This is a genomic window from Colwellia sp. MT41, from assembly GCF_001444365.1.
GTDB lineage: Bacteria > Pseudomonadota > Gammaproteobacteria > Enterobacterales > Alteromonadaceae > Colwellia > Colwellia marinimaniae.
Window position 1 is genome coordinate 519,045 of sequence record NZ_CP013145.1, and the last position, 57,671, is coordinate 576,715.

Consider the following 57,671-nt stretch of genomic DNA (forward strand, 5'->3'; position numbering starts at 1 on the left):
AAACCAGCATCAGTGCCAAATCAACAGGGTAACAACAACAACAACAATAATGCTGCTGCCAGTAATGAAATTGATTTAATGGCGCTGTTTGGTGCCTTACTTGATCGCAAAATATTTATCGGGGTAGTTACTGCTGTTTTTGCCCTAGTGGGTATTGCTACTGCACTTTATTCTACCCCTATATATAAAGCAACGGCAATGATACAGGTAGAAGAAGGCGGTGGTGGGATGCCTGGGCTTGGTGATATGGCCAGTATGTTTGAAAGTAGCTCTAAATCAATTACTGAAATTGAGTTATTAAAATCACGTTCAGTGATCGGTGAAGCGGTAGATAACTTAGCACTAGATATTGTGGCTCAACCTAAATTATTCCCAATAATCGGTGGCCGTAGTTTTAGAAAATTCAATGCAATAAAGCCTGGCGACATAGCAACGCCAAGCTTTGGTGCCACCAGTTACGCATGGGGTGGTGAACAAATTGATATATTCCGTTTTGAGGTACCTAAGTTTGCCATCAATCGAAGTTATATCGTACAAGCGGGAGAAAATAATACCTTTACACTATTCTCTGGCGATGGCGAAAAAATACTTGCCGGCAAGGTCGGTACTGAGGTTAGCAATGGCACTTTCACTCTAACCCTTAAAACGCTAATTGCTCGAGCGGGCACAGAATTTATTATTACCCGTAAAGACAGATTAAATACTATTTTAAATCTGCAAGCGGCCATTGGCGCCATTGAAAAAGGCAAAGATTCGGGTATAGTCAATTTAAGCTTTGAGCATGAAAGTCCAGAGTATAGCCAAGCAGTGCTCAATGAAATCACCCAAATTTATGTACGCCGAAATGTTGAACGTAACTCAGCCGAAGCTAAAAGCTCACTTGATTTTCTAGCGGTACAGTTACCAGCAATCAAAAAACAGTTAGAACACTCGGAATCGTTATTTAATGATTACCAAAAAAATCAACAATCGGTAAACATCACCCTAGAAACCCAAGGGGTATTAGAGCAAATTATTGAGCTTGATACCAAGTTGCAAGAACTTGATCTTGAACGCTTAGCCATGTCACGCAAGTTCAAACGTAATCACCCAAATTATCAAGGTATCGTTGAGCAAATATCAGCCGTACAAAAACAACGTGATGGCTTAGCGCAAAAAATAGCAGATTTACCTGAAATGCAGCAAAAATTACTGCGTTTAACCCGTGATGTTAAAGTAGGTAACGAAATCTACATGATGTTATTAGGCAAGGTACAAGAGTTAGACATTGTTCGTGCCGGTACGGTGGGTAATGTCCGTATCATTGATGTTGCTGAAGTGAACACCACCAAACCAGTTAAACCTAAAAAATCCTTGATTGTCGTTATGGCAACCATGCTCGGCGGTATGTTAGCCATCGCCATAGTGTTAGTACAAAAAGCATTGCATAAAGGCGTGGAAGACCCAAGTGAAATTGAAGCCATTGGTTTACCGGTTTATGCCAGTGTGCCCTATTCTAGCCATCAAGTTAAATTGACCGGCTCTGCTAAGGGGTTTACTAAAGGAATAGCTAAAGGCTTATCTAAAGGCATAGCTAAAGGTAAGCAACGGCAGAGCGACAAAATAAATAAGTTATTGGCGGTTGATAACCCAGCAGATCTTTCCATAGAAGCACTGCGTAGCTTACGTACCAGTTTGCACTTCGCCATGATGGAAGCAAAAAACAATATTATAACTATTTCAGGACCATCACCTGAGGTAGGTAAATCTTTCATCACCGCAAATTTGGCTGCTGTACTGGCACAAAGTGGCCAAAAGGTGCTGATTATAGATGCTGATATGCGTAAGGGTTATTTACAAAAGCATTTTGCTTTAAAGTGGGAAAATGGCTTGTCTGATTACCTCTCCGGACAACAAACACTTGCGCAGGTAACCAAAACAACCAATGTTACAGGTTTAGACATTATTACCCGTGGGCAAGTACCGCCTAACCCTTCTGAGTTACTTATGCATGAAAATTTCAGTAACTTGATCACCGAAATAAAAGCTAAATACGATATCATCCTTATTGATACACCACCTATTTTAGCGGTAACAGATCCCGCCATTGTTGGTGGTCATTCCGGCACCATGTTACTGGTGACTCGTTTTGGTCAAAATACCATTAAAGAAATTGATTATGCCCGCCAACGTTTTGAACAAAACGGTATTGACGTAAAAGGCGTAGTATTTAACGGCGTAGTGAAAAAAGCCAGTAACGCCTACGGCTATTACGGTTACTATAATTATGAATATAAATCGGATACATAGATTGAAAGAGCAATAAGTTAAATTATAACTTGGCTTTGGATTAAATTTATTTTTTAAATTGTTGTAGGGTAATTAGATCATGTTCGATACTTTAAGTGCTAGCTATAGAAAAAAAGATACGAAGATTCTTATTAGTAATTTTTTTTCGTTAATAGTATTAAAAGGTTTTGATTTTATTATACCGTTGATTACTTTTCCTTATATAGTAAGTGTAATTGGTTTAGATAAGTTCGGTTTAATCAATTTTTCTCTAGCATTTTCAGTTTATTTTTCGGCTATAATTCAGTATGGCTTTAATGTTACTTCTACACGAGATATTGCAAGGAATAGAGATAATAAAGATAAGCTAGCAAGTATTTACTCTGTCACATTAACTACGTCACTCTTATTGGTCTTTATTTGCTTTGCTTTCTATGCACTTATAGTACTATCGTTTGATAAATTCTCACAATATCAACTTTTATATTGGTTTACATTTTTATCTGTAGCTTTAAAATCATTGTTTCCTATTTGGCTTTTTCAGGGGCTAGAGAGAATGAAATATATAACCTACCTGAGCCTGATTGGTAAAATTTTATTCTTGGTTTTTTTGTTTTTGGTTATTAAAGAAGAAAATGATTATATATATATTCCTCTGTTGCATTCAATTACTGCATTTTTAACATTAATAGCTGCAATTTTGATTATAAGTAGAGAGTTTAAAATAACTTTTAAGTTAGCAAGTTTAGCTGCTGTAATTAAACAATTAAAGTATGGATATAATGCCTTTATTTGTCAATTCGCTCCGAATTTATATGCTAATACAGCCATATTTGCTTTAGGTTTATTTACTAATAACTCTACTGTGGGCATTTTTAGTGCAGCAAGTAAGGTTATAGACGTAGTTGGCTCATTTGCTTATATTTTATCAAGTACATTCTTTCCGTATATATCACGTAACATTGGAAAGCATAACGTTTTCAAATTCATTATGTTATTTACAAGCGTAATGTTAATGCTCTTATTAATTGGAACGGCTGACTTAATTGTTTCATTTCTATTCAAGAACGTAAATGAGAATGTTGCTTTCTACATTCGTATTTTATCACCGGTAATTCCTCTGATCTTTATGCAATTAACGTTTGGAACGAACTATTTAATGTTGATAGGAAAAGAACAAACAGTTAAAAATATAACATTATCTGTATCTGTTATATCGTTAGTGTATTCAATACCGATGATCTTTTTTTATGGGATATATGGAACTATTTTTACACTCATATTCACCCGAATCATTATGGTTTCACTTTATTATCACTACTACTCTAGAAGTACAAAGGAAATGAATAATGAGATTAATTAAAAAAAATATTTTTTTTATAGCTCTTATAACATATTTAAGACGAGTTAAGTTTGAATTTTTTTGCATTGTGAACGATGTAAATTATATCTATAAAAATAGAAAATTAATTTCCCAAATAAAGAAAAATAGCTTAGAAAAAACATTGCTAGTTTGTTCTTTAGATTTTTATAAAAATAAACGTTGGCAAGTTGTTTCTCAGACTGAGTTGTGGCATCAATTTTCAAATCAAGAAAATGTTATCTTTTGTGGTTCTATTATCTCATATTATTTATATGGAAAATCATTTAAAAATATTGTGTCTTTAGAACCAAGATATAATGCACCAACAATAAGTTTTTCTAGTAACCATAATAAGGTTATTGTTTTTGTGAGTGATAGTCATACTAAAGGATGGTTACCTAAGTGCATTAAAAATTCCCATGTCACAGACATTTTAACACCATATAAAAAAAACCTTTTAGATACTGGTTTTACGGAAGGGCTTGAAGCATCCTCAGTACATAGTTTCCCATGGTGTGTAAGTAATAATATAATAAATAAAAATATTATTACATCAACCCGAAATGATGTTCTCGGCTTTGGTCAAACTGGCTCTAAGATTTATGATTTAAGGGAGTGGTCTTTTAATACCGGGGAATTAATATCATTTGATTATGCTGGTTCAGGTAATAAAAAATATATTGGAGATGATTTTTTTTATTGGTTACGTACTTTTGATGCGTGCGTGGTTGGGGTGTCTAGTACTCCTTTATATAATTGTACTGTAGCAAAGTTTTTTGAAATTCCTTCTCAAGGATTGTTATTATTCGCATTCCCGAGTGAAGACTTAAGTGACTTTGGTTTTATTGATGGAGAGAATTGTATCTATATAAACAAATATAACTTTAAAAGTAAAATACAAAATTTTAAAGATTTCCCTTTAGATTACCTAGAAATTAGAAGTAAAGGTCTAATTTTAATCAAAGATAATCATACAGTAAATTGTAGAGTGAAATACATACAGCATCTTCTTAATTCATAACTTGATAAATAAATTTTTATATTTTTAGGATTATAATGAGTATTTTAAATTTAAAGTCGTTTTTATATCGTAAATCAAACCGTTTTAGAGAGGTAATGTTTTATCTACGGTTTATTCGTCATCTAAGGTATAAACCAAATTTTTTATGTCCACAAACTTTTAATGAAAAGATTGTTCATCGTAAAAAAAATAGTCAGAATAAGCTTTTTAAGCAATGCTCAGATAAAGTATTAGCGAAAGAATGGGTTATTAGTAAAGGTTTTGCTGATATTGTTATTCCTAATTATTTTTTATCAGATAAAATAGAATGCAATATAATTCTCTCATATATAAATCAATATGGTTCAATTTTAATAAAAGCGAACCATAACTCTGGACCAGTGTTTCTTCTTTCTAAAGAGAACACCGAAGAAGAGATATTAAATGTATGTATAAGTGTCAATAATCAGTTAAAGGTTGATTACGGTAAGTTACAAGGTGAGCTTTGGTATAGTGATATTAATAGGAAGATATTAATAGAAAAGAGAATTTACCCTGAGGATGGAGAAAATGATCTTAAAGACTATAAATTCCATGTATTCAAACAGCACGATGGAAGCTTTAAGATTGTCTTACAAGTCGACTTTGATCGTAGCACTAACCATAACAGATCATTTTTTGATGAAAACCTTAACTGGTTACCTTTTTCATTAGAGTACCCAACTGTTCAGACGAAACTGCTCGAACCTAAAAATTATCAAAAAATGTTGGATATTGTAAAAAAATTAGCAGAACCTTTCTCCTATGTCAGGGTTGATTTATATAATGTTGATGGAATCATATATTTTGGGGAATTAACATTTGCACATGGTTCTGGAACAGAGATCTTTAGTAATGTAGCTTATGATAAATGGATGGGTAAATTATGGGTTGGAAATCCACGTGACTAACATTTATAACTGAAAATATTATCTAAGCTATTCATTAGTCGAACTAAAAGGTTAATTATGATAAATAGTAAAACCGATTTAAAAAAATATTTAGAGCAAGACAAACAAGCATTAAATATTAGAGGAGGGCTCAAGGATCTCATTTTTAATGATATATGGCTTTTTCAACGAATATTACGAAAAACAGAATACTATTTAAATTGTAAACATAGAATACGTTTCTTTTTATTTAAAATAAGGCTTAATGCAATTGCTACGAAGCTAGGTTTTTCCATACCATTAAATGTTTGTGGACCAGGACTATCGATTGCTCATCGAGGAACTATTGTAATAAATGGTAAGGCTAAAATTGGCGCTAATTGTAGAATCCACATATGCGTTAATATAGGAGCTTCAGCGACTGACTCAAATGCGGCTCCTCAATTAGGAGATAATTGTTATATTGGACCAGGTGCTAAATTATTTGGAGGAATAAAAATAGGTGATAATACCGCCATTGGTGCTAATGCGGTGGTGAATAAAAATTTTCCGATGGGAAATTGTGTTATTGCAGGTGTGCCAGCTAAGATCATCTCAAATAATACATTAAATAGAAACGCAAACTAATTTGAAGATTATTGAGAGGGGAATCTTTTGAAAAAAAACATTTGTTTATTTATTGATACATTTGGAGCGGGTGGGGCTGAGCGAGTTTGTATTAATTATGCAAATGAACTGGTAAAAATGAATTTTGATGTAACTATTTTAGTTTTTAATTTAAATAAACAGTTTTACATTTCTGAGTTAGATGACGCTGTTAAAATTGAAAGTTTAGATGCGCTAACAGGTACCCGTGCGTTTAGTATAATAATTAAGAAAAAAGAAATATTAGACAAGTTTGATCTTTTTATTGCTTTTAATCATCAGATTGCATTAATACTTTTTGTTTTGAAATTTTTATTGAAAATTAATAAACCTCTAATCGCACGGAATGTAAATAATTTAAAAATGGATTTAGCGGCAAAAAAAGGTAGTTTTATAAAAAGAAATATTACTAAGTTTTTAATGCGAAATTTATATAGTAAAATGACAGCCTATATTGCTCAGTGTAATGCTATGAAAGAATCGATGATTGAGTCTTACTCAATACCGAAAGAAAAAATTGAAGTAATATATAACCCAGTATCAACAACATTTAAAAAGATAAATCTTAAAAAAGATATCGATATTTTATTTGTAGGACGATTAACCCAACAAAAGGGAATAGATAATTTTATTAAAATTATCACTAAGATCTATAAGGAGTTACCAAATCTTCATTTGTATATAGTCGGCCAAGGTGATTTAAAAGATGACCTTATTTCTTCACTAGAAGAGCTTGGGGTTCATTATACACATGACTTACAGAGTGGTGATTTAGTCAACTTATATAATCGTGCTAAGGTCACTGTATTAACGTCATATTATGAAGGTTATCCTAATGTTTTAGTTGAATCTATTGCATGTGGCACCCCAGTGGTTTCGTTTGATTGTAAAAGTGGCCCTAGTGAAATTATTAAACACGGCGTTAACGGTTTTTTAATTACCAACTTCGACGTTTGTTTGTTTTCCAAACAAGTTGTTAACATGTTGAATGATGGTTATTCAATCGATGCTATTAATAATAATAAAAATGAACCTCGTAAGTTGAAGAGAGTATTAGACTCTTTAACTGTTTAGCTTGTCGGTATAGTTATGATTAAATGTAGTTTCCCTAAATACGGTCAAGTTAATGGTTAATATATATCCTTATATATTTTTTACTTTATTTATTTCTACTTACCTTTGCCTTATAAATTACTGTTCGGCCAAAGTGAACAGTTCAGAACTAAGAGTTGTCTTTGGTATTTTAACAACGTTAGTATTTGGGATCTTGTCTGTTTTTTATGGGTGGCGTTTAGTTGATTCAGGACACGGAGGTATCGATACTGTTGGCTACCAAAGCATATTCAATTCTCTATCTCAAAACTTTTCTGAGGGGGTGTTTAGTCAACGAATAGAGAAGGGGTATGCCACGATAATGTGGCTAGTTAAAAGTATAAGTGATGATTTTTCTATATTTCTCTTTTGTTATTTTTTTGTATTGTTAGTGCTATATAAAAATATAACTCAAAAGTTAACGATAAGTTTTTTTAATATTTTATCATATTATTTAATCGCCCTACTTCTTATTGATAGTTTTAATATCAGTCGTATGATTTTGGGTGTCTTTATACTATTTTTTTCAGTTGTCGCGTTGGCAGATAATAAATATTTAAAAGCTATATTTTTAATCGTAATTGCAACAAGTATTCAGTTGGTTTGTGCTTGGGGTGTGGTTTTCATCATTTACAAATATACTTATGAAAAAATAAAAAATAAAAAAGTGTTTTACACTTTATATTTATCTTCTTTAGGCGTTTCATATTTATTAGTTGAGTTGTTTAAGTTTATTTTAGTATCTATTGAGTATGGCCATTATGTTGTCGATGAATCAGGCACGGTTTCATTTCTGAATTATATTTATGCGATGATATTGATAATGTTTTTTTATTTTACGAAGAGTAAATTCGAGATTAAAAATAAGATTACATTACAGATTTTCTACTTGCTACCTACTATTTTCTATATCGTGCCACTATATAGTGCTATACCAATTGCTTATCGTTTTAATTATATTTATATACTATTTTTCATATTTATAATTCCTGATATGTTAAATATTTGCATTAGCAAAATTAAGTCAGGGCAATGGGGGTTTTTAGGCTTTTTAATTGTTGTTTTAATTTACATTTTTATGAAAGTGTTTAATTTTTTCACAAGAGATATTTATGCTGCATTAGAGTGGAGTATGGTTTATGATTTTGTTTTTTGGAGGCTTTAGGTGTCGCAGATAAAAAGAAAAATCTTGTTTATAGAGTCTTTTACCGGGACTTGTGCTGGCGCACAGAAAGTTAGCTTAAATGTCATAAAGTGTTTGAGTGCTGATTTTGATGTGTCTTTAATAAAAAGAAATGCATTGAGTGATTATGATGATAAATTAGTTGACTATAGGGTTGATGGTTTCCTTCCAAATGAAAACTATCTCAAAAAAATATATGGTTCAGGTGATTTTTTAAAAAACTTAACCCTAATCAAAACTTTTACAGTGTTTTTTACATTTTTTACTTGTAATTTTTATACCCTATTTAGAGTACTAAAATTAAAACCAGCTTATATATATACCTACGACCCTCGTGGGTTATTTTTGGGTTGCCTATTTTTACGCATCTTTGGGTTCCAAGTTGTTTGGCATTTGCACTCAAAGTTACCAAAAAATAAGTTCATAAAATCTTTAATGATGGCGTTATGTACAAAAATTATAGTCCCATCAAAAGCGATTGCTGATTCCCTTAATGGCGGTGAAAAAGTTAGCGTTATTTATAATGGCTTTGATTTTACTTTACCAGATAAACCTAAGCGTAAAAACTTACCAATAAAAATACTTTTTTTGGGTACTCCACATCCCCATAAGGGAGTACATAATTTATTGCAAGCAATAAGAATAGTTGAACAAAAAATTGATGCAAAAGATATTGTTTTAAATGTTTTTGGACCATTTGAACGCTGTGATGACGATTATAAACGAGTTATTGATGGTTTTTTGGCAGATATTAAAGATATTGAAGTTGAGTTTAAAGGATGGACAAATAATGCTGAAAAAGAAATATTTGCAAGTGATTTATTAGTTTTTCCTAGTGTGATTGAGCAACAATTAGCGCTGGGGGGGAAGGTGCAAACGATTAAATCAAGTGAAGCTTTGCCAACGGTATTAATTGAGTCTTTAGCTATGGGGGTTCCTGTTGTTGCAACTAATACCCCGGGAGTTAGTGAAATTATAACGAGTCCCAATGATGGTATCATTATCAGTGAATCCGACCCCGAAGAAATGGCTAAAGCAATAGAACTCATTTTGAATCAATTAGATGATTTTAAACCGGATAAAAAGTATGTGTTCAATAAGTTTTCCTTAAAGACAATGAATAGTCAGTTAGTTAAAGTTTTTAAATTTACAGCATAAAGTAAACATAAATACAAAAAATAATATTAATATTTAATAGGCGATTGGTAGTGGCAAGTACACAATACAAACTGTTTTCAGGGATAATATCTCTATTACCTTTACAGTTACGAATGCAGGTTTTATTTTACAGGCGTTTTAAGCGCTTATGTAATTTTACCAACCCCAAAACTTTTAATGAAAAGCTGCAAATAAAAAAGCTAGAGGATAGAGATGCTCTTCTACCTATTGCCGCGGATAAAATAAAATCTAAAGCGTTTGTCAAAAATATTGCTGAAAATCTATATATCCCTAAAACAATTTGGGAAAGTGGTAATGCAGATGATATAGATAATTTAGATTGGGATGAACTCCCTAATGATTACGTATTCAAAGCAAACCATACAAGCCAAACAATTGAAATTATAAAAAATGGCAATCACCTACCTAAGAAAAAAATGAAATCGTTAGCTAATAAGTGGTTAAAGCACGATCAGGCTTCGTCTTTGGGAGAGTGGGCTTATCAAAATATTCCCCCTAAAGTATTTATTGAAGAGTTTTTAGATTTTGATGGTAAAGAACCTGACGATTACAAGTTTTTTGTGTATCACGGACAGGTTCATTTTATTCAGTTAGATTCTGATCGGTTTACTAATCATACAAGAAATATGTTTGATAAATCATGGAACGAGCTTGATTTTGATTATTCTTGTTTACGAAAAAATCCAACACCAGCAAAACCTCATTTTTTAGATTCAATGGTAGATATTGCGGAAAAAATTGGCGATAATTTTGACTTTGTTAGAGTTGATTTATATTGGTATAACGATATGGTTACTTTTGGCGAACTTACTATTTATCCTGGCGCGGGTTTTGAAAAATTTCCTAGTCAAGAGTGGGATGAATTGTTTGGTGAACCTTGGAAACAGAATTACGGAAAGGATTTGTAAGTTGAGGTTACTTTTAATAGTTAATGTTGATTGGTTTTTTATATCTCATCGTTTACCTATTGCCCTAGAGGCTCAAGAAAAGGGTTATATAGTTACAATAGCGTGTCATTTCACCAAACATAAGCAAGAGCTTATTGCTATGGGTTTTAGTGTCGTTGATATTCCTTTTAGTCGCAGTGGTAGTGGCGTTATTAATGAGCTAAATACCCTTAAAGTTATTAGGAAAGTGATAAAAGAGGTTAATCCTTCGCTTATACACGCAGTTACAATAAAACCTGTTTTATATACTGGTTTGGTTTTAAAAACACTTAATCGCAATATTCCCTTCGTAGCCGCGATTTCTGGTTTAGGTTATGTATTTACTGCAAGTACTTTGAGAGCAAAACTCACCCGCTTAATTGTCTCTGCTTTTTATAAAGTGGCATTATCACAAAAGCATAAAACGGTGATATTTCAAAACACCTCAGATGAAAGTATTTTAACCGGCGTTGCAAAATTAAAAGCAAACGCTAAAGTTTTAATTAAAGGCTCAGGTGCAGATTTATCGGTATATAATTATTTGCCAGAAAATAGTATTGATAACATTAAAATTGTAATGGCCTGCCGCCTTTTAAAAGAAAAGGGTGTTTATGAATATGTTGCATCCGCAAAGCTTGTAAAAGAGCAGTACCCTGAAACTGAGTTTTTATTAGTAGGTACGCCAGACCTTGAAAACCCAAATACGGTTAAGCAAGCTGAAATTGATGGTTGGGTAAAAGATGGCCTTATTAAATATCTGGGCCATAGCAACGATATACCCAAGGTGTTTTCAGACGCCAACATTGTTTGTTTACCCTCATTTTATGGGGAAGGCGTGCCTAAAGTACTTATAGAGGCCGCAGCATGTGGACGCGCAATTGTTACCACCGATAACCCAGGCTGTAAAGATGCAATTATTGATGGCGAAACGGGTATATTAGTTCCTATTAGAGATGCTCAAGCACTATCTAAGGCAATTATCACTTTAATTAAAGATCCAAGCTTACGAAATGATATGGGTAAAAAAGCTAGAGTATTTGCTGTGAAAGAGTTTGATGTAAAGGCTGTAGTAGCCAAACATTTAGATATTTATAAAAAATTATTGGAACGATGCGAATGATTGCAGTTACCGGGTACAGTGGTTTTGTTGGCCAGCATTTACTTTCTGTTTTAGATGAAAAAAACTGTGTGCTTTTAGGGCGTAAACGCATAAACAATAAAAGTAAATATTGTAATTTTAGTTTAGATTTTGAAGACTACACAGAGCTAGGCTTGGCTCTGTCTTCGGTGAGTACGCTTATTCATATTGCTGCGAGAGTGCATATAATGAATGATGACTCTCAAGATCCTTTAACTGAATTTAGGCAGATAAATACCCAGGGTACGCTCAATTTAGCTAGGCAGGCTGCTTCATCTGGGGTTAAACGTTTTATCTTTGTTAGCTCCATTAAAGTTAACGGTGAAAGTACTACTAACAGAGCACGCTACAAAAGTTCGGATGAACCTGCTCCTCAAGACCCTTATGGTATTTCTAAAGCAGAAGCCGAAGCTGGTTTAAAATTAATAGCTGATGAAACCGGAATGGAAGTTGTTATAATTAGACCACCACTTGTTTATGGTCCTGGCGTTAAAGCAAACTTCGCGGCAATGTTAAAACTTGCTGCAACAGGTATTCCTTTACCCTTTGGTTGTATAAGTCAAAACAAACGTTCAATGGTCTATGTAGAAAACTTAATCAGTTTAATTGTTGAGTGTATTAATAACCCAAATGCTGCGAATCAAACCTTTTTAGTGTCAGATGATAATGATTTATCTACTAAAGAGTTTGTTAAAGGTTTAAGTGTTGGCTTAGGTAAGTCAGGCTTGATGTTGCCCGTACCGAATGTACTTTTTTCACTTGCTGGAAAAGTCTTAGGTAAGTCAGCTGTTATCGATAGATTATGTGGCTCTTTGCAAGTTGATATTGACCACACCAAAGAGACACTAAATTGGCAACCGCCATATACGGTAGAGCAAGGGTTTGCTGCTACCGCTAAACATTTTAAAGAACAGCATTAAAGCTAACCCCAAAATTATAATTCACCTGATATTAAACTTTAGGCTATGTCCTAATTAGAGATACCCCATGACCATTTTACTTATTCGACTACTAGATTTTTTATGTGCCTTTTTTGGGCTTCTATTTGCCTTTCCCTTTTTACTTGTTTTAACGGTAATTGGTTACTTTGATACCGGCTCACCTATTTTTATACAAGAACGAGTTGGCCGTTTTAAAAAACCTTTTAAGCTAATTAAATTTCGTACTATGACGGTTGGTACTGCATCTGTTGCCAGTCACTTAGCAAGTAGTTCATCTATTACTAAGCTTGGACATTTTTTACGAAAAACAAAGTTAGATGAATTGCCGCAACTGTGGAATGTATTAACCGGTGAAATGAGTTTGGTTGGCCCTAGGCCTAATTTATTTAACCAAGAAGAGTTAATTACTGAACGTGATTCACGTGGTGTTTATAATGTACGCCCAGGTATTACCGGTTTAGCTCAAGTAAATAAAATTGATATGTCTACACCGGTATTACTGGCTAAGACTGATGAGGAAATGATTGCTAGTTTAACCATTAGTGATTATTTTAAATATATACTTCAAACTGTTACCGGCGCAGGTAGCGGTGATAGAGTTACCAAAGACTAATTAGAAGCGGAAACAGAGACGGAATTTATGAAAATTGCTATTGCAGGTACAGGTTACGTAGGTTTATCAAATGCTATGTTGTTAGCGCAACACAATGAAGTTGTAGCCGTTGATATTATTGCTGAAAAAATTGAAATGTTAAATCGTAGAGAGTCACCTATTGTTGATGTTGAAATATCAGAATTTCTTTTAAATCGGGAACTGAATTTTACTGCAACGCTAGATAAAGAGTTGGCGTATGCCGGTGCTGACTATGTCATTATAGCCACGCCTACTGATTATGACCCTGAAACCAATTACTTTAATACCTCATCGGTTGAATCCGTTATTAAAGATGTGATGGCGATTAACCCATCTGCTGTTATGGTGATTAAATCTACAGTGCCTGTTGGTTATACTCATCGTATTAGGGAAGAGTTAGGTTGTGATGGCTTGATCTTTTCACCAGAGTTCTTACGAGAAGGTAGTGCACTTTATGATAATTTACATCCCTCACGCATAATCATTGGTGAGCAGTCAGAGCGTGCGCGCATATTTGCCGGCTTACTGGTACAAGGGGCGGTAAAAGAAGATATTGAGGTTTTATTTGTTCGCTCAACTGAAGCCGAAGCGGTTAAATTGTTTTCTAATACCTATCTTGCCATGCGTGTCGCCTTCTTTAATGAATTAGACTCTTATGCGGAAGTGCATGGTTTAGATTCTCGACATATTATTGAAGGTGTAAGTTTAGACCCTCGTATAGGCTCTCATTACAATAACCCCTCTTTTGGTTATGGCGGTTATTGCTTACCGAAAGATACCAAGCAACTTAGAGCTAATTATAAAGACGTGCCTAATAATATTATTAGCGCTATTGTTGATGCTAATAGTACACGTAAAGATTTTATCGCAGATTCTATTATCGCTAAAAAACCTAAAATAGTGGGTATTTATCGTTTGATTATGAAAACGGGCTCTGATAATTTCAGAGCATCAAGTATTCAAGGTATTATGAAACGTATTAAAGCTAAAGGTATTGAGGTTGTGGTTTTTGAGCCTGTACTTAAAGACGATGAATTTTACCATTCTAAAGTGGTTAAAGATTTAGCTGAATTTAAAGCGATGTCGGATGTAATCGTCTCTAACCGTATGGTTGATGAATTATTAGATGTTGTGGATAAAGTTTATACACGAGATTTGTTTGGTAGTGATTAAGGTATTAGCGCGAACAAGTTCCCGCCTACAGGTTACGGGTGTATGTAGGCGGGATTTTAATCGCGCTTTTTTGAAGGCAGCGCGAACAAGTTCCCGCCTACAGGTTATAAATTACCGTGTACGGGGTTGGGGATTTTAATCGCGGGGTTATAAATTACCGCGTACGGTGTTATCGGGCATATGTAGACGGGATTTTAATCTCGCTTTTATGTAGGGCTTTTAATCGTACATTTTGTAGGTGCGAACAAGTTCCCGCCTACGGGTTATAAATTCCCGTAGGCGATGTTACAGGGCATATGTAGGCGGGATTTTAATCGCCGTGTACGGGGTTAGCGGACGTATGTAGGCGGGATTTTAATCGCGCGGGAATGATTTTAGTAAAAGGTAAGAGAAATGAAATATTTAGTTACCGGCGCGGCCGGTTTTATTGGCCATTTTGTAGCACAACGTTTATGTGAACAAGGCCATAGTGTTGTTGGACTTGATAATTTAAACGATTATTACGAAGTCAGTTTAAAGCATGCTCGTTTAGCCAATTTAGATAAATTTGTCGAGTCTGGTTTATTTACGTTTGTTAAAATGGATTTAGCCGATAGAGCAGGTATTGCAACACTGTTTTGTGATGAAAAATTTGACCGTGTTATTCATTTAGCCGCACAGGCAGGTGTACGTTACTCTATCGAAAATCCAATGGCGTATGCAGATAGTAACTTGATTGGGCACTTAACTATTTTAGAAGGCTGTCGGCATAATAATGTGCAGCATTTAGTTTATGCATCATCTTCTTCTGTGTATGGGTTAAATTCAAAAGTTCCTTTTGCAACCTCGGATACGGTTGACCACCCGGTGTCACTTTATGCGGCGACTAAAAAGTCTAATGAATTAATGGCTCATAGCTATTCGCATTTATATAATATACCCACCACAGGTTTGCGATTTTTCACTGTTTATGGCTCATGGGGTCGCCCTGATATGGCTCCTTACATTTTCACTAAAAAAATATTGAATGGCGATACCATCGACATTAATAATAATGGTGATATGTGGCGTGACTTCACTCATGTAAATGATATTGTTGAAGGCGTTATTCGTATTGCCGATGTGATCCCAGAGCGTAATGATAAATGGAAAGTTGAGAGTGGTAGCCCTGCTACTAGTTCAGCACCCTATTCAATATATAATATTGGTCACGGCTCACCGATTAGATTAATGGACTTTGTTAAAGCTATTGAAGATGAATTAGGCATTGAAGCGAAGAAGAATTTCCGTGAAATGCAGGCTGGTGATGTCTATCAAACCTATGCTGATACTCAAGACTTGTTTAAGGTGACAAATTATACCCCTAAGATCACAGTAAAAGAGGGTGTTGCTGAGTTTGTCGCTTGGTATAAAGACTTCTATAAAACATAAATATAAAATATAACAGACAGAGGAAGTTGAATAACATGAAAGCTGTAATACCTGTCGCAGGTTTAGGTACACGTATGCTACCTGCTACTAAAGCGATACCAAAAGAAATGTTGCCCATTGTTGATAAACCAATGATTCAATACATAGTGAATGAGTGTGTTGCTGCCGGCATTAAAGAAATCGTTTTAGTGACGCATTCATCTAAAAATGCCATTGAGAATCACTTTGATAAATCTTTCGAACTTGAAACTACCCTAGAAAACCGGGTGAAACGTCAGTTACTCGAAGAAATTCAGGCTATATGCCCTAAGGGCGTTACTATTATGCATGTACGTCAAGGTGAAGCAAAAGGCCTAGGTCATGCGGTGTTAAAAGCACGTCCAATCATTGGTGACTCACCGTTTGTTGTGGTATTACCTGATGTTATTTTAGATGATGCTACCAGTGATTTGAAAACTGAAAATTTAGCAGCAATGTTAGCTCGCTTTAATGAAGTTGGCCATAGCCAAATTATGGTTGAACCCGTTCCTATGGCAATGGTGAGTAATTATGGTGTTGCAGATTGTGAAGGTCACCAACTTGCTCCAGGTGAATCAAAAGCGATGACTGCTGTTGTGGAAAAACCGCCTGTAGATGAAGCGCCTTCTAACTTAGCCGTTGTTGGGCGATATGTCTTATCAGCGAAAATTTGGGACTTGTTAGAATTTACCCCTCCGGGTGCTGGCGATGAAATTCAACTGACCGATGCAATTGCTATGTTAATGAAACTTGAAACCGTAGAAGCGTTTCATATGACGGGTAAATCACACGATTGTGGTTCTAAGCTTGGTTATATGAAAGCGAATGTTGAATATGGTTTACGTCACCCTGAGTTAGGAGATGATTTTAGGGCTTATTTGTCTGAATTGATGGCATAAAAACGACTGATTTCTTACACCAGATCCTGGGTTTTATTTCAGTATCTGGTGTTTGTGTTTGCTGCTTTAAACTCGCTCAGAATGACGGCGTTTGGTTCAGGGAAATAGTGGCTTGTTCAAGGTGACTGTTATTAGTGGTATCACAAGATAAGTAACTCTTTACAGTTTGATTATATCTACAAGGTTTAACTCCTTAATAAATAATAAATAATAAATAATAAAAATATGGATATTTCTTCTTTATCGCAATTATCAAAAGTTGCACAATCTCGCTCAATTATTTCTTTATTCTCTGGTGATGCGGACCGCGTTGAAAATTATTCTATCAGTACTTCAGGTCTTTACCTCGATTTCTCTAAACAAAATATTACTAACGAAGAGCTAAATCAACTTTTTGAGTTAGCTACAACGTCGAAATTAGCAGATAAAATTAAAGCACAGTTCTCTGGTGAAATGATTAACAACACCGAAAATCGCGCAGTACTTCATACCGTTCTTCGCTCTCCTGATGAAATCAAACGAAAAATACTCGGTGCTAACGCTGACCAAGTTATTGCCACTGAGCAGTACATGCATGAGATTGTTGATGACATTAGCTCTGGGGCATTATTATCCGCCTCAGGTGAAAAGTTCACCGATATTATTGCCATTGGTATTGGTGGCTCTTATTACGGCATTAAAGTGGCGCTTTCTGCGTTAACACCTTTCCATATTACGGGTTTGAATGCCCATGTTATCGCCAATGTTGATGGTGCAGCCGTTGAAGAAAAATTAACTAAGCTCAACGCGGCTACTACGCTTGTTGTTGTTATTTCTAAAACATTTACTACTCAAGAAACCCTGTTGAATGCACTCGCCGTTAAAAACTGGATGCTTAAGAATTCTGCGGACGCTAGTATTATTGAAAAGCAATGGTTTGCCGTTAGTACTAATATTGTTAAAGCTACTGAGTTTGGTCTTTTAAAGAAAAATATTTTACCTATGTGGGATTGGGTAGGTGGACGCTTTTCTCTTTGGTCTGCTGTAGCGTTACCGCTGGCATTAGTTATAGGGAATGAAAATTTCAAAAAACTCAAGCAAGGTGCTTATGAGATGGATCAGCATTTTCAAAACACACCCTTTGAGCAGAATATGCCCGTATTGATGGCATTACTAGGTATTTGGAATCGTAATGCCTTGCAGTATTCAAACTTAGCTATTTTACCCTATGACCATTCTTTACGGGCTTTACCCGGTTACTTACAACAAACGGATATGGAGAGTAATGGTAAGTCTGTGTCAAATTCAGGCGAAAAGCTTGCTTGGAAAACTGCGCCGATAGTTTTTGGTCAGGAAGGTACAAACGCACAACATGCATTTATGCAATTGATGCATCAAAGTGATGAAATTATTCCTACTGATTTTATTGTTTGTTTAAAAGGGACTAGCGACTTACCAGCACATCATCAAATACTTGTTGCTAATTGTTTTGCACAAAGTGAAGCGTTGATGCGCGGTAAAACAATAACCGAAGTTGAAGATGAACTTGCCGCCGCAGGTGTTATGAGTGAAGAAATTTCTCGCCTTGCTGCTCATAAAACAATGAAAGGTAACACGCCAAGTAATACCTTATTACTTGGCGAAATGTCCCCTGAAAACTTAGGCGGATTACTTGCGCTTTATGAGCATAAAATTTTTGTTCAAGGTGTTATTTGGCAGTTGAATTCTTTTGATCAATGGGGCGTTGAATTAGGAAAGCAACTAGGGAACATTATTCTGTCTGCGATGAATGGTGGCGACACATCGATGCTGTCTGCCTCAAGCCAAAACTTAATAAAACGTTTTAATCTTTCCCTTAATAAATCATAAGCATTGAACTAAGTACAAGGTCGGCGATAGTTGATCGCATCATGCTGTTATTGAAATAGCGGAGTAGGTAACAATTTAGTTGCAGTATATATGTGCAATAACTTAGCAACTTGGTTTATAATGCCAGCCTTATGAAGGGAAGTAGATGTTAGTAATAAAAGGAAGCTGTAAGTGTCGTTGATTAAGTCTGTTTTGAGTTTACCCCGGCCGTATAAACGTGCCATTTCGTTGTTAATAGATTCAGTATTTTTATTTTGTGCTTTTTGGCTAGCATTTTTTATGCGCCTGGAAAGCTTTTCTCCGCTATTTAATCCAGATTATTGGCTCATTTTTGCCGGTGTTTTACCGTTAAGTTTACTCGCTTTTGTAAAATTAGGTCTTTATCGGGCCGTATTGCGTTATATGAATGTGCAAGTGGTCTCGGCTATCATCGCGGGTAGTTTTATTTCTGCGGTGTTTTTTGTGCTGTTTTCCTTCTTATTCACTGCGTGGACTCCCAGAACCGTACCCTTTATCTTTATGTGCCTGTGTCTAATATTTGTTGGCGGCTCAAGGTTATTTGTGCGGATGTTAATAGGCCACCAGCGTTGGCATAAAAAGTCTTCGGTATTAATTTATGGCGCTGGCTCTTCAGGCAGGCAGTTGGCAACGGCATTAACACAAGGGCCTGAATATCACGCGGTGGCTTTTATTGATGATGATAAAACCTTGCATGGGCATAATATTCAAGGTTTACGGGTGTATTGTGCGGATGAAATTCCGGAACTCATTGCCACTAACAACGTTGAAAAAATACTGTTGGCCATGCCTAGTGCTTCAAGATCGCGGCGCAAAGACGTATTAAGTAAAATTGACTCACTTGGCGTGCAAGTATTAACGATTCCTGGTATGGCTGATATAGTGCAAGGAAAAACCAAACTTGAAGAGTTTAAAGATGTTGGTGTTGAAGATTTACTCGGGCGTGATGCTGTTGCCCCAAAACCTGAATTAATGAATGCTGATATTGCCGGTAAAGTGGTTATGGTTACTGGCGCGGGTGGCTCTATTGGCTCTGAGTTGTGTCGTCAAATTATTCAATTGAAACCCACTAAACTAGTGTTGTTTGATCTATCAGAATTTGCTTTGTACACCATTGATAAAGAGCTTAATGAGTTTAAGCAAGCGCATGACTTAACTGTGGATATATTTCCGCTTATGGGCTCAGTGCAAAGAGTGAATCGTATTGAAACCGTGATGAAAAGCTTTGCCGTACAAACGGTGTACCATACTGCAGCATACAAGCATGTGCCTTTAGTTGAACATAATGTTGTTGAAGGTGTTAGAAATAATATATTTGGTACCTACCGTGCTGCTAGGGCCGCTATTAATGCCAAGGTAGAGACCTTTGTGCTGATTTCTACCGATAAAGCGGTAAGGCCTACCAATATAATGGGCACTACTAAGCGTATGGCTGAGTTGATTTTGCAAGCGTTAGCTAAAACCCAAGATTCGACCCGTTTTTGTATGGTGCGTTTTGGTAATGTTTTAGGCTCTTCTGGCTCGGTAGTACCACTGTTTAGAAAACAAATTCGTGCTGGCGGTCCAGTGACATTAACGCATCCTGATATTACTCGTTACTTTATGACTATTCCGGAAGCTGCTCAGCTAGTTATTCAAGCGGGCGCTATGGGTAAAGGCGGAGATGTCTTTGTCTTAGATATGGGCGATTCAGTTAAAATAATTGACTTGGCTAGTAAAATTATTCACTTAAGTGGTTACTCTATTAAAGATGCACAAAATCCTGAAGGTGATATTGAAATAAAATGTACCGGCCTTAGACCCGGTGAAAAGCTTTATGAAGAGTTATTAATTGGTGATAACGTTACTGGTACTAACCATGAACGTATTATGTCAGCACAAGAAGTGATGCTTGACTGGCATGAGTTAGAGCCGCTGTTAGATAAGCTTGATAATGCCTGCCATGAGTTTGACCATGAGTTAATTCGTGAGATATTACTTAAGGCGCCAACAGGATTTAATCCTACCGATGGTATTTGTGATTTGGTTTGGCAACAGAATGAACAGAAGCCGTTAAGAACCGCTGACATTATTGAATTGAAAGTAGCTAACTCCCCAGTAAATTTGTAGGCGGGATTTTAATCGCGCATTTTTGTTGGCGTGATTTCAATCGCGCATTTTTGAAATCACGAACAGGTTTCTATTATTCTTTAAATCGCGAACAAGTTCCCAGCGCGAATAAATTCCCGCTACAGGTTACGGGTATATGTAGCCTACGGTTTCAAATTACCGCTTACGGGGCATATGTAGGCGGGATTTCAATCGCGCTTTTTTGAAATCGTGAACAAGTTTCTATTATTCTTTAAATCGCGAACAAGTTTCTATTATTCTTTAAATCGTGAACAAGTTCCTAGCGCGAATAAATTACCGCTTACGGGGCATTTGTAGGCGGGATTTCAATCGCGCATTTTTGAAATCGCGCATGATTGTACAGGGGATATTTCCATTTTATTTTAAATAAATACAATCCCAGAAGGCATAATCACTAATATTGTCAACCAAGCCTGCTCTTAAGGGATTGGCAACAATATACCTTGCTTGACTAATTAGATCATCTTCACTCTTTATATGATGTTCGTAATAATCAGCTTGCCATACTTTACCTTGTTTGTTTTTTTGTATGTTGATCGCTTGCGCACTTCGTCCTTTCATACGTTTAATTACTTCTGCTAGAGAATGTTTTTCTAATAATTGAAACTGCCAATGTAGGTGATCTGGCATTAGTGTATAGCAGATAGTTTTGATAGCCTGCTCATCTTCGAGTTTTAATAATTGCAGAATAACTAGTTGTGCGCTTGCTAGCTCAGTGAAAAGGCATTCTCTATTGTTGGTTATACACGTTATAACGTAATAATGAAAAGGTTGAGATATTCTGCCTTTTCGTAAAAGATGAGAGCGACGCATAATAATTCCATTTATTTAATCGTTGTATAAGTTTAGTACATTGGGATTTTTATGTAGGCGGGATTTCAATCGCGCTTTTTGTAGGATTTAAATCGTGTATTTTGTAGGTGCGAACAGGTTGCATATTCTCATGCATAGCGATCACCTAATACCATCTAAGCCGATCACCTAATACTATCCATCGCGATCACTCAATACCATCGATGCCGATCACTTTTCGGTCAAAATGGTATTGAGTGATCGGCTTGAATGGTATCGTTCAATTTTTACACTTTTTTGTCTAACCAGTAGGTGTTTTTAACCGTTATCCTTTTCATTTTTGATGATGAGAATAACCATGCCAACGGCACCTATTTCAATGCGTAAACTTAAAGAGATTTTAAGACTAAAATACGACTGTAAACTCAGTCATCGAAAGATAGCAAACAGCTTATCAATTTCACCGTCAATTGTGTCTAAATATGCCTGTAAATCAGCAGAGCTAGGGATCACTTGCTGGCCGCTTGATGAGAAGTGGGATGATCACTCCCTGCAACAAGCGTTCTTCAAAACAAAACCTAGATTAAAAGGTTTGCCGTACAAACGGTGTACCATACTGCAGCATACAAGCATGTGCCTTTAGTTGAACATAATGTTGTTGAAGGTGTTAGAAATAATATATTTGGTACCTACCGTGCTGCTAGGGCCGCTATTAATGCCAAGGTAGAGACCTTTGTGCTGATTTCTACCGATAAAGCGGTAAGGCCTACCAATATAATGGGTACTACTAAGCGTATGGCTGAGTTGATTTTGCAAGCGTTAGCTAAAACCCAAGATTCGACCCGTTTTTGTATGGTGCGTTTTGGTAATGTTTTAGGCTCTTCTGGCTCGGTAGTACCACTGTTTAGAAAACAAATTCGTGCTGGCGGTCCAGTGACTTTAACGCATCCTGATATTGCTCGTTACTTTATGACTATTCCTGAAGCGGCTCAGCTAGTTATTCAAGCGGGCGCTATGGGTAAAGGCGGAGATGTCTTTGTTTTAGATATGGGCGATTCAGTTAAAATAATTGACTTGGCTAGTAAAATTATTCACTTAAGTGGTTACTCTATTAAAGATGCACAAAATCCTGAAGGTGATATTGAAATAAAATGTACCGGCCTTAGACCCGGTGAAAAGCTTTATGAAGAGCTATTAATTGGTGATAACGTTACTGGTACTAACCATGAACGTATTATGTCAGCACAAGAAGTGATGCTTGACTGGCATGAGTTAGAGCCGCTGTTAGATAAGCTTGATAATGCCTGCCATGAGTTTGACCATGAGTTAATTCGTGAGATATTGCTTAAGGCGCCAACAGGATTTAATCCTACCGATGGTATTTGTGATTTGGTTTGGCAACAGAATGAACAGAAGCCGTTAAGAACCGCTGAGATTATTGAATTGAAAGTAGCTAATTCCCCAGTGAATTTGTAGGCGGGATTTCAATCGCGCTTTTTGTAGGCGGGATTTCAATCGCGCATTTTTGAAATCGTGAACAAGTTTTTATTATTCTTTAAATCGTGAACAAGTTCCTAGCGCGAATAAATTCCCGCCTACAGGTTACGGGTATATGTAGCCTACGGTTTCAAATTACCGCTTACGGGGCATTTTGTAGGCGGGATTTCAATCGCATTGGGATTTTTATGTAGGCGGGATTTCAATCGCGCATTTTTGAAATCGCGAACAGGTATTGGCGCGAACAAGTTCCCGCTTACAGGGCATATCTCCATTTTATTTTAAATAAATACAATCCCAGAAGGCATAATCACTAATATTGTCAACCAAGCCTGCTCTTAAGGGGTTGGCAACAATATACCTTGCTTGACTAATTAGATCATCTTCACTCTTTATATGATGTTCGTAATAATCAGCTTGCCATACTTTACCTTGTTTATTTTTTTGTATGTTGATCGCATGGGCACTTCGTCCTTTCATACGTTTAATTACTTCTGCTAGAGAATGTTTTTCTAATAATTGAAACTGCCAATGTAGGTGATCTGGCATTAGTGTATAGCAGATAGTTTTGATAGCCTGCTCATCTTCGAGTTTTAATAATTGCAGAATAACTAGTTGTGCGCTTGCTAGCTCAGTGAAAAGGCATTCTCTATTGTTGGTTATACACGTTATAACGTAATAATGAAAAGGTTGAGATATTCTGCCTTTTCGTAAAAGATGAGAGCGACGCATAATAATTCCATTTATTTAATCGTTATATAAGTTTAGTTCATTGGGATTTTTGTGTAGGCGGGATTTTAAGCACATTGGGGTTTTTGTGTAGGCGGGATTTCAATAGAGAATTTTAGAAAGTGTGAATGAGTTCAACGTGAACTGATACAGCGTGAATAAGTTCAAGTGCTGCGCGAATAAATTCCTAAGAGATGCGCGAACAAGTTCCCGCCTACGGGTTCAAATTACCGCGTACCGGGTGTATGTAGGCGGGATTTCAATCGCGCTTTTTTGAAAGTGTGAATGAGTTCAACGTGAACTGATACAGCGTGAATAAGTTCAAGTGCTGCGCGAATAAATTCCTAAGAGATGCGCGAATAAATTCCCGCCTACAGGTTTAAATTACCGCGTACGGGTTATGGGTACAAGTTCCCGCCTACGGGTTAAAACTGTTTATCTATTCTGACATTGCCGTTGGCAAGGTAAATCATTCTTACCGCATCTTGCTGATGAAAGACCATCTGTTGATCATAGTCTTGAATCACCATAAATTGCTGGCAGTGTTGCTCGGCACAATCAAGCTCTATCATTAATTCTACTAGGTGGATAACTACCGTTTTACCTTGGCTACGATTGTTGGCAATAGAGCCACCAATAACCGCGCCTAGTACCGTGGCTATATCACGGCCACTACCACTACCAAATTGATTACCAATGGCGCCGCCAATCAATGCGCCACCAAAGGTTTTCCAACCGCTATTTTTATCTTGTCGCAACTCTTGCTGACTAATATTTCTAGTCGAGATTACCGTACCAAAAAGTACTTTTTCAACCGGTACGGCTTTGTTTCTGTCATAGTCAGCGTAACTTGACGGACTAAAGCAGAACATCAATAGGGTTAAACTTGTTAATAATAGCGATTTCATCGTTTTTCCTTAGCTAGTGCTTTGTCGCTGCTTACCAGCTAACAAATTCTTTTTCTTTGGTTTTACGAATTTCTGTTTCATCAGCCCATTCTACTAGGCCACTTTCTAGATCCATTAACCGTAAGGTGAATTTGTAATAAACGTCTGATTGATCTTTATTAGACTTAACAATGCTGGCTAAGTTGCCATAAAGCATATATTGCGCGCCCACTTGTTTACCTAATTGCATGGCTTTATTGGTATCAACCATGCCACTGTTTTGTTGGAATTCTAGTTGTTTACGGGCTGCGGCGACACGGTCCATATCAACAAAGCGAAATTTTCCTGAGCGTAGTAATTTAGTCGCAATAGAATCAGTGATTGATTCGGTATCGATGTGTTCACTGGTTTTATTTTTGATGCTTTCAACAAAAATAATAGGGCGAGAGTTTGCGGTTAAGGTGCCAACCACAGGGGATAGTAATAAGGAGTCTGTCATTTGACTGGCAACTTTTTGTAAGTCGGTTGAGCCAAAACTTATATCCGTTGTTTCTATTGCGGTGGCATCGCCATAACGTACGACGGATTTATTGCTACAGCCGGCAACAAGAGTAAGTGTTAAGGCAACACTGGTGATCATAATAAGTTTTTTCATTTGAATTTCCTTTTACATGGGTAATGTTAATTAGGTATTGCTAAATCGTTTATATTGCCGTCATACCCTAGGTGTCTTGTCGGGTAGCCAGCTTTAAATGTTACGAACTAAAATTTAAAAAATTTCTCCGGCACTGCCCGCACATAGAGGCTAAATGAAGCGACCTTAGTTGTTGGAGCTAAGCCAGGTACGGTTGCGGTTTGCATACCGTGTAAATCAAGGAATTGCCAAGGGCTTTTACCCGCTTCAATGACAAAACCGTCGTTATCAAACCATTGAAATTGATATTGTAGCTGTAATGATTTTTTATAGGTGCTGGTGAGTGATAGGTTTATCTCGAGTAAATCATTATGGCTTCGTGATCTAATATCACTTATATGGAGTTTTTTGCCTAACTCAGCATTGTCTAGCTGTAAGTGTTTACTGAATTTTTGTCCTGGGGCGATTTGATCACTGCCCATGCCTGAAGTCACGGGAGGTACATTTTTACAAGCACTAAGCAATAATGTGGTCGACAACGCTGCGACTAACAACAAGCTGCGTTTGTTTATCATTGTGGACCTAGCTGTGTTAATTGTCGCGGCAATAGTTGTCATCATGTTACTTTTCATTTTTTGATACTCCATGTTGTTAACTGGGCGTTGCTTTACAGGTTTATACTTTGATAATGAGTGTAACTACCAATGGCGGTTAATGTTATTAAGGTTTGCCTGCCTTCGTTGATTTCAAAGGTGACCGTGCTTTTGTTACCATTGATGTTCATTTCTACTTCATGTGTACCTGGGGCAAAATCCATGCGCAGTATATGTATGCTATCGGGTAGTGTACTCCAACTGCGCGTATCGGCTTTTTCTGAGGCAATATTATAAATGGCGGCGAGGATATTGCCGATGTCACCACCTTTGCGGCTCATTTGTTGCCTTATTTCTTCTTTGGCGATAAGGCGGATAACTTGTCTGGTGACAATGGCGGGCATTTCATCTTGCAGCTGTTTGGCGGCTAGGGATTGCAGGCGCACGATCTCTTGAGATTGATAGCGTTTGCCTTGATAACTTAATGATAGCCCTGAGTAGTGGCGCAAGCGATTTTGATATCGGGGTAGGGCGAGACTATAAAAGCGCACATCGTTATGGCTAGTAAATATAGGCAGGTGGATAGAAACTTCTTGTTTGCTATTGATAATGCCTTGCTCGACGAGCACAACTAACTGACCGCTTGGGCTTTTTTGCTGTGCTGTTTGGCTGATGCCTTGACTATAACCTTGACTATGACCTTGAGAAAGGCCTTTAGTGATGTCATCGGCAAAGCGTTTTTTAAAAAGTTGAATATCATTGTCCATAGCAAGACTGTTAGCTAAACGCCAAACATCTTGTTGTACCGTGACATTGCCTGGGTATATTTCTAATGCCTTTTTATAATCTATATAGGCATCATTGGCTTGCCCTGCGGCTTCATAGAGCACACCGGATAAATAAAAGGTGTAGGCATTTTGAAAGCCATTTTTTACCTCGCCAATAGCGGTGCTCATTGAGGGATATTTACTGGCTAAACTGGCCGCACTTACGCCTTTGTTTGCCATTTTTTGCTGACTATCATACAGTGCTTTTTGGTTCGCACGTAACGCTTTATTCTGCACCAAGTTAGCCCGTCTGATTTCTACTAAGGCACCGGATAAATCGTGCTGACTTAAGTAATTTAATGCTTGGTAGCTGTGCAACATACTCTGTTCATAGTAGGGAATGTCATAGCGGGTGGCATTGTCGTTACTGATGACAGCGGCGATATTTTCTAAGCCTCGACTCAGTTGGATTTTAGCCGCTTGCTCTGCTTGTTGAACGTGTCGATACACTTGAGCAAAGTCTTGCTGGCTTTGTTGATGCTGGCTGGCTAAAAACTCTAAACGGGCTTTTTCTAATAAACTTAAGTTGTAAGTGCCGTTACTTTCACTGCGCTCAGGTACTAACGCCAGTGCCTGTGAAAAATCACCACGTTGCTGAGCACTTTTAACCTTTTGCATTTGCTGGTTATAGTTACTAAATAGGTCACTAAATGAAGTGCTGGCACAACCGCTTAGTCCAAGGGATAATAGTATATAAAGGGATGTTTTTAAAAAAGTATTGAGCATTTTGTTAGCTTATCTTGTTCATACTAGATAGCAAGTCGTTCGCTGTATAAAAAGTGTAAGTTATTGCAATCTAATGTTTAGTACTAGGGCTTTCAGCTGAAAAAGGCTGGCTATTATTGTCTATACTGATATAACATTATTGATTTAATTGCCAGTTTGGCTGTTACGCTAATGAAGTAAGGTATAAATATGGCATTAAAAATTAGCCACAAGATTATCATCGGTTTTGCCATTATTTTACTACTACTATTATTTTCTAGTATTAGTTCAGTAGGCATTTTAAGTGATATTAAAATGGCCACGGCGAAAGTTGATAATTTTGCTTTACCCCTGCAAAGTTATGCGAATAATGTGCAAAAGCAATTACTTAAACAAGCCAAGCTGGAAGCGCTAATTGTCAGTCAGCCGACTGTGAGTGCCATTGAACGTATTGAACAGAACTTTGCTCAACAAAACTTACTACTCATTAACAACAGTCAGTTAATCACTAGCATGCTGGTTAACTTTCCCGCTATTGATGATTTAAGTCATTTTACTACTACTTATCATGCTTATACTCAATCCGTTGCCCTGATGTTTACTCATAAAAAAGCACAACTAAATATCAGCATACAATTAACTGAGCAGCAAAAGTCGCTCTATAATATTTTAGATGAAGCCAGTGCTATTTTGGGGGATCTATCCTTTTTAGAAGATGCCGACAATCAGCGCCAGATAGATACGATTATCGGCTCGGCTAGTCAAATAGAAGGTTACTTATATAATGTAACCAATGCGACTAAAGTAATACTGAGCATTAAGAGTATTGAGGAAGTCAGCCTGGCTCAGCAAGATATTGATTTTGGTCTAGATAATATTACTCAGTTATTAACCTTTTTAAGCCGCCTAGGTGAAGATTATGATACCGGTGGCTTGATTGAGCAATTTATTGAGCAGTTTAACCAGTCAAAGGTGATGCTGCGTAGTGATAATAATTTATTCACCTTGAAAATTTCACAGCTGCAACAGCGTGATTTATTTAATCATGCTTTTAAAAAATCAGCGCAACATATCAAGCGTGCTAGTGATGATATTGATATATTTCTGCAAATATTAACGAAAAATTTAGCACAATTGCAAGGCGATATATTTGACCATGTGGAGCAAGGCAATAGAGAAACGATAATTATTTTCCTGGTCTTGTTTGTGGTCGGTGCCGGTATTGCCGCCATTACTATTCGCACCATGATAGGGCCACTAAAAAGCATTAACAAAGTGTTAGCGCAAATAGCCAAGGGTGATCTATCGCGCCAGTTAAGGGTGCAATCAGATGATGAATATGGTGAGCTGTCAAAAAATGTTAATTTAGTTGTTGCCGATTTAACCACCTTAATTACCGATATCTCTAACTATACCCATTTACTCAACAATGCCGCCGAACAATCAAGCGAGAAAACCGCTCAGGTGACCTCTTCGTTATCATTGCAACAAGAAACCATCATGCAAGCTACTGCACAAACCAATGATTTAGAGCTGAGTGCGCAAAATATTTTGCAAAAAGCGACCAATGCCGAACAAAAAATGACTGATGCCATGGCGCAAAGTAATAAACTTGAAAATATTGCCAAACTTACCAATGAACGCATGAAAAATTTAACCAATAGGTTAGATAATACTTCAGCGGTTATGGCTATTTTACAGCAAAAATCTCTCGATATTAGCGGTATATTAGACGTTATTAAAAGTATTTCAGCACAGACAAATTTGTTGGCATTAAATGCGGCGATAGAGGCCGCAAGGGCAGGAGAGTCTGGTCGAGGTTTTGCCGTGGTTGCTGATGAAGTACGTTTATTGGCTAGTAGAACCCAGGCATCGGCCGATGAAATTCAAGTCATGATTGAGTCGTTACAAGAGCAAACAAAAACAGCAGTAGCAGATATTATTCAAGGAAAGAATGAAGCAAGTAACTGTCAAGAACATACGGTAGAGCTATTGGCAATATTGTCCTTAATCAATCAAGCGATAGAGGAAATGCATGTCATGAGCCAAGATATATCGCAGTCAGCTACCCAGCAAAATGGCTTAAGTCATGATATAAAACAGAGCATTGATGCTGTGGTTGATTTAGGCCAGCAAAGCAGTGACTTGTCGTCTTCGACCTTGGGCTATAGTAGGCAAGTTGCTGAACTAGCGACTAAGTTAGATGATGCTATTGGTACCTTCAAAGTTTCTTAGTTAAGTGCTTTTACAACAAACGATAGCAGTCATTAACTGGTAATGTCTTTTCAAGTTGACCCTTGTTTTTATTCAAAAAATGTCAGGCAACGCATTTGAACCTATTTCCCCTTCGTCTTAACGTAGTTTGATATGATTTATGCTAACTTCACGGTAAGTTACCTGTTAATAAACCTCTTAGCTGCCTAAGTGCGACAGAGCTGCTTTTAGCTTAACGTGATTAAAATAACAAGTGGAATTTAATGAATAAAATATTAGTTGTCCTATTAAGTATTTCCTTAAGTTTACCTGGTGTGCAATCGGTATTGGCGAGTACTGAAAACCAATATCAGCGTAAATTAGCTATTGATGAGAAAAATGTCACTAAACACAGCACTAAGGTCAATGGCAAAAAATTTAAATATACTGCCACCACGGGTACACAGCCGGTGTGGGATAAAGACGGCCAGCCAATTGCCAGTTTGTTTTATACCTATTATCAACGCAGTGATATAAAAGATAGCGCTACACGGCCACTGCTGATTTCATTTAATGGCGGTCCAGGCTCTGCTTCGGTTTGGATGCATGTTGCCTATACTGGCCCGAAAGTACTCAATGTCGATAATGAAGGTTACCCGCTACAACCTTATGGCGTAAAAACCAATCCTTATTCTATTTTAGATGTTGCTGATATTGTTTTTGTTAACCCAGTTAATACCGGCTATTCACGGGTATTGCCCGATAAAGACGGTAAAATGCCCAGTAAAGAACAACAAAAGAAAATGTTCTTTGGCGTCAATGCCGATGTTAAATACTTAGCTGAATGGCTTAATACCTTTGTTAGTCGCAATAACCGCTGGCGTTCACCTAAATATTTAATTGGTGAAAGTTATGGCACTACCCGTGTTGCTGGTTTGGCGAAAGAATTACAGTCGCGTCAGTGGATGTACGTTAATGGCGTGATTTTGGTTTCGCCAACGGATATTGGTATTAAACGCGATGGTCCGGTCAAAGCGGCGAATCGATTGCCTTACTTTGCCGCTGCTGCTTGGTATCACCAAGCGCTTACACCAGCGCTGCAGCAAAAACGGTTAACTGAACTACTGGTAGAAGTAGAGCAGTTTACCCTCAGTGAGTATTTACCCGCTTTAGTCAAAGGCGGTTTTATCTCAGCAAAAGAGAAACAGCACATCGCTGAGCAAGTAGCCCAGTACTCTGGTTTATCGGTGAGCGCCGTTATTAATAATAACTTAGATGTAGATAACCGTTTTTTTTGGAAAGAATTATTACGTGACAGAAAACAAACTATTGGTCGTTTAGATTCGCGTTATTTAGGCATAGATAAAAAAGTCGCTGGCGCTAGCCCTGATTATAATGCGGAATTAAGCTCTTGGTTGCACAGTTTCACTCCGGCGATTAACTATTATTTACGAGAAGAGTTACAGTATAAAACCGACATTAAATATAACATGTTTGGTGATGTTCACCCATGGGATCGTACCGGTAATAACACCGGTGAAGGATTACGTTTTGCTATGGCGCAAAACCCTTACTTACACGTGATGATTCAATCAGGTTACTTTGACGGTGCCACTAATTACTTCGATGCAAAATATACTTTATGGCAATTAGATCCCAGTGGTTTGATGAAAGACAGGTTGTCATTTAAAGGTTATGAAAGTGGCCATATGATGTATTTACGCCATGAAGATTTACGACAAGCTAATCAAGATATTCGTCAGTTTATTAAACAAAGCTTACCGGCTAAAGGGCAAGCAGCTAAGTATTAATTTACCCGTTAAAGTTCATTTAAAAAAAAGCTTACTGAGTTAATTCAGTAGGCTTTTTTTATGCCTCGTGAGGGGCGGATTAGCTTGAGGGGTTTGTCAGCACTAGGTTACATTATTTCCAAAAAAATAATAGTCCACTTTATGATATAAAAGAGCCACTATTATAATTAATAAAAGCGGATATTGATTCCTTTTTAGCCTAAATATCTGTATAATGCGCGCAAAATTATAGCCCTATTTCGTTAATCCGCTGAAGTAGCGATAAACGATAGTAACAGCGAGTAAAGCCAGTGTTAGATAAATTAAGAAATGTGGCAATTATTGCCCACGTTGACCACGGAAAAACCACTTTAGTTGATAAATTACTTGAGCAATCAGGTACTTTAGATTCACGTGGAGGCCATGACGAACGTGTTATGGATTCAAATGATATTGAAAAAGAACGTGGTATCACTATTTTAGCTAAAAATACCGCTGTTAACTGGGGCGACTACCGTATAAATATTGTTGATACTCCTGGTCATGCCGATTTTGGTGGTGAAGTAGAGCGTGTAATGTCAATGGTCGATTCTGTACTATTGATTGTTGATGCACAAGAAGGCCCTATGCCGCAAACGCGTTTTGTGACGAAGAAAGCCTTTGCTCAAGGTTTAAAACCAATTCTTGTTATCAATAAAGTTGATAAGCCAGGTTCTCGCCCTGATTGGGTTATGGATCAAGTGTTCGACTTATTTGATAAACTTGGTGCTACGGATGAACAACTAGACTTTAAAGTTGTTTACACTTCAGCAATCAATGGTTGGGCTTCTCTTGAAGAAGGTGTCATTGGTACGGATATGAGTCCTTTATTTGATACTATTATCGCAGAAGTACCTGTGCCTAATGTAGACCCTGATGGTTCTTTCCAAATGCAAATTTCACAACTTGATTATAGCTCATACTTGGGTGTAATCGGTGTTGGTCGCATTCAACGTGGTAGTGTTAAACCAAATCAACAAGTAACGGTTAAACTTGCTAACGGCGGTATACATAACGCCAAAGTTGGTAAAGTATTTGGTTACTTAGGTCTAGAACGTTATGACATGCCTGAAGGTTTTGCGGGTGATATTGTTGCTGTTACTGGTTTAGGTGAGTTGAAAATTTCGGATACGGTTTGTTGTCCGAGCGATGTTGAAGGTTTACCGCTGCTATCTATTGATGAACCGACTATCAACATGACTTTCCAAGTAAATACTTCACCATTTTGTGGTAAAGAAGGTAAGTATGTTACTTCACGTAATATTAAAGAGCGTCTAGATAAAGAATTAGTCCATAACGTAGCATTACGTGTTGAGGAACTACCAGATCCTGATAAATTTAAAGTATCAGGTCGTGGTGAGCTTCATTTAGGTATTTTAATTGAAAACATGCGTCGTGAAGGTTTTGAGCTAGCGGTATCTCGTCCTGAAGTCATTGTTCGTGAAATTGATGGCGAATTACAAGAACCCTATGAAACGGTAACTATTGATGTTGAAGAGCAACATCAGGGTGCTGTCATGGAAACAATGGGTATCCGTAAAGCTGAATTAACGGATATGGCACCTGATGGTACGGGTCGTATTCGCATGGACTTCATCATGCCAAGTCGTGGTTTAATCGGTTTCCAAACTGAATTTATGACCATGACTTCAGGCTCTGGTTTGATTTACCATACCTTCTTCGAATATGGTCCTCATAAGGGTGGTGAAATTGGCCAACGTAAAAATGGTGTAATGGTTGCTAACGCTACTGGTAAAGCACTGACTAACGCTATCTTTAACTTACAATCTCGTGGCCGTATGATGATTGGTCATGGTGTTGAAGTGTATGAAGGTCAAATTGTTGGTATTCATAGCCGTGATAACGATTTAACGGTTAACGTACTTAGAGGCAAGCAGTTAACTAACGTACGTTCTTCAGGTACTGATGAAGCACAAACCTTAACTCCAGCAATTAATATGACTTTAGAGCAAGCATTAGAGTTTATTGATAACGATGAGTTGGTTGAAGTAACACCTAAGAATATTCGTATACGTAAGAAGTTCTTAAAAGAGAATGAACGTAAACGTGATGGCAGATCAATTAAGTAATTATTGACCACCTTTAAGAAAATTAAAAAACGCCTATTACGAAAGTACTAGGCGTTTTTTTATGTACAGGATGTACGGTATGTCGCGGTGTCAGGACGACAAAGAGCGTGTATGTACAGGATGTACGGTATGTCGCGGTGTCAGGACGACAAAGAGCGTGTATGTACAGGATGTACAGTGTCATGAAGACAGACGTTACATGGATGTAACTTAGAAGACAATGCAGACGTTACATGGATGTAACTTAGAAGACAATGCAGACGGTACAGGAAGTACCTTATTAGATAATGCAGGAGCAATTATCCGGAGCAATTGTCCTGATGTCTAGAGTGAGCCAAGGGTGTACGGTATGTCGCGGTGTCCTGACGACAAGGAGCGTATATCTAAAGGTAATACAGGATGCACGGGTGTCACGAAAACAGCATGTCTAGGCAATGACTTTAAACGTCACTAATCCCTATTTAACGAGCAAACCTTCTTTTAAGCCCTTGTCATTCTTGTAAGACATCTCTGCAATTGTTGTAGTCTAATCAATCATGGGCGAGTTGTACTTTTGCTAAGTGACTGTTTGGTAGGCTTAAATAGAATCAAGTTAAGACTATATTAATATTTTGTTACTTATGCTTTAAAAATAAAGCGGCAGAGTTGTTTTTTTGTAACTACGCTTAGTGTTAATCAGCAGCAAATAAGGTACTGCTTTATTTCCCAACAAAAGGAATTGGATTATGTCCCCAGCACAATTAAAACAATTGCAAGAGCTAAGCCAAATTTTCAGTCAAGGTAAAGCTAACCCACAACAAATACAGCAACTTTCAGCTTTATTGGCGGAAATTAACCGTTATGATGACGCAGAGCCAATAACTAAAAATGAGCAGGTTAGTTTTATTGCCGCTGCTCGCTTTGGTTGATAGGATTTCCTATCAAGCAAAGCGTTATTAATGTTAGTTTTTGTAAGTAGCTGCATCTATGATTGACCATAAGTGAAATATTCCAGCAATAATTGCTGGAATCACCATCCACCAGAGGGCATAACCAACCACACAAACAATGGCAAAAATTATTGCTGCTATAAACCTGCCTTGTACTAGTTGCCCCAAGCCTGGAAAAAAGACATTACAAATAGCGGCAATGACATTGCCCGCTGAACCTTGAATTGCCATCTAATACTCCCCTGTTAATTCACTGTCTACTAGCATCATGCTAGCAAATTGATTACCTCTATCTTAATATATGGTTAACCTTGAGCAAATCAGTAAATTGTTAACAAATATGAGTTTATTTAAAGAAACAGTCATTAGTAAGTTGTGGCATAAACATAAGGGCGTTATTTTTTATTTTATTCGCCGAATTAAACGCGAACAAATACAGGTGGTCGCCGGGTATTTATCCTATGTTTGTTTAATGTCATTAGTGCCCTTGGTCGTGGTAATGTTATCGGTAATGACAGCATTTCCACTCTTTGCTGAACTGCAGCAGACTGTGGAGCAGTTTGTTTATCAAAACTTTGTCCCTGCCGCGGGAGATGTGGTGCAGCAGTATTTAACGGGTTTTGTCGCTAATGCCTCAAAAATGTCGGCTGTCGCTATCTCATTTTTGTTTGTCGCCGCACTATTACTCATTTCTACCATTGATAATACCTTTAATAAAATTTGGCGAGTCACGGATAAACGCCGGACAATAACTTCATTTGCCATGTATTGGATGGTACTCACTTTAGGGCCAATACTGGTTGGTGCTAGTATTGCGTTATCATCGTATCTAGTGTCGATAGTTGCGGTTGATGAGTATGATGTTTTAGGTTTGTTTGATGTGCTGTTACGTATATTGCCATTGCTATCTTCCATAATAGCCTTTGTTATCCTTTATATGGCGGTGCCTAATAAAGCGGTGCCATTTAAGTTTGCTTTATCGGGCGCCTTTGTTGCCGGTGTTTTATTTGAAATAGCTAAAAAAGCCTTTGCCTTATATATAACGGAATTTCCTTCTTACCAAGTGATTTATGGTGCCTTGGCCACTATCCCTATTCTGTTTTTATGGGTTTATGTTTCTTGGCTAGTGGTACTGGTGGGCGCCTTGATCACGGTATCATTACAAGAGTACCCTTTATTAAAAGAGCAAGGGTTAAAAGAACAAAAACCTAACGAAGAAAATTTACCACCTATAAATGAAGAGCAAATGAAATGATAGCTTTGTTACAGCGTGTCAGTCAGGCCAGCGTTACCGTTGATAACCACATTATTGGCCAGATTAACCAAGGTTTATTGATTTTCCTGGCGATTGAGCCTGAGGATAATGAAGTTAAGGCCAAGCGTTTAGCCGAGCGTGTTGCAGGTTATCGTATTTTTAATGATGAAAATGACAAAATGAATATAAATGTCAAACAAGTTGGCGGGGATATCTTAGTGGTCTCGCAATTTACTCTGGCGGCAGATACCAATTCAGGATTGCGACCTAGTTTTTCCACGGTAGCAAAACCTGAGTTAAGTAAAACCTTGTACCAGTATTTTGTCCATCAATTACGTCAACAAGGCTTTAAGGCACCAACGGGGGAGTTTGCTGCTGATATGAAAGTTGCCTTGGTAAATGATGGCCCGGTGACATTCACTTTAAGGCTTTAAGGCTTTAAAGCCTTAAAGCTATCTAGCATTACCGCTTTTTCTCTACTGCTCGTTTTTTAGCTAATTAAACTATCACTTTTGTATTAGTGGTGTTATAATCTCGCGCCCGTTAAGTTTGAGTGGTGGCATTTATGTCTACATTCTAAGCGCAACGGGGGGTCTTTCATAAGGCAGTGACGGGTCAATTTCTGGCCTTGAATTTTAATTTATCTTATTGTTTCTTTTGTGTTTTCACAAAATTTACAAGGAAGATAACAGTGGAGCAAAAAATCAATGATCCAAATGCAATCACAGCTGAATGTTGCTGATAACAGTGGCGCTAAGCGTGTTCAATGTATAAAGGTTCTTGGTGGCTCGCACCGTCGCTATGCACGCATTGGAGACATCATCAAAATTGCCGTCAAGGAAGCAAGTCCTCGTGGTAAAGTTAAAAAAGGTGATGTGTTAACTGCGGTAGTGGTGCGCACTAAGAAAGGTGTTCGTCGTTCAGATGGTTCTTCCATCCGTTTTGATGAAAACGCGGCTGTAATGCTAGACGCAAAATTACAGCCAATTGGTACTCGTATCTTCGGGCCTGTGACACGTGAACTTCGTAATGAAAAATTTATGAAGATCGTATCATTAGCACCTGAAGTACTATAAGGAGTCACGATAATGGCATCTAAGATTCGTCGTGATGATGAAGTAATTATACTTGCTGGTAAAGACAAGGGTAAGACTGGTAAAGTCACTAAAGTTCTTGTTGAAAACGGTAAAGTATTCGTAGAAGGTATTAACTTAATCAAGAAACACACTAAGCCTGCACCTCAGTTACAGCAGCCTGGTGGCATCATTGAAAAAGAAGCACCTTTACAAGTTTCCAACGTAGCGATTGTTAACCCAGCAACGGGTAAAGCAGATCGTGTTGGTTTTAGAATTGAAGACGGCAAAAAAGTTCGTTTTTTCAAATCTAACAACGAATTAATTTAATTGGAGTAAACGATGGCGAAACTGCATGATTTTTATAAAGATACAGTTGTAGCCGAATTGCAAAAGCAATTTGGTTATAAAAGTGTCATGCAAGTCCCTCGGATTGAAAAGATCACCCTTAACATGGGTGTTGGTGAAGCTATATCTGACAAGAAAGTGTTAGAGCACGCCACAAATGATCTTACTGCAATCTCAGGGCAAAAGCCGCTAACGACAGTTGCACGCAAATCAGTTGCGGGCTTCAAAATTCGTGAAGGCTACCCTATTGGTACAAAAGTAACTCTACGCGGCGAGCGTATGTGGGAATTTTTAGAGCGTTTTATCTCTATTTCAATTCCACGTATCCGTGACTTTCGTGGCTTAAATCCTAAGTCATTTGATGGTCGTGGTAACTACAGCATGGGCGTTCGTGAGCAAATTATCTTCCCTGAAATCGATTACGATAAAATCGATAAAATTCGCGGTTTAGATATCACTATTACTACTAGCGCGAAAGATGATGAAGAAGGACTAGCTTTACTGTCTGCCTTTAATTTCCCGTTCCAGAAGAAGGTGTAGAGTTATGGCTAAAACGTCAATGAAAGCTCGTGAAGCTAAAAGAACCAAGCTAGTAGCAAAATATGCTGAAAAGCGTGCTGCGTTAAAAGCAATCATCTCAGGTACCGATTCTTCTGATGAAGAACGCTGGGATGCTGTATTGAAACTTCAAAGTTTACCTCGTGATTCGAGCAGTAGTCGTCAACGTAACCGTTGTAGTATTACTGGACGTCCACATGGTTTCTTACGTAAATTTGGTTTAAGCCGTATTAAATTACGCGAAACCATGATGCGTGGTGAAGTTCCAGGTCTTAAGAAAGCTAGTTGGTAATTCACGGGAGTAAATGGTTATGATGACTGATCCTATCGCGGACATGTTTACACGCATCCGCAACGGTCAATCTGCAGCAAAAGTTGCAGTAGCAATGCCATCTTCTAAGTTAAAAGTTGCAATTGCCAACTTACTTAAAGATGAAGGTTATATTTCAAGTTTTTCAGTATCAACTGATGCTAAACCTCAGTTAGATGTGGTATTGAAATATTTTGAAGGTAAAGAAGTAATTGAAGTGATCAAACGTGTTTCACGTCCTGGTCTTCGTATATACAAAAGCTGTGATGAACTTCCTAAAGTTCTTGCTGGCATGGGTATTGCGATTATTTCGACTTCTAAAGGTTTGATGACGGATCGTGCCGCTCGCTCTGCGGGTATTGGCGGTGAAGTTCTTGGTTTCGTAGAGTAAGGAGAATAATATGTCTCGTGTTGCAAAAACACCTGTCGTTGTTCCTGCTGGCGTTACCATTACGTTATCAGGTCAAGACATTACAGTTAAAGGTCCAGTAGGTGAATTATCACGTACGATTCATAAGTTTGTTGCGGTTTCTCAAGAAGACAACCAAATCAAAGTTACTATCGCATGTGAACATAAACAAGCTTGGGCTCAAGCCGGTACTACCCGTGCTTTAATCAATAATATGGTTGAAGGTGTTAGTAAAGGTTATGAAAAGAAATTAGTTTTACAAGGTGTTGGTTACCGTGCCAAAGCTGCTGGTAAGTCTTTAGACTTATCTTTAGGTTTTTCACACCCAATCAAACATACTATTCCTGAAGGAATAACTTGTGAAACTCCTAGCCAAACTGAAATCACACTGAAAGGTTGTGATAAACATTTAGTTGGCCAAACCGCTGCGAACATTCGTGCATACCGTAAACCTGAGCCTTATAAAGGTAAAGGTATTCGTTATCTTAACGAAAATGTTCGTCGTAAAGAAGCTAAGAAGAAGTAGGGTAACACTATGGATAAGAAAACATCTCGTTTGCGCCGCGCTAGACGCGCTCGTGCAAAAATTAGCGAGTTGGGTGCGAATCGTTTAGTTATATTCCGTACTCCTCGTCACATTTACGCTCAATTGATCGCACCAACTGGTTCTGAAGTAATCGCATCTGCGTCTACTTTAGACAAAGAAGTTGCTGCTCAAATTGAAAAAACTGGTAATGTTGCCGCAGCAACTGCAGTAGGTAAAGCTCTCGCTGAACGTGCTGTAGCAAAAGGTATCTCTAAGATAGCTTTTGATCGCTCTGGTTTCCTTTATCATGGTCGCGTGAAAGCGTTAGCAGAAGCAGCTCGTGAAGCTGGTCTTCAGTTCTAGGGGGTTATAATGGCTAATCATAAGCAAGAAAACTCACAACAAAGTGATATGGCTGAAAAGCTAATCGCAGTTAACCGCGTTTCAAAAGTGGTTAAAGGTGGTCGTATTTTCAGTTTCACCGCACTAACAGTAGTTGGTGATGGCAATGGGCGTGTTGGTTTTGGTTACGGTAAAGCACGTGAAGTGCCTGCTGCAATCCAAAAAGCAATGGAAAAAGCGCACCGTAATATAGTAACGATTGACTTGAAGGGTACTACTCTTCAGCATGTTATTACTGGCAAGCATTCTGGTTCTAAAGTTTTCATGAAACCAGCCTCTGACGGTACAGGTATCATCGCCGGTGGCGCGATGCGTGCAGTACTTGAAGTTGCAGGCGTTCAGAACGTATTGTCAAAAGCATACGGTTCTACTAACCCAATCAACGTAGTTCGCGCTACTGTTTCAGCTTTAGTGAATATGCATTCACCAAAAGATATGGCAGCTAAACGTGGCAAAAGCGTTAAAGAAATTTTGGGGTAATTGAGCATGTCTAAAACAGTTAAAGTAACTCAAATAAAAAGTTCTATCGGTCGTTTACCGAAACATAGAGCTACATTAAAAGGCCTTGGTCTACGTCGTATCAATCATACAGTTGAGTTAGAAGACACTCCATCTGTACGTGGTATGATCAACAAGGTTTACTACATGGTTAAGGTGGAGGATTAATTATGCATTTAAATACTTTATCCCCTGCACCGGGATCTCACAAAGCTAAAAAGCGCTGTGGTCGTGGTATTGGTTCAGGCATCGGTAAAACTGGTGGTCGTGGTCATAAAGGTCAGAAGTCTCGTTCTGGCGGTAGTGTCCGTCCAGGTTTTGAAGGTGGTCAAATGCCATTGAAACAACGTTTACCTAAATTTGGTTTTACTTCACGTAAATCTTTAGTTCGCGCTGAAATTCGTTTACATGAATTAAACCTTGTTAAAGCTGATGTTGTTGATATTCATGCACTTAAAGACGCTGGTTTAATTACACGTAATATCATAGCTGTTAAGGTTATGTTATCTGGCGAAATTACTCGTCCAATTACTTTACGTGGCATTGCAGTAACTAAAGGCGCACAAGCAGCTATTGAAGCTGCTGGTGGCAAAATCGAGGAATAGTACATTATGGCTACACCAGGAATGGCTTCTCAAAAAGGAAGTAAAGGCGCAGGCGGTTTGTCTGAGCTAAAACAAAGATTATGGTTCGTATTCGTGGCATTAGTAGTGCTTCGTTTAGGGTCTTTTGTGCCAATCCCTGGTATTGACGCCGCTGTATTAGCTCAGTTATTTGATCAACAAAAGGGCACTATCGTAGAAATGTTTAACATGTTCTCCGGTGGTGCACTTGAGCGAGCCTCAGTATTGGCACTTGGAATTATGCCGTACATTTCAGCTTCTATTATTATGCAATTGCTTACGGTTATGCACCCGGCAATGGCAGAATTGAAAAAAGAAGGTGAAGCTGGACGACGTAAAATCAGTCAATACACACGCTACGGCACTTTAGTGCTAGCAACAGTTCAAGCGATAGCGATTTCCAGAAGTTTACCGGATATGATGCAAGGCCTAGTAATTAATGCTGGTTTTAGTTTCTATTTCACCGCAGTGGTTAGTTTGGTTACTGGTACCATGTTTTTAATGTGGTTAGGTGAGCAAATTACTGAACGTGGTATCGGTAATGGTATTTCGATTATTATTTTCGCGGGTATTGTTGCTGGTATGCCTTCAGCTCTAGGTCAATTAGCTGAATCGGCGCGTCAAGGTGAATTGCACTTATTAGTATTATTGCTAATTGGCGTTGTGGTATTTGCAGTAACTTTCTTAGTAGTATTTGTTGAACGTGGTCAACGACGTATTGTTGTTAACTACGCTAAGCGCCAACAAGGCCGTAAGGTTTTTGCCGCGCAAAGCACTCATTTACCGTTGAAAGTGAATATGGCGGGTGTAATCCCACCAATCTTTGCCTCAAGTATTATCTTGTTCCCTGGCACGCTTGCGAGCTGGTTTGGACAAGGAGATGGCCCGGTAGCTGATTTCTTACAAGGTGTTTCTCAGGCGATGTCGCCAGGGCAACCTTTATATGTTTTCATGTTAGCAGCAGCAATAATATTCTTCTGTTTCTTTTACACGGCATTGGTTTTCAATCCGCGTGAAACAGCAGATAACTTGAAAAAGTCAGGTGCGTTCATTCCAGGGATTCGTCCAGGTGAACAAACATCCAAATATATTGATAAAGTGATGACTCGTTTAACCCTATGTGGTGCGGCGTATATTACCTTTGTCTGTTTGGTTCCACAGTTTATGATCATGGCGTGGGACGTACAGTTCTACTTCGGCGGTACATCGTTATTGATTATCGTGGTTGTGATTATGGACTTTATGGCACAAGTACAAACGCATTTGATGTCTCATCAATATGACAATGTACTTAAAAAAGCAAACTTGAAAGGCTATAGTCGTTAGACTGAGCTTGATAAGTTAACGGAGTATAAAATGAAAGTACGTGCATCCGTAAAAAAGATTTGTCGTAATTGTAAAGTGGTAAAACGTAAAGGCGTAATTCGCGTTCTTTGTATTGAACCTAAGCACAAGCAAAGACAAGGTTAATATCGTCTGATATTAACTCAAATCTTTTAGAACTGGCATTATGCGGAGGATTCTGTATAATGCCGTTTCGATTTACAGTAAAAAGAGAATGGTTGGGTATCCTAACGGGCTTTCCAACCAACGTAATTTTAATTATTTATAGGAGATGTGTTAGTGGCCCGTATCGCTGGCATTAACATCCCTGATCGTAAGCATGCAGTAATCGCCATTACTGCGATTTACGGTATCGGAGCTACACGTGCGAAAGCAATCTGTGCAGCAACTGGTATCGCTGAATCAACGAAGATCAGTGAATTAGACGAAGCAAAAATTGATTTGCTTCGCGCTGAAGTGGACAAATTTACCGTAGAAGGTGATTTGCGCCGTGAAGTTTCAATGAACATTAAACGTCTTATGGATTTAGGTTGTTACCGTGGCATCCGTCACCGTCGTAGTCTTCCTCTACGTGGTCAACGCACTAAAACAAATGCGCGCACCCGTAAAGGTCCTCGTAAGCCAATTAGGAAGTAAGAGGAACTAGACAATGGCAAAAACACCAGTTCGTTCGCGTAAACGCGTAAAAAAACAAGTTGTCGATGGCATGGCTCATATCCACGCCTCTTTTAACAACACAATCGTGACTCTTACAGACCGCCAAGGTAATGCTTTATCTTGGGCGACTGCAGGTGGTTCAGGTTTCCGTGGTTCACGTAAATCTACTCCGTTTGCTGCACAAGTTGCTGCAGACCGCGCAGGCGCTGCTGCAAAAGAGTTTGGCTTGAAGAATATTGAAGTTTTCGTTAAAGGTCCAGGTCCAGGTCGTGAATCTGCTATCCGTGCCCTAAATGCTGCTGGTTTTAAAATCACCAACATTACTGACGTTACACCAATTCCTCATAATGGTTGTCGTCCTCCTAAGAAACGTCGCGTTTAATCGCATTTTTTAGGATAGTTGGAGAAAGAAAATGGCTAGATATTTAGGTCCTAAGTTAAAACTTTGTCGCCGCGAGGGAACAGATTTGTTCCTTAAAAGTGGTGTTAGAGCAATTGACACTAAATGTAAAATCGAAACAATACCAGGTCAACATGGCGCCCGTCGCGGTCGTTTGTCTGACTACGGTGTTCAACTTCGTGAAAAACAAAAAGTTCGTCGTATTTATGGCGTACTAGAAAAACAATTCAGTAATTACTACAAAGAAGCAGCACGTCAAAAAGGTAACACAGGTGAAAACTTGTTACAGCTTTTAGAAACGCGTTTAGATAACGTAGTTTACCGTATGGGTTATGCCAGCACTCGTGCTGAAGCTCGTCAATTAGTTAGCCATAAGGCTATCGTGGTAAACGGCGGAGTAGTTAATATTCCATCTTTCACTGTTAAAGCTGAAGATACTGTTTCTGTTCGTGAGAAGTCTAAAACTCAAGCGCGTATTATCGCTGCTTTAGAATTAGCTGATCAACGTGAGAAGCCACTTTGGGTTGAAGTAGATACTAAGAAGCTTGAAGGCATTTTTAAACGTCTTCCAGATCGTTCTGATTTGTCTGCCGAAATTAATGAACAGTTGATTGTTGAACTTTACTCTAAATAGTAAAGTTGCACTTTAAGAGAGGACATATATGCAGGGTTCTGTAACCGAATTCCTTAGACCACGTATGGTTGGTATCGAACATATCAACCCTCGTCGCGCTAAAGTAACTTTAGAGCCACTAGAACGTGGTTTTGGTCACACTTTAGGTAATGCGTTACGCCGCATTCTTTTATCTTCAATGCCGGGTTGTGCCGTAACTGAAGTTGAGATTGATGGTGTATTACATGAGTACAGTAGTAAAGAAGGTGTTCAAGAGGACATCATCGAAATATTGTTAAATCTTAAAGGGCTAGCAATAATATTAGAAGGCAAAAATGAAGCCGTTCTAACGTTAACTAAGTCTGGTGAAGGCCCTGTAACGGCAGCTGATATTCAACATGATGGTGACGTAACTATTACTAACCCAGAACATGTTATCTGCACCTTAACAAGTGAAGGTTCTATCAGCATGCGCATTAAAATTGAAATGGGTCGTGGTTACGTACCTGCTTCAGTTCGTCGTGATGCCGAGGAAGAAGATCGTGCTATTGGTCGTTTGTTGGTAGATGCCTCATTCAGCCCAGTAGTAAGAATTGCTTATGATGTTGAGTCTGCACGTGTTGAACAACGTACAGATTTAGACAAATTAATTATAGACATGGAAACCAATGGTACATTGGATCCGGAAGAAGCTATCCGTCGTGCTTCAACAATTCTTGCTGAACAGCTTGATGCGTTTGTAGAACTTCGTGATATTAAAGAAGTAGAACAAGTGGAAGAAAAACCATTGTTCGACCCAATTTTGCTTCGTCCTGTTGATGATCTAGAATTAACTGTTCGTTCAGCTAACTGTTTAAAAGCAGAAGCAATTCAATACATTGGTGATTTAGTACAACGTGCTGAAGTTGAGCTTCTTAAAACGCCTAATTTAGGTAAGAAGTCTCTAACTGAAATCAAAGACGTGTTAGCGTCTCGTGGTTTGTCTCTAGGCATGCGCCTAGAAAACTGGCCGCCAGAAAGCATTGTTGACAACGACTAGTTCGATCATCGTTTTTTTATTAATAGTTTGAGAGAAGGATTAACTTATGCGTCATCGTCAAAGCGGTCGCCAGTTAAACCGTAATAGCAGTCATCGTAAAGCGATGTTCCGCAATATGGCAAGCTCTTTAGTTAAGCACGGTATTATTAAAACCACCGTTGCTAAAGCTAAAGAACTACGTATGGTTGTAGAGCCACTGATTACATTGGCTAAAACCGACAGTGTTGCAAATCGCCGTTTAGCGTTTGCTCGTACACAAGATAAAGAAGTAGTAGGTATTTTATTCAACGAACTTGGTGCTCGTTACCAAGATCGTCCAGGTGGTTACACTCGCATTTTAAAATGTGGTTTCCGTACTGGTGATAAAGCGCCTATGGCTTATATTGAATTAGTAGACCGCCCAGTAGTAGAAGATGCTCCTGAAGTAGTTGAAGAATCAGCAGAAGCATAATTTAGTTTACTAAATTATACTTATAAAAACGGAGCTTAGGCTCCGTTTTTTATTGCCTAAAAATGACTTGTAGTGATATAACTACAGCTCAGTTAGTGAAGCTTGTTACTTTGCTACTTGACCTAAACGTCATTTCACCGTATAAAATATCTATAGTACATTAGTTTATTTTTGAGCCCTTATGTCGTCACGAAACCCAATAATTGCCGTTACTGGCTCATCAGGAGCAGGCACTTCAACTAGTACCGCTTCTTTTGAACATATTTTTAGAACACTTGGCATTACCTCGGTAAATGTTGAGGGTGATAGCTTTCATCGTTTCTCCCGTCAAGAAATGGATCTGGAAAAGAGAAAAGCTAAAGAATCAGGCACTAATATTAGTTATTTTGGTGATTTGGCTAATGATTTTAGTGCGTTGCAAAAGTTATTTCGTGACTATGGTGAAACCGGTAAGGGTCAAATTAGACGTTACCTGCATAGTTTCGATGAGGCGGTACCCTTTAACCAAATGCCAGGCACTTTTACCCCATGGCAAGAGCTTGGAGACGGTACGGATTTATTATACTACGAGGGTCTTCATGGCGGTGTGGTCACTAAAGATAATGACGTAGCCAAACATGTCGATTTACTCATTGGTATGGTACCTATTGTTAATTTAGAGTGGATTCAAAAGATCATTCGCGATACCAATCAACGTGGTCACAGTAGAGAAGCGGTCACTGCTAGCATAGTGCGCAGTATGGATGATTATATCTCCTTTATCACGCCACAGTTTTCCCGTACACATATTAACTTTCAGCGCGTGCCTACGGTTGATACCTCCAATCCATTTAGTGCCAAGGCAATCCCAAGTTTGGATGAAAGTTTTGTTGTTATCCGCTTTCGAGAAGTAAAGAATGTTGATTTTCAGTATTATCTTCGTATGATTGATGGCTCATTTATGTCGCGTATTAACACTCTGGTCGTTCCTGGGGGCAAAATGGGTCTGGCCATGGAGTTGATTTTAACGCCGCTCATAGAAGGTTTGATAGAAAGAAAAACTCAAGCGAATAAACAACTTGATTGGATGAGCGACTTATAAAGCTCTTTTGGCCAATCCTCTCATTTATATGGTTATAACCTTGAAAAAAATAGTTTTAGCTTTGTCCTTAATACTTTTATTTAGCCCTTTTCAACTCAATGCTAAATGGTATCAGCATTCGTTTAATACCATGGGCACACGCGCCCATGTTGAATTTTGGCTAGATGAAAACAATACTAATGCTAGTCAGTCGCAAGAATTGATTGCACAAATCATTGCTGAAATGACCCGCTTAGATCTCGCTATGAGTCCTTACAAAGAAAGTAGTGAGTTAAGTCTGCTCAACCGTGAGGCGGCTAAGAAAAAGGTGACTATATCAAGGGAGCTTTTTACCTTAATAGCGACAGCTCATGATATTTCAGTGCTAAGCGACGGCGCTTTCGATATAACTTATGCTTCTATTGGTTATCAATATGATTACCGTAATAAAATTCGTCCTCAGCAAATAGCCATTGATAAGGCTTTACCTTCGATCAATTATCTAGGCATCGTCTTAGATGAAAAAAATAGTACCGTCAGCTTTGATAATAGCGCCATTAAAATCGACCTAGGAGGCATAGCTAAAGGTTATGCCGTTAAAAGGTGTCTGAACTTGCTAAGTTCGGCAGGAGTTCACCATGCGTTAATGAGTGCCGGTGGTGATACCGCTTTGTTAGGTGACCGACATGGTAGGCCTTGGTTAGTGGCAATAAAACACCCAAGAGCCGAACAAAAGCATGTTGTACATATTCCACTAACGAATGAAGCTATCTCGACCTCTGGGGATTATGAACGATATTTTATCGAAGATGGCAAACGTTACCACCATATTATCAATCCAAAAACGGGCGACTCAGCTCGAAAAGTAGTTAGTGTCTCGGTTATTGGCAAAGATGCTACTTATGTCGATGCCTTATCAACGACACTATTTGTTAAAGGGCTTGCCGACGGTATGCAATTAATTAACAGCATGGCGGGATATGAGGCCATTATTATCGATAATGAGCAGAGATTACACTTCTCCAAGGGTCTACAACAATAAAAATATATGACTTCATTACTTAGCGCGAATAAATTCCCGCCTACAGACGAGAGGGTTATTGCGTGGTATTAATACAATCAAACTGTAATGATTGGTTGGAATGCGGTTAACGAGTCTAACATGGTACTGTTGCCCAACCCTTGACTAGGTACTAAAGTAGAAAATTGATTTTGTTGTCCATGCAGTGCCATATAATTTAATAACACGGTTTGCACCAGTAGATTGACATTATTTGCCGACGGCGCAGACGTAGTTTCCACCGAAGCATCAGGCCTCATAAAACCAATTTGTTGATGCATGGCACTTTGCTCCGCGGTGCCGCCCATTAATTGTGGTTTGCCAGTGGGGCTATACACTAAGAAAAATGATGCACCGGTTGACGAATTATCACCGGTCCATTCGCCTTTACCACGACCGTCGACAGATTCATCTATGCGGCCGTTACTGGCGACAGAGCCGTCACTAAATACATACATCATCAGCGGTTGATTACGTCTTGCTGCATATTCAAGGCACGCGCCCATACAACGGCCAGCACGAAGATCTCTTAACTCACCAGTGCTGCGGTCACCGGTATGATAATCAAAGCCACCCATGGTTACCGTGCCAGCACCAGCAAAGCCATTAACTACCAATTTCATGATAGAGGCAGTTTTTTGGAACTCCTGCTCGCTATCAAATTCAGCCAGACTAAAAATGCCACCAGGGCCGACAATATCAACATCAAGTAAAGGGTTGAGTGTCGATGGATCGCCAAATCGATCGGCGAGATCGGCACTTTTGACATAGCCACAATTAACCAGGTCTTTAATGATATCGTCACGGGTAACCTGACTATTGACCTGTGCCATTTTTTGCGCACTGACTCGTTGAATACTTTCCATAACAGCAACGGCGTCACTTTGAGACAACAAGTTAAATAAATCACCGACATCAACTAAGCCAGTAACATCACTGGGGCGATCAATCTTTGTTGGCCGTAAACTTAAATCAATAAAACTTGCTGGGGCCATAGAGTTACCACCAGAGTCGCTATTCCTAGAGCCAATAAGTGGCATTAATGAGCCATTAGCACCGGCAGCCGCGATGGCATACATAGGGTTATGCGGATTGTTGGCGGTATCATTGTCAGATCGGCTAGGTATTACTGCACCATTAATATTGGCGGCTGTTTCAGGCGATACTTTTTCTAATATTCCACGTAAAAATGCCGAGTCAGCATGAAAAGCTAAGCCTAAATCAGTATTGATAAAGTCAGACTGCATGGCATCTGGGTTAGCAATATTAGGCGCCATATCGCCAGGTATACCAAGCTTGCTATAACCGGCAGTCGAGAGAAAGTCTTGCTGACCACCCAAGCCACCCACTAAGACATTCGAGCCTGAAATATTAGCGCCGCCAGCAAGATCGAAACTAATAAAAGGAATTTTTCCTGCTCCTTGTGTACTAATGCCACAGCTATCCCTTAACGCTTCTATATCACTTGATAAGGCTGCTTGTGCATGATTAGCGGTCAATAGGCTAAACATCGATAATCCAGCAATGGTATAACCACCGGTTCTAAGACCAGCTGAGATGAAATCTCGACGGCTCATCGGTTTTTTATGATCACTAAATAATAAAGGACTATCTGGCTGTAAATGTTTAGTTTTTCTCATGTAACTTTCCTATTTTCCATAACTTGTTTTGTTTAGCTATATCGATACCTGTGTGGTATTACCGCATCATTAAATCCGTACTAGTAAAGAAGTCTTACTGAACCAGCATTACTGCACTAGCAAGCACAGCTGCACAAGTTGCTTTGGCAATGGTTTTACTTCGCTCGGCACTGCAACTGCTAGCGCAAATCCCGAGGCGAGATATCAAATTATCAAGCTCTGTATACACTAAAGCTTTATCAGGCTGAGTAGTCAGTGTCGAAGGCATTAACTGGTCTAACAATGGGTTTAGTAAATTGCCTCGTCCGACTGTGTCGAAGGCAATATCCGGAGTTTTACTGAAATCTACCTCGGTAAACCAGTTATTGCGGATGTTATCGTCTTCAATTGCCGTATCGCAGTAAGCAATGGCTAATTGCGTAATCGCCATTTGCTGAGCTGAAATAAAGGTTTCAATATTGGTTAATGTCGGTAACTGTTGCTTGACTAGCTGATAGGTAGTGGCTACTTTTAGCGCATTTTTATTAACACCAGTTAAGACACTCATGCTGGCATTAATTTGGGCAAAATTTCGCAGACCTATTTTAGCGCTGTTAGTATCACTAAAGCTTGCTTCAGGGGTGATAAATAGCGCAGGTAAAACCACATTGCTATGCTCCCCGAGTTGCTCAAAAGTTAAGAAAAACTCGTCATTATTGGCACCTTTTTCCAGTGCTATAATGGTGCCTAAGGGAGATAATGGCACCGGCTCGGCCAGAGAATCGTCACTGGTGAACGTAAGGCTGATATTAGCGTAAGCTTGCCCTTGGGCACTTTCTTTGCCATTAATACCAATGCGCATTTTAGCCAGTAGGGTGTTTTTGGCTAGGGCCTTACCATCTAGATTGACTAAACTTGGCTGAGTAAATAAATAGCTGTAATTATCATACTGGCTGACTGCAAATAAAACATAGGTATTAGCGAGCTCTACCAGTTCACTTATTGAAAATAATAACAAGAATTTTTCACCGACACCAACATTATAATTTTGCGTTATTTGTTCTTGCGATAATGTACGGTTATATATGGCTAATAAACGAATATTACCTTGCCATACGTGATTATTTGAAGCCTCTCTACCTAAGATTAAGGCAAAGCTGTCATCCCATGAAGCCAAAGGTGATATGCCTTCATCAATAATAGCCATGAGTTTGCCGTTTACATAAATACGGCGACCCTCTGTCGCTGAGTATGTTAGTACGATATGTTGTAAGGTCGCTTGCAATACTTCATCAGCATCAGGCGTGCTTAATGACGGCTCACCATTGCTGTTACTGTTCGCTGTTTGCAGCATAAAGTCATAGTTATACTGGCTTTGTCCTAGGGTAAAGTTCCTATCATTATCCCCGGCTGAATAGCTGATTATTCTAGCGGGACCTTCTTGGACAACATTATGTGGGGTGAGCCAGGCTTCGATAGCAAACTCATTAGTAGCGGTAATCAAGTCATGAATCTTTTTGCTAGTGGCGGTACTTGCTTGTGCTTTACCGTTAGTAAAAGACAAGCCCCAACTGCCGAGCCACTCAACGTCTCCTGTAAGGGTCAAGTTAGCAGCAGGGGAAATACCTGAAGTATCATAGGCGGTATTACCCTTACCGGTTTTAAATTGATATAAAGCAATAATGTCAGACTCAAATCGGCCGCCGCTAGAAGCGACCAAGCCATCAGTTAATAATAGTGATTTTGATACCAGCATATCAGCTGATATAACATCAACGGTTATCTCATCACTCATCGCTTGAATACCTGCTTGCATTTCATCACTATTGGCTTGGCAGTCACTCCAACAATTATGAAATTCACTGCTTAAACGAATCACTAAGCGAGACTTATTTGGCTCTGCTAAATTGATTACCCGCTTGGCGGCTTCATAGGCTTTATCAATATGTTCACTAGCAAAAAAGGGCGACTGTGCTGTGCTCGACGATTCGTTATGACAACCGGCACAGTATTGGCTGACAATCGGATAGACATGAGTACTAAATAAGGTGTTTTCAGTAGGAAAATTTTTACTGCTGCCTGGCTCTCTAATAACAGGAGCTTTTAATTCAATGGCATTGGCAGTGCTTACTCTGTCGTCTGCCCAAAGTTTTATCCACTGTTGCATGGTTTCGCCACAAGCTTGCTCGCTAGCTAGCCAACAGTTATGTCCACCGGCAACTTTTTGTACCAGGCGAGACTCAGCTGGTTTGCTTAAGCTGACTAATGGGTTTGTTGCTGCATAGGCATCATTGACGTTTACTCTACTGGCAAAGTAGGGCGCTTGATTGCCCTCAGTATGGCAAGAGCCACAACGGTCCGTTGCTGAAAGGTTATCCCAAAGGGCGGTTTTATATTTTTGAATATCTTCGGTCGCCGGCGCGGGTCCTGTGTACTCAGCGTTGCTGTTATCTTGCACTAAAGGCGGCAGTTCTTCTACGCTAGTTTCACCACAAGCGTTTACCAGCAAAAGTATGCACAGTACTAGCACTGTTTTAAAGCAGGTAAAACTAAGAGGGAAATACATCATTATTCTCCCATGCAATAGGCAGCAACTTCAGCAAATACCTGCTTAAGTTGATATGAATGTTGTTTAAAGGAAGTTGTTGTTGTTTTAATTTGTGTTAAATCAGCAGTACTTTCTGCATCGCGTAAACAGACGGCTTTAAAAACTTTTTTTACTTGGCACTGAGCAAAGGCTTCACTGTTTGCTAGCTCTTGTCCTAATGACTTCATACCACTGCCTTGCCCCGTAAGATTGCTATCCCAACCCAGTTTTTGATTTATCCCTTCACGCCAGTAATTTTGCCAGTCGTCATTTTTGGTGACAAAACCAAAGGGAAAACTACTGGCATTATTATGGTATTTTGCTTTGACTCTAGTACCAGTGGCAGCATCAATATCTGCTGATTGGTTATAAGTTATCTCGCCATTTTCCCCTTGAGGATCATTTTCAGTATCAAATTGGTAATCATAATAAGCAAATGCTTGTGCTAAAGGGTCCATGCCGGTGTGACAACCTGAACAGTTATTGATAAATAAGCGACTATCGCCGCCAGGACTACGGCTGACATCTTGACGAATTCTATCTGTTGGTAAGGTATTGTCTTTTAGTGGCTCCAAATCGGTACATAGGTGATTGATCAAGGTAAAACGTAACATTGCTCTATTAGTACCTAAATAAAAAAAAGCTTTAGCGGCAGCTCTTGAGGTTAATATCCCCGCCGTTGCTTCACTGGGTAAGCCATTCAAACTTGATTGACTCACTTGCACTAACCCATCAGCCAAGTTAATAAAGTTACTCTCTAATGCCTGATAATGATCGTTATTGTTTTTGCTATAAGCAGGTAAGTTAAGCTCGTTTTTGCCAACATAGGTGATATCGGCTTGTAATATTTGCCTAAAATCTAGGTCATCACGAACTGCCCCTATGATGGTGGCACTGTAATCATTTAGCGGAAAAAATATGTCTTGGTCTTTATTGGTCCAAGGGCTAGCAAATACCTTTAAGGTGGTTGAATAAAATTCAGGAGATTGCATGGCTAGATAAGCAGCTTCGGTAACTTTACCTTGTGCAATTAAATCACTCATATCAATAAGGGTGGTCACTGATGGCGGTACGCCGGTGATACGGTCATGCAGTCGTTTAGCCTGCTCTAAACTCGAGGCGCTGACATTAAAGGAGATGATTAAACACAAACACAAAAATAAAAATAATAGGTAAGGGGAAATATTGCGGGTATTTACTTTAATAAAATGTATATTAAAGCCGTTCTTGCTCGTCTTATTGCTTGGGAGTGACATCTCCATACAGCCTCCTTGAAGATGCGGTGTTTGCAACCTTGTTGCATTGATATATAGTAACCATGTTGTAACAGTGTATATAATGATGTTTAAACGAGCAAATAAATTTATTGCTAGTGATATCAAAACACCTAGATTAATTTAATCTTGTTATTTTTTAAAAGTATAGGGATATTGCATGAATCCGAAGCTATGGTGTAGCGGACTTGCACTTGTAGCTGTGTTGTTTACCGGCTGCAATGAGCAGACAGTCAAAACAGCTGCACAAGTTGATGCTGTTTTAGTTGAATACCCAGTTGTTTATATTGAGCGTAGCATCAATAGCATGGCTGACGACGCTTTAACTCCCGTTGCTTTTTCAGCGCGAAATCCTGCCAAATTTAATCCTGGTGCTCGACTTATTGTCAAAAACAATGCCTTTGCTGACTCACCTAGTACCATACTGACGGCCGATCTATTTACCGATGCACAAGGTACAGTTCAAGCAATAGATATTCGAGATTTAAGTGTATCGCCTGATGGCCAATCATTTTTAGTGTCGCTTAGGGCGCCAGCAATCCCCGATGTCGATGACAATGAACAACCCAAATGGAATATTTGGCGTTATCAATTGGCTGATAAAAGCTTTCAACCGATAATTAATAGTGCTGTTATTGCCCAACAAGGTGATGATCTAATGGCATCATTTTTACCCGATGGTCGCATCATTTTTGCCTCAACACGGCAGCGTTTAGCTCGAGCTATATTATTAGACGAAGGTAAGCCGCAATACACGGCTTTGAATGAATCAGGGCAAAATTCAGCCTTTAATATTCATGTAATGCAAGCTGATGGCAGTGATATTAACCAAATCAGTTTTAATATGAGTCATGATTTTTACCCCTTAGTTTTACAAGATGGCCGCATCTTATACAGTCGCTGGGATACTATGGGCGGCAATAATAAAATCAACTTATACCGTATGAACCCTGACGGTACTGAAAATCAACTGGTCTATGGTTGGCATTCTCATCAAATAGTTTTAGATGGGGAAAACCAAAAGATAGAATTTGTTAAGCCGCAACAAATGCCCAATGGTGATATCTTGCTGTTATTCACATCAACGGATGATGAGCTTTATCAAAAAAGGCCTATGTTGATAAATATCGAGCAATTTATTGATAACCAACAAGCTTTGGCCAGTGAATCCGTTCCAGGTACCGCACAGCAAGAGCTATTTACCGATAGTGTATATCGCTTTAACTTCTCTGAGAAAATTAATACTGCTGGCCGATTAAGCCACATATTTCCTTTGCCTGATGATAGTGAACGTTATTTACTGAGTTGGGATTTATGCCGGATAATTATTGCCGACCTAATAAAAGCCTGCGGACAATTATCCGCAGAAGAATTAGCACAAGCCGGGCTTGAGTTAGCATCGCCTTGGTATGAGTTGTGGCTTTATAACGGGAAAAGCAATACTCAACAAGTTGTTGCTAAAACGACGGAAGGTAACATGCTTAGTGAAGCTATTGTGATGCAAGCAACTGATTACCCTGCGGCCTTTATTGCTGATAAAACATTTGGCTCTGGGCTCATAGCAGAACTCGTCAATGAACAAGCTGCAGTAATTCATATTCGCAGTGTCTATGATGTTGATGGCGTAGATTCATCAATACAAGAGACTAAGCCGTTAGGCATTCTTTCCTTAAGGGATCCAAAATTAACTACCGCAGCAGAGCTGCCAGCTCGATTTTTACGACTTGTGCGCGGTGTACCGCTACCACCCCGTGAGGTGAGGCAGCTTAGTAATACTGATTTTGGTCGCAGCCGAAATCAATTAATGCGAGAAATCATCGGTTATACGCCTATTCAACCCGACGGCTCAGTTAAGGTCAAAATTCCTGCCAATGTACCTTTTGCTATAAGTGTGCTTGATGCCAATGGTCAGCGCATCGGTGGCAGACATAGACAATGGCTAAGTGTTAAGGCGGGAGAAACCTTAGAGTGTCATGGTTGCCATAGCCAACAAAGTGAATTACCCCATGGTCGGCCTGAGGCACAAGCTGCAAGTATTAACGCTGGCGCTAATCCAGGCGGTGTTGCGTTTAGCAATACCAACTCGACAATTATCCCCTTGCAAGGACAAACTATGGCCGAAGCTGATGAAATGGTTAATGGTTTAGCTCAGCTTTCGGCTGATATTCATTACTTGGATATGTGGAGCGACGCTGAAATTTCAGCCCCAAACCCTGAGATCAACTATAGCTATCAGCAGTTAGCAACGCCGGCGCCAACAGGTAATCTATGTTTTACTCATTGGAACGCTTATTGTCGACTACAAATAAATTATGTCGAGCATATTCAGCCATTATGGCAGTTATCTCGCCAGGTATTTGATGAACAAACGGCAGAATTAATAAGCGATAGCACTTGCTCAAGTTGTCATGGTCCCCTTGATAGCGATAATTTAGCGCAAGTGCCGGCAGGGCAGCTAGATTTGAGTGACAGTGTTTCCATTGATGAGGTTGCTCATTTAACGGCTTATCGCGAATTACTCTTTAATGATGTCGAGCAAGAAATCATTGACGGCATAGTGGTTGATAGGCTAATTGTAGTCCTAGATGATAATGGCAATATTGTATTTGAACTTGATGGCCAAGGAGAGTTAATTCTTGATGCTCAGGGCAGCCCTATTCCGGTACTAACCAAGATTACCGTACCGGCAATTTTATCGACTAATGGTGCTTTGCAAAGTAGGCGCTTTTTTCACTTATTTAAGGAAGAAAGGCATAAAGATATGTTGTCTGTCCATGAGTTACGACTGCTCAGTGAGTGGCTCGATATTGGCGCTCAGTACTACAACACACCCTTTTATAGCCAAAATTAAGCCAATAAATGCAATTATTACCTTTAAATCAGCAGCTAAGTCGCGCTTACACAAAAATAGCTCAAACACTATTGTGCCTAATAGCCTGTTTTTTAAGCGCTACATTATTGGCTGATGAGGTAAAGGTGAACTCCTTGTTAATCGAGGTGGCTTTTGTCGAGTTACATTCAGGTCCTGGTGTTGGCTATCCGGTTTTATATGTGGTTGAAAAAGGTGAATACCTCAGTGTACAAGTGCAGCGAACCAGCTGGCTTAAAGTTACCGATAAACGTGGCAATACTGGCTGGCTACATCAAGATGAATTGTTAGGTTTAACGACAGCACAAGGTCAAAAGCTTAGCCGTGCTGAAATATCATCGGGGGATTTTCAAGGCAGAGATTATGAAGTGGGTGTTATGTATGGTGACTTTGCTGGGGCGCACTTTTACAACGCGCAATTTGCCTATCTTTTTACCTCAGTATTTAGTGGTGAAGTTTCGGTAGGAAAAGCCTTAGGGACTATTTCAAACAGTGACTTATATGAAGTTATGTTGATTAGTCAGCCGATGCCAGAGTTATTTATTTCCCCCTATATTGCTATTGGTGGCGGGATTATTAAAACTAAGCCCCACAGTGTCTTGGTTGATAGTGAACAGCGCCAAGATACTTTAATGAGTGCCGCCTTTGGTTTGAAATATCATTTAGCACGCAACTTTTTATTACGAGCGGAATATAAATATTCGTTAGTACTAACGGATAGAGATGACAATGAAGAGATTCAAGTATGGAAATTAGGTTTCAGCGTATTCTTTTAGCAACGTCTTTAAGTTTACTCATAAGTATCGGCATCATAACACCAGCAAAGGCTGATCAGTCAGTAGACTTTGTGCTATTCAATGAAGATACAACCAATGATGCTTCAGGCAATAATACTTCTCTAAATGAAAGTAATGTTGATGTCGATGTAGACAGACGAACGGTACTGGAAGATATCCTAGATAATGAGAATTTTGAACTAGGTATTCAGTTCGGGCTTATGTCTATTGAGGATTTTGAAACTAATGGCTGGGTAAGTGCTCACTTCGCTTATCATATTACCGAATTCTTTTATGCCAAAGCGCGTTACGGACAATCTGAAGCGGGACAAACGAGTTTTGAAAAACTTGTTAACGTACCGCCATTGCTTACTGATGAACAAAGAAAGCTCCGTTATTATGGTTTAAATATAGGTTACAACCTAATGCCAGGTGAAGTGTTCCTTGGGCGAGATTTTGCCCTTAATAGTGTTTTTTCTATTGAGTTGGGCGGTGGTACCACGGAGTTTGCTGGCGATGAAAAGTTCACCGTTAACTTGACTGCTAATTATCGAATCTTTTTAACGGATTGGCTCACTTGGGATATTGCTATGAGTGATTATATTTTTGATACTAGTATTACCGGTGAACATAAAACCAGCCATAATTTAAATTTCACTACCGGCTTTGCTTTTTACTTTTAAGGATGAATTGAATGACATTATTATCTGCAGTTAAAACAGGTCAAAGCAGACCACGGCGTGCCTTTTCATATAGCGCCACTTTATTTAACAGCTTGTTGGTGGGGTTCTTGTTAATTACTACGAATGTCAATGCCTTAGAACTAGGTCAGCCAGCACCAGACTTTACCTTAAAAAGTATGGCAGGCATTAACCTTAATTTAACTGAGCAGCGCGGTAAAATAATAGTCATTAATTTTTGGGCTTCTTGGTGTGGTCCATGCCGCAAAGAAATGCCAGTGTTACAAAAATTTTACGAAAAATACCAAGATTTAGGTGTTTCTGTTTGGGGAATCAATGTTGAACAAGAAAACCAAGCTGGACGAGATTTCTTAGCCGATTTGAACCTAACTTTCCCCATATTATTTGATAACACTAATACCATTTCGGCGAGCTATCAAGTTGAAGCCATGCCGACTACCATCATTATCGATAGGGATGGCGTAGTTAGGTATGCCTTTAAAGGTTATAAACCTGGTTATGAAAAAAAATACGCCAAGGCCATTAAAAAGCTGATCAGAGAATAAATAGTGAATAAAATGATAAAGCCAATATTGCTACGGACTTTGTTTTGCTGTTGTCTGTTAAGTGTCACTGCTTGCTCAAGTCTCGCTATTGAACCTTGGGTTAAACCGTATGAACGACAAAACTTAGCCGATGCGATTATGAGTAATAATCGCCATCCTATTGCCAATATGCATA

General features: G+C 38.7%; 57 protein-coding genes and 2 pseudogenes (2 of these 59 cut by a window edge). 49 read left to right on the top strand and 10 right to left on the bottom strand.

The window, feature by feature from the left end; all coding sequences use genetic code 11:
* From CMT41_RS02210 to CMT41_RS02290, 17 genes are all read left to right on the top strand, one after another.
* Positions 1–2,289, top strand: the 3' portion of a protein-coding gene (locus CMT41_RS02210) for a polysaccharide biosynthesis tyrosine autokinase (protein WP_058026215.1). The gene continues 21 nt to the left of window position 1, outside the view; the window shows 2,289 of its 2,310 coding nt (coding positions 22–2,310); the start codon falls outside the window, past its left edge; it ends in the stop codon at positions 2,287–2,289.
* 79 nt (positions 2,290–2,368) lie between these two features.
* Positions 2,369–3,631 carry an oligosaccharide flippase family protein gene (locus CMT41_RS02215; protein WP_058026216.1) on the top strand — a complete coding sequence of 421 codons (1,263 nt, stop codon included), beginning with the start codon at positions 2,369–2,371 and terminating at the stop codon, positions 3,629–3,631.
* On the top strand, positions 3,618–4,652 hold the full coding sequence (locus CMT41_RS02220) for a glycosyltransferase (RefSeq protein ID WP_058026217.1): 1,035 nt from the start codon (positions 3,618–3,620) through the stop codon (positions 4,650–4,652). The genes CMT41_RS02215 and CMT41_RS02220 overlap by 14 nt, the downstream gene beginning before the upstream one ends.
* Positions 4,653–4,687: 35 nt before the next feature.
* On the top strand, positions 4,688–5,581 hold the full coding sequence (locus CMT41_RS02225; protein WP_058026218.1) for an ATP-grasp fold amidoligase family protein: 894 nt from the start codon (positions 4,688–4,690) through the stop codon (positions 5,579–5,581).
* A 57-nt stretch (positions 5,582–5,638) separates the two neighbouring features.
* Positions 5,639–6,187, top strand: coding sequence for a serine O-acetyltransferase (locus CMT41_RS02230; protein WP_058026219.1), 549 nt, complete (start codon positions 5,639–5,641; stop codon positions 6,185–6,187).
* Positions 6,188–6,214: 27 nt separating this feature from the next.
* Positions 6,215–7,279: a glycosyltransferase gene (locus CMT41_RS02235; RefSeq protein WP_058026220.1), complete on the top strand. Its 1,065-nt coding sequence runs from the start codon at positions 6,215–6,217 to the stop codon at positions 7,277–7,279.
* 52 nt (positions 7,280–7,331) lie between these two features.
* On the top strand, positions 7,332–8,462 hold the full coding sequence (locus tag CMT41_RS02240; protein WP_083494190.1) for an EpsG family protein: 1,131 nt from the start codon (positions 7,332–7,334) through the stop codon (positions 8,460–8,462).
* Entirely contained in the window at positions 8,463–9,638 is a 1,176-nt protein-coding gene (locus tag CMT41_RS02245; protein WP_157466254.1) for a glycosyltransferase family 4 protein, read from the top strand.
* A gap of 50 nt (positions 9,639–9,688) precedes the next feature.
* Complete coding sequence (locus CMT41_RS02250; protein WP_058026223.1) at positions 9,689–10,567, top strand: ATP-grasp fold amidoligase family protein; 879 nt, start codon at positions 9,689–9,691, stop codon at positions 10,565–10,567.
* Positions 10,518–11,705 carry a glycosyltransferase family 4 protein gene (locus CMT41_RS02255; protein ID WP_058026224.1) on the top strand — a complete coding sequence of 396 codons (1,188 nt, stop codon included), beginning with the start codon at positions 10,518–10,520 and terminating at the stop codon, positions 11,703–11,705. Before CMT41_RS02250 ends, CMT41_RS02255 begins: the two co-directional genes overlap by 50 nt.
* Positions 11,702–12,643 (top strand): UDP-glucose 4-epimerase family protein, encoded by a 942-nt coding sequence (locus CMT41_RS02260; RefSeq protein WP_058026225.1) that lies wholly within the window; start codon positions 11,702–11,704, stop codon positions 12,641–12,643. Before CMT41_RS02255 ends, CMT41_RS02260 begins: the two co-directional genes overlap by 4 nt.
* Before the next feature lie 67 nt (positions 12,644–12,710).
* On the top strand, positions 12,711–13,277 hold the full coding sequence (locus CMT41_RS02265; RefSeq protein ID WP_058026226.1) for a sugar transferase: 567 nt from the start codon (positions 12,711–12,713) through the stop codon (positions 13,275–13,277).
* Between the two features lie 27 nt (positions 13,278–13,304).
* On the top strand, positions 13,305–14,471 hold the full coding sequence (locus CMT41_RS02270; RefSeq protein WP_058026227.1) for a nucleotide sugar dehydrogenase: 1,167 nt from the start codon (positions 13,305–13,307) through the stop codon (positions 14,469–14,471).
* Positions 14,472–14,864: 393 nt separating this feature from the next.
* The gene (locus tag CMT41_RS02275; protein ID WP_058026228.1) at positions 14,865–15,881 is read left to right on the top strand and encodes an NAD-dependent epimerase; all 1,017 of its coding nucleotides are present in this window, start codon (positions 14,865–14,867) and stop codon (positions 15,879–15,881) included.
* Positions 15,882–15,916: 35 nt separating this feature from the next.
* Positions 15,917–16,798, top strand: coding sequence for a UTP--glucose-1-phosphate uridylyltransferase GalU (gene galU, locus CMT41_RS02280; RefSeq protein ID WP_058026229.1), 882 nt, complete (start codon positions 15,917–15,919; stop codon positions 16,796–16,798).
* Between the two features lie 225 nt (positions 16,799–17,023).
* Positions 17,024–18,646: a glucose-6-phosphate isomerase gene (gene pgi, locus CMT41_RS02285; RefSeq protein ID WP_058026230.1), complete on the top strand. Its 1,623-nt coding sequence runs from the start codon at positions 17,024–17,026 to the stop codon at positions 18,644–18,646.
* 171 nt (positions 18,647–18,817) lie between these two features.
* Positions 18,818–20,773, top strand: coding sequence for a polysaccharide biosynthesis protein (locus CMT41_RS02290; RefSeq protein WP_058026231.1), 1,956 nt, complete (start codon positions 18,818–18,820; stop codon positions 20,771–20,773).
* Between the two features lie 378 nt (positions 20,774–21,151).
* On the opposite strand, the gene CMT41_RS02295 is transcribed toward CMT41_RS02290, so the two are convergent.
* Complete coding sequence (locus CMT41_RS02295; protein ID WP_057179557.1) at positions 21,152–21,607, bottom strand: REP-associated tyrosine transposase; 456 nt, start codon at positions 21,605–21,607, stop codon at positions 21,152–21,154.
* A 337-nt stretch (positions 21,608–21,944) separates the two neighbouring features.
* Between CMT41_RS02295 and CMT41_RS18455 the strand changes: the two are divergent.
* Positions 21,945–22,208 (top strand): annotated as a pseudogene (locus tag CMT41_RS18455) (IS21 family transposase); the annotation flags it as partial.
* Positions 22,169–23,062, top strand: a pseudogene (locus CMT41_RS02300) (UDP-N-acetylglucosamine 4,6-dehydratase family protein); the annotation flags it as partial. The pseudogenes CMT41_RS18455 and CMT41_RS02300, both read left to right, overlap by 40 nt.
* Positions 23,063–23,359: 297 nt before the next feature.
* Here CMT41_RS02300 and CMT41_RS02305 read toward each other — a convergent pair.
* From CMT41_RS02305 to CMT41_RS02325, 5 genes are all read right to left on the bottom strand, one after another.
* Positions 23,360–23,815, bottom strand: coding sequence for an REP-associated tyrosine transposase (locus CMT41_RS02305; protein WP_058026232.1), 456 nt, complete (start codon positions 23,813–23,815; stop codon positions 23,360–23,362).
* 422 nt (positions 23,816–24,237) lie between these two features.
* Positions 24,238–24,720, bottom strand: a complete 483-nt coding sequence (locus CMT41_RS02310; protein WP_058026233.1) for a glycine zipper 2TM domain-containing protein — start codon at positions 24,718–24,720, stop codon at positions 24,238–24,240.
* A gap of 31 nt (positions 24,721–24,751) precedes the next feature.
* Positions 24,752–25,354 (bottom strand): penicillin-binding protein activator LpoB, encoded by a 603-nt coding sequence (lpoB, locus tag CMT41_RS02315; RefSeq protein WP_058026234.1) that lies wholly within the window; start codon positions 25,352–25,354, stop codon positions 24,752–24,754.
* A 107-nt stretch (positions 25,355–25,461) separates the two neighbouring features.
* Positions 25,462–25,965, bottom strand: a complete 504-nt coding sequence (locus tag CMT41_RS02320; RefSeq protein ID WP_232299997.1) for a YcfL family protein — start codon at positions 25,963–25,965, stop codon at positions 25,462–25,464.
* A 35-nt stretch (positions 25,966–26,000) separates the two neighbouring features.
* Positions 26,001–27,479 (bottom strand): COG3014 family protein, encoded by a 1,479-nt coding sequence (locus CMT41_RS02325; RefSeq protein ID WP_058026235.1) that lies wholly within the window; start codon positions 27,477–27,479, stop codon positions 26,001–26,003.
* Positions 27,480–27,668: 189 nt separating this feature from the next.
* On the opposite strand from CMT41_RS02325, the gene CMT41_RS02330 reads away from it, so the two are divergent.
* The 4 genes from CMT41_RS02330 to CMT41_RS02345 all read left to right on the top strand — a co-directional run bounded on the left by CMT41_RS02330 (position 27,669) and on the right by CMT41_RS02345 (position 34,478).
* Positions 27,669–29,693, top strand: coding sequence for a methyl-accepting chemotaxis protein (locus CMT41_RS02330; RefSeq protein WP_058026236.1), 2,025 nt, complete (start codon positions 27,669–27,671; stop codon positions 29,691–29,693).
* Between the two features lie 242 nt (positions 29,694–29,935).
* Positions 29,936–31,462 carry a S10 family peptidase gene (locus tag CMT41_RS02335; RefSeq protein WP_058026237.1) on the top strand — a complete coding sequence of 509 codons (1,527 nt, stop codon included), beginning with the start codon at positions 29,936–29,938 and terminating at the stop codon, positions 31,460–31,462.
* A 290-nt stretch (positions 31,463–31,752) separates the two neighbouring features.
* Positions 31,753–33,570, top strand: a complete 1,818-nt coding sequence (gene typA, locus CMT41_RS02340) for a translational GTPase TypA (protein ID WP_058026238.1) — start codon at positions 31,753–31,755, stop codon at positions 33,568–33,570.
* 725 nt (positions 33,571–34,295) lie between these two features.
* Positions 34,296–34,478, top strand: a complete 183-nt coding sequence (locus CMT41_RS02345; RefSeq protein ID WP_058026239.1) for a hypothetical protein — start codon at positions 34,296–34,298, stop codon at positions 34,476–34,478.
* Between the two features lie 33 nt (positions 34,479–34,511).
* Here CMT41_RS02345 and CMT41_RS02350 read toward each other — a convergent pair whose 3' ends face one another.
* Entirely contained in the window at positions 34,512–34,730 is a 219-nt protein-coding gene (locus CMT41_RS02350; protein WP_057179565.1) for a hypothetical protein, read from the bottom strand.
* Between the two features lie 109 nt (positions 34,731–34,839).
* On the opposite strand from CMT41_RS02350, the gene CMT41_RS02355 reads away from it, so the two are divergent.
* The 21 genes from CMT41_RS02355 to CMT41_RS02450 all read left to right on the top strand — a co-directional run bounded on the left by CMT41_RS02355 (position 34,840) and on the right by CMT41_RS02450 (position 47,107).
* On the top strand, positions 34,840–35,754 hold the full coding sequence (locus CMT41_RS02355) for a virulence factor BrkB family protein (protein WP_082606402.1): 915 nt from the start codon (positions 34,840–34,842) through the stop codon (positions 35,752–35,754).
* Complete coding sequence (dtd, locus tag CMT41_RS02360; RefSeq protein ID WP_057179566.1) at positions 35,751–36,188, top strand: D-aminoacyl-tRNA deacylase; 438 nt, start codon at positions 35,751–35,753, stop codon at positions 36,186–36,188. The genes CMT41_RS02355 and dtd overlap by 4 nt, the downstream gene beginning before the upstream one ends.
* A 273-nt stretch (positions 36,189–36,461) precedes the next feature.
* A complete protein-coding gene (rplN, locus tag CMT41_RS02365; protein ID WP_057179567.1) occupies positions 36,462–36,830 on the top strand; it encodes a 50S ribosomal protein L14 in 369 nt (122 codons plus the stop codon).
* Positions 36,831–36,842: 12 nt separating this feature from the next.
* A complete protein-coding gene (gene rplX / locus CMT41_RS02370; protein ID WP_057179568.1) occupies positions 36,843–37,157 on the top strand; it encodes a 50S ribosomal protein L24 in 315 nt (104 codons plus the stop codon).
* Between the two features lie 12 nt (positions 37,158–37,169).
* A complete protein-coding gene (rplE, locus tag CMT41_RS02375; protein ID WP_057179569.1) occupies positions 37,170–37,715 on the top strand; it encodes a 50S ribosomal protein L5 in 546 nt (181 codons plus the stop codon).
* Positions 37,716–37,719: 4 nt separating this feature from the next.
* Complete coding sequence (gene rpsN, locus CMT41_RS02380; RefSeq protein ID WP_057179570.1) at positions 37,720–38,025, top strand: 30S ribosomal protein S14; 306 nt, start codon at positions 37,720–37,722, stop codon at positions 38,023–38,025.
* 19 nt (positions 38,026–38,044) lie between these two features.
* Positions 38,045–38,434, top strand: a complete 390-nt coding sequence (gene rpsH, locus CMT41_RS02385) for a 30S ribosomal protein S8 (protein ID WP_088568923.1) — start codon at positions 38,045–38,047, stop codon at positions 38,432–38,434.
* Positions 38,435–38,444: 10 nt separating this feature from the next.
* Positions 38,445–38,978: a 50S ribosomal protein L6 gene (gene rplF / locus CMT41_RS02390; protein ID WP_057179572.1), complete on the top strand. Its 534-nt coding sequence runs from the start codon at positions 38,445–38,447 to the stop codon at positions 38,976–38,978.
* Between the two features lie 9 nt (positions 38,979–38,987).
* Positions 38,988–39,341 carry a 50S ribosomal protein L18 gene (gene rplR / locus CMT41_RS02395; RefSeq protein ID WP_057179573.1) on the top strand — a complete coding sequence of 118 codons (354 nt, stop codon included), beginning with the start codon at positions 38,988–38,990 and terminating at the stop codon, positions 39,339–39,341.
* A 9-nt stretch (positions 39,342–39,350) separates the two neighbouring features.
* Positions 39,351–39,860, top strand: a complete 510-nt coding sequence (rpsE, locus tag CMT41_RS02400; protein ID WP_019026709.1) for a 30S ribosomal protein S5 — start codon at positions 39,351–39,353, stop codon at positions 39,858–39,860.
* A 6-nt stretch (positions 39,861–39,866) separates the two neighbouring features.
* Positions 39,867–40,046 (top strand): 50S ribosomal protein L30, encoded by a 180-nt coding sequence (rpmD, locus tag CMT41_RS02405; protein WP_058026240.1) that lies wholly within the window; start codon positions 39,867–39,869, stop codon positions 40,044–40,046.
* A gap of 2 nt (positions 40,047–40,048) precedes the next feature.
* Positions 40,049–40,483 carry a 50S ribosomal protein L15 gene (gene rplO, locus CMT41_RS02410; RefSeq protein WP_058026241.1) on the top strand — a complete coding sequence of 145 codons (435 nt, stop codon included), beginning with the start codon at positions 40,049–40,051 and terminating at the stop codon, positions 40,481–40,483.
* A 6-nt stretch (positions 40,484–40,489) separates the two neighbouring features.
* Complete coding sequence (gene secY, locus CMT41_RS02415; protein ID WP_057179576.1) at positions 40,490–41,827, top strand: preprotein translocase subunit SecY; 1,338 nt, start codon at positions 40,490–40,492, stop codon at positions 41,825–41,827.
* A 30-nt stretch (positions 41,828–41,857) separates the two neighbouring features.
* Positions 41,858–41,971: a 50S ribosomal protein L36 gene (rpmJ, locus tag CMT41_RS18460; RefSeq protein ID WP_081967783.1), complete on the top strand. Its 114-nt coding sequence runs from the start codon at positions 41,858–41,860 to the stop codon at positions 41,969–41,971.
* Positions 41,972–42,124: 153 nt separating this feature from the next.
* A complete protein-coding gene (gene rpsM, locus CMT41_RS02420) occupies positions 42,125–42,481 on the top strand; it encodes a 30S ribosomal protein S13 (RefSeq protein ID WP_057179577.1) in 357 nt (118 codons plus the stop codon).
* Between the two features lie 13 nt (positions 42,482–42,494).
* Positions 42,495–42,884, top strand: coding sequence for a 30S ribosomal protein S11 (gene rpsK / locus CMT41_RS02425; RefSeq protein WP_057179578.1), 390 nt, complete (start codon positions 42,495–42,497; stop codon positions 42,882–42,884).
* Between the two features lie 31 nt (positions 42,885–42,915).
* Positions 42,916–43,536 carry a 30S ribosomal protein S4 gene (gene rpsD / locus CMT41_RS02430; RefSeq protein WP_057179579.1) on the top strand — a complete coding sequence of 207 codons (621 nt, stop codon included), beginning with the start codon at positions 42,916–42,918 and terminating at the stop codon, positions 43,534–43,536.
* Positions 43,537–43,564: 28 nt separating this feature from the next.
* On the top strand, positions 43,565–44,554 hold the full coding sequence (locus tag CMT41_RS02435; RefSeq protein ID WP_057179580.1) for a DNA-directed RNA polymerase subunit alpha: 990 nt from the start codon (positions 43,565–43,567) through the stop codon (positions 44,552–44,554).
* A gap of 46 nt (positions 44,555–44,600) precedes the next feature.
* Positions 44,601–45,005: a 50S ribosomal protein L17 gene (rplQ, locus tag CMT41_RS02440; protein WP_057179581.1), complete on the top strand. Its 405-nt coding sequence runs from the start codon at positions 44,601–44,603 to the stop codon at positions 45,003–45,005.
* 181 nt (positions 45,006–45,186) lie between these two features.
* Positions 45,187–46,086, top strand: a complete 900-nt coding sequence (locus CMT41_RS02445) for a phosphoribulokinase (protein WP_057179582.1) — start codon at positions 45,187–45,189, stop codon at positions 46,084–46,086.
* 40 nt (positions 46,087–46,126) lie between these two features.
* A complete protein-coding gene (locus CMT41_RS02450) occupies positions 46,127–47,107 on the top strand; it encodes an FAD:protein FMN transferase (RefSeq protein WP_232299998.1) in 981 nt (326 codons plus the stop codon).
* 77 nt (positions 47,108–47,184) lie between these two features.
* Here the strand turns inward: CMT41_RS02450 and CMT41_RS02455 are convergent, their stop codons facing one another.
* The 3 genes from CMT41_RS02455 to CMT41_RS02465 form a co-directional block, all read right to left on the bottom strand.
* A complete protein-coding gene (locus tag CMT41_RS02455) occupies positions 47,185–48,765 on the bottom strand; it encodes a hypothetical protein (RefSeq protein WP_058026243.1) in 1,581 nt (526 codons plus the stop codon).
* A 94-nt stretch (positions 48,766–48,859) separates the two neighbouring features.
* Entirely contained in the window at positions 48,860–51,313 is a 2,454-nt protein-coding gene (locus CMT41_RS02460) for a LamG domain-containing protein (RefSeq protein WP_232299999.1), read from the bottom strand.
* Positions 51,313–52,593, bottom strand: a complete 1,281-nt coding sequence (locus CMT41_RS02465; RefSeq protein WP_335338150.1) for a hypothetical protein — start codon at positions 52,591–52,593, stop codon at positions 51,313–51,315. Before CMT41_RS02465 ends, CMT41_RS02460 begins: the two co-directional genes overlap by 1 nt.
* A 172-nt stretch (positions 52,594–52,765) precedes the next feature.
* On the opposite strand from CMT41_RS02465, the gene CMT41_RS02470 reads away from it, so the two are divergent.
* The 5 genes in view from CMT41_RS02470 to CMT41_RS18465 are tightly spaced (at most 12 nt apart) and all read left to right on the top strand, a layout consistent with a single transcriptional unit that may run on beyond the window.
* Entirely contained in the window at positions 52,766–55,456 is a 2,691-nt protein-coding gene (locus CMT41_RS02470; RefSeq protein ID WP_058026245.1) for a PD40 domain-containing protein, read from the top strand.
* Between the two features lie 8 nt (positions 55,457–55,464).
* Positions 55,465–56,250 carry an SH3 domain-containing protein gene (locus CMT41_RS02475; RefSeq protein WP_058026246.1) on the top strand — a complete coding sequence of 262 codons (786 nt, stop codon included), beginning with the start codon at positions 55,465–55,467 and terminating at the stop codon, positions 56,248–56,250.
* Complete coding sequence (locus tag CMT41_RS02480; RefSeq protein WP_058026247.1) at positions 56,220–56,933, top strand: outer membrane beta-barrel domain-containing protein; 714 nt, start codon at positions 56,220–56,222, stop codon at positions 56,931–56,933. The genes CMT41_RS02475 and CMT41_RS02480 overlap by 31 nt, the downstream gene beginning before the upstream one ends.
* 11 nt (positions 56,934–56,944) lie before the next feature.
* Positions 56,945–57,496: a TlpA family protein disulfide reductase gene (locus CMT41_RS02485; protein ID WP_083494191.1), complete on the top strand. Its 552-nt coding sequence runs from the start codon at positions 56,945–56,947 to the stop codon at positions 57,494–57,496.
* A 12-nt stretch (positions 57,497–57,508) separates the two neighbouring features.
* Positions 57,509–57,671, top strand: the 5' portion of a protein-coding gene (locus CMT41_RS18465; protein ID WP_083494192.1) for a DUF4266 domain-containing protein. 77 nt of this gene lie beyond the right edge of the window; 163 of the gene's 240 nt are visible here — the first part of the coding sequence; it begins with the start codon at positions 57,509–57,511; its stop codon lies off the right edge, out of view.

Bases quoted from the DNA above. Each gene is read 5' to 3' on its own strand.
- rpsE (WP_019026709.1), top strand. From the start codon at position 39,351: ATGGCTAATCATAAGCAAGAAAACTCACAACAAAGTGATATGGCTGAA.
- CMT41_RS02435 (WP_057179580.1), top strand. From the start codon at position 43,565: ATGCAGGGTTCTGTAACCGAATTCCTTAGACCACGTATGGTTGGTATC.
- CMT41_RS02230 (WP_058026219.1), top strand. From the start codon at position 5,639: ATGATAAATAGTAAAACCGATTTAAAAAAATATTTAGAGCAAGACAAA.
- rpmD (WP_058026240.1), top strand. From the start codon at position 39,867: ATGTCTAAAACAGTTAAAGTAACTCAAATAAAAAGTTCTATCGGTCGT.
- CMT41_RS02470 (WP_058026245.1), top strand. From the start codon at position 52,766: ATGAATCCGAAGCTATGGTGTAGCGGACTTGCACTTGTAGCTGTGTTG.
- CMT41_RS02325 (WP_058026235.1), bottom strand. From the start codon at position 27,479: ATGCTCAATACTTTTTTAAAAACATCCCTTTATATACTATTATCCCTT.
- CMT41_RS02255 (WP_058026224.1), top strand. From the start codon at position 10,518: ATGAATTGTTTGGTGAACCTTGGAAACAGAATTACGGAAAGGATTTGT.
- CMT41_RS02475 (WP_058026246.1), top strand. From the start codon at position 55,465: ATGCAATTATTACCTTTAAATCAGCAGCTAAGTCGCGCTTACACAAAA.
- rplF (WP_057179572.1), top strand. From the start codon at position 38,445: ATGTCTCGTGTTGCAAAAACACCTGTCGTTGTTCCTGCTGGCGTTACC.
- CMT41_RS02240 (WP_083494190.1), top strand. From the start codon at position 7,332: ATGGTTAATATATATCCTTATATATTTTTTACTTTATTTATTTCTACT.
- rplX (WP_057179568.1), top strand. From the start codon at position 36,843: ATGGCATCTAAGATTCGTCGTGATGATGAAGTAATTATACTTGCTGGT.
- pgi (WP_058026230.1), top strand. From the start codon at position 17,024: ATGGATATTTCTTCTTTATCGCAATTATCAAAAGTTGCACAATCTCGC.
- rpsH (WP_088568923.1), top strand. From the start codon at position 38,045: ATGATGACTGATCCTATCGCGGACATGTTTACACGCATCCGCAACGGT.
- rpsK (WP_057179578.1), top strand. From the start codon at position 42,495: ATGGCAAAAACACCAGTTCGTTCGCGTAAACGCGTAAAAAAACAAGTT.
- CMT41_RS02330 (WP_058026236.1), top strand. From the start codon at position 27,669: ATGGCATTAAAAATTAGCCACAAGATTATCATCGGTTTTGCCATTATT.
- CMT41_RS02295 (WP_057179557.1), bottom strand. From the start codon at position 21,607: ATGCGTCGCTCTCATCTTTTACGAAAAGGCAGAATATCTCAACCTTTT.
- CMT41_RS02310 (WP_058026233.1), bottom strand. From the start codon at position 24,720: ATGAAATCGCTATTATTAACAAGTTTAACCCTATTGATGTTCTGCTTT.
- rplN (WP_057179567.1), top strand. From the start codon at position 36,462: ATGATCCAAATGCAATCACAGCTGAATGTTGCTGATAACAGTGGCGCT.
- CMT41_RS02265 (WP_058026226.1), top strand. From the start codon at position 12,711: ATGACCATTTTACTTATTCGACTACTAGATTTTTTATGTGCCTTTTTT.
- CMT41_RS02445 (WP_057179582.1), top strand. From the start codon at position 45,187: ATGTCGTCACGAAACCCAATAATTGCCGTTACTGGCTCATCAGGAGCA.
- CMT41_RS02320 (WP_232299997.1), bottom strand. From the start codon at position 25,965: ATGAAAAGTAACATGATGACAACTATTGCCGCGACAATTAACACAGCT.
- rplR (WP_057179573.1), top strand. From the start codon at position 38,988: ATGGATAAGAAAACATCTCGTTTGCGCCGCGCTAGACGCGCTCGTGCA.
- CMT41_RS02355 (WP_082606402.1), top strand. From the start codon at position 34,840: ATGAGTTTATTTAAAGAAACAGTCATTAGTAAGTTGTGGCATAAACAT.
- rpsN (WP_057179570.1), top strand. From the start codon at position 37,720: ATGGCTAAAACGTCAATGAAAGCTCGTGAAGCTAAAAGAACCAAGCTA.
- CMT41_RS02460 (WP_232299999.1), bottom strand. From the start codon at position 51,313: ATGATGTATTTCCCTCTTAGTTTTACCTGCTTTAAAACAGTGCTAGTA.
- CMT41_RS02275 (WP_058026228.1), top strand. From the start codon at position 14,865: ATGAAATATTTAGTTACCGGCGCGGCCGGTTTTATTGGCCATTTTGTA.
- CMT41_RS02485 (WP_083494191.1), top strand. From the start codon at position 56,945: ATGACATTATTATCTGCAGTTAAAACAGGTCAAAGCAGACCACGGCGT.
- rplE (WP_057179569.1), top strand. From the start codon at position 37,170: ATGGCGAAACTGCATGATTTTTATAAAGATACAGTTGTAGCCGAATTG.
- dtd (WP_057179566.1), top strand. From the start codon at position 35,751: ATGATAGCTTTGTTACAGCGTGTCAGTCAGGCCAGCGTTACCGTTGAT.
- CMT41_RS02260 (WP_058026225.1), top strand. From the start codon at position 11,702: ATGATTGCAGTTACCGGGTACAGTGGTTTTGTTGGCCAGCATTTACTT.
- rpsD (WP_057179579.1), top strand. From the start codon at position 42,916: ATGGCTAGATATTTAGGTCCTAAGTTAAAACTTTGTCGCCGCGAGGGA.
- rpmJ (WP_081967783.1), top strand. From the start codon at position 41,858: ATGAAAGTACGTGCATCCGTAAAAAAGATTTGTCGTAATTGTAAAGTG.
- CMT41_RS02350 (WP_057179565.1), bottom strand. From the start codon at position 34,730: ATGGCAATTCAAGGTTCAGCGGGCAATGTCATTGCCGCTATTTGTAAT.
- CMT41_RS02305 (WP_058026232.1), bottom strand. From the start codon at position 23,815: ATGCGTCGCTCTCATCTTTTACGAAAAGGCAGAATATCTCAACCTTTT.
- CMT41_RS02270 (WP_058026227.1), top strand. From the start codon at position 13,305: ATGAAAATTGCTATTGCAGGTACAGGTTACGTAGGTTTATCAAATGCT.
- CMT41_RS02455 (WP_058026243.1), bottom strand. From the start codon at position 48,765: ATGAGAAAAACTAAACATTTACAGCCAGATAGTCCTTTATTATTTAGT.
- CMT41_RS02335 (WP_058026237.1), top strand. From the start codon at position 29,936: ATGAATAAAATATTAGTTGTCCTATTAAGTATTTCCTTAAGTTTACCT.
- rplQ (WP_057179581.1), top strand. From the start codon at position 44,601: ATGCGTCATCGTCAAAGCGGTCGCCAGTTAAACCGTAATAGCAGTCAT.
- lpoB (WP_058026234.1), bottom strand. From the start codon at position 25,354: ATGAAAAAACTTATTATGATCACCAGTGTTGCCTTAACACTTACTCTT.
- CMT41_RS02345 (WP_058026239.1), top strand. From the start codon at position 34,296: ATGTCCCCAGCACAATTAAAACAATTGCAAGAGCTAAGCCAAATTTTC.
- galU (WP_058026229.1), top strand. From the start codon at position 15,917: ATGAAAGCTGTAATACCTGTCGCAGGTTTAGGTACACGTATGCTACCT.
- CMT41_RS02465 (WP_335338150.1), bottom strand. From the start codon at position 52,593: ATGGAGATGTCACTCCCAAGCAATAAGACGAGCAAGAACGGCTTTAAT.
- CMT41_RS02220 (WP_058026217.1), top strand. From the start codon at position 3,618: ATGAGATTAATTAAAAAAAATATTTTTTTTATAGCTCTTATAACATAT.
- CMT41_RS02215 (WP_058026216.1), top strand. From the start codon at position 2,369: ATGTTCGATACTTTAAGTGCTAGCTATAGAAAAAAAGATACGAAGATT.
- secY (WP_057179576.1), top strand. From the start codon at position 40,490: ATGGCTACACCAGGAATGGCTTCTCAAAAAGGAAGTAAAGGCGCAGGC.
- CMT41_RS02225 (WP_058026218.1), top strand. From the start codon at position 4,688: ATGAGTATTTTAAATTTAAAGTCGTTTTTATATCGTAAATCAAACCGT.
- CMT41_RS02480 (WP_058026247.1), top strand. From the start codon at position 56,220: ATGGAAATTAGGTTTCAGCGTATTCTTTTAGCAACGTCTTTAAGTTTA.
- rplO (WP_058026241.1), top strand. From the start codon at position 40,049: ATGCATTTAAATACTTTATCCCCTGCACCGGGATCTCACAAAGCTAAA.